A 55,710-nucleotide genomic window follows, 5' to 3' on the forward strand; every position below is an offset into this window, starting at 1 on the left:
TATAAATTGTTTCGCCATCCACAACCGAGTTACACACATTTAGCCTCCTAGAAAGGCATTACGATATCTCGGCGGGCGTTCGTGTCACGGACGCTAATTTCTAAGGGGATAGATGAGATGCTCACCACCAATAGTTTTTCAACAGTATCCGCCAGTAGCGGGCATTCACTGCCAGTGTCACGACAACTCCACTAAGGTATCGACGAAAGCGCGCACGGCCGGGTTCGACCTTCGGCTTTCTGGCCACAGCGCCGTGATATCGTGCCGGTTCACTGCATAGTTGGCCAGAACCGGAACAAGCGCCCCACGGCTCACCCAGGCGCTGGCCATAAAACTGGTTGCCATTCCTATGCCGGCACCCGCCGCAATCGCGGCAATCACGGCTTCACTTGCGTCCACGATGATGGCGCAGGAAGGCACAATCTCCACCTCCCTGTCCCCGACGCGGAAAGGCCAGCGGAACAGCTGGCCGCTGCTCTGGTAGCGCAGGTTGACAGTCTGGTGCTCTTCCAATTGGTCCGGATGGGTCGGCGGGCTGCGCCGCGCCACATATTCGGGTGAGGCATAGCAGCACAAACGATGCGGTAGGAGGCGGCGCGAGAGCAGGCGCGAGTCTGACAGATCGCCGATGCGCACCGCCAGATCGAAGCCGCCTTCGATGAGATCCACTATGTGATCGCTCAAACGCAGATCGATGTTCACCTTGGGATAGAGACTGCGAAAACGAGGAAGCAGGGGCGCGATGATATGCAGACCGATCGGCAGTGAGGCAGCAATCCGCAATGTGCCGGCGGGCTCGGTGCGCACTGCTTTTGCCGCCTGTTCGATGTCTTCGGCGTCGTGCAGCAGCCTTAGCGCACGCTCATGCAGATCGTGCCCTTCTGCCGTCAGCGTCAGGGAACGCGTCGTGCGCGCAAAGAGCGAGACGCCAAGCTGCTTCTCCAGCCGCTGAATGCTTTTACTGACCGCCGATGGTGAGATGGACAAGGAACGTGCGGCAGCGGTGTAGCTTCCGAGCGATCCGGCGCGGGCGAACGCGATCAGCCCTGTCAGCCGATCAATTCCTATTTGTTCCTTCATGGCACTATTAAAGCGAATAATCTCACCATTATCAATGCAGCCAACTAGTCATATCTTCAGTCATGGAAACGACATCCAAAGAGGTAGCGATGACTGACATGATGAAAGCCGTGCGTTTGCACGAATTCGGAGGACCAGATGTCCTTCGCTATGAGGATGCACCCCGACCGGAAATCTCGGCGGACGACGTGCTCGTTCGCGTCCATGCCGCGAGCCTCAACCCGCCGGATCTCTATCTGCGCGACGGCTATCGGGTTCTGCCGCCAGAGTGGCACCCCAGTCCACGCTTTCCGCTGATCCTTGGCACCGACGTTTCCGGCGAGATCTCGGCTGTCGGTGAAAACGTGACGCAGTTCAAGGTCGGCGACGAGGTCTATGCGATGGTCCGGTTCCCGCATGACTTGATGACGGGAAGCAACGCCTATGCAGAATACGTTCGCGTTCCCACATCGGATTTGGCACTGAAACCTTCGGGGGTCGATCATATCCAAGCGGCCGGCGCGCCGATGTCGCTTCTGACCGCCTGGCAATTCTTGGTCGATCTGGGACATGATGAGCCGAACCCGTTCCAGATCTTCGCGCATGCGCCGGAACCGCTCGACGGCAAGACGGTGCTGGTGAACGGCGCGGGCGGCGGGGTTGGCCATCTCGCAGTCCAGATCGCGAAATGGCAAGGCGCAAAGGTGATTGCCGTTGCTTCCAGCAAGCATGAGGCGCTTCTCAATGATCTCGGTGCCGATATTATCCTCGACTACACGAAGGCGGCTGCCGAAACCGTGGCGAAGGATGTTGATCTGGTGCTCGATGCCGTCGGTGGCGCGGGCATGGAACGATTTCTCCCCTGCATCAGGCAGCATGGCGCCCTGTTTCTTGTAAACCCGCTGGGCTTTTCAGGCCATCATGAAGCTGCCCGACGAAAGATCACCGTCTCGACGACGCAGGTGCGTTCGAACGGAGCGCAACTGGCGGAGGCTGGCCGTCTGCTCGATAATGGCTCCGTTCGGGTAGTGATCGACAGTACCCATCCGCTGGCCCAGGCGTCGGCCGCTCATCGTCGGGCTTCCGAAGGGAGCATCCAGGGTAAAATCGTGCTGGACGTCGCCTGATTACAACGTGACCAGTCAAAGCTCAGGCCGCCGCGAACAGGCGGTTGAAGCGCTGATTCGGGAATATCCTATGTTGATCATAACGGGGCAACATCCACGTCGATCTGGCCGACCTGGCAAGTTCATGAAAGAACTGAATGCGCTGGCCCCACAACGCGGCAGCGTCCGGGAAGCGTCCGATACTGCCGTGGACGACCCACAATCCAGGATGATCGCTTCATCCATCGTGAGTTCCGGGATCAGATCTTGGTCCGGGGTGTCCGCAGCATTGAAAACCTAGTCGCCAGGCCAAAGCCTCAATTGGACAACGTCGTTGTATTGGGAGAGCTGTCCACTCGATCGGCGTAACCCGATGTTGGACTGAATTGGCAAGAGCATGCCAACATGGCATTGACGAATTCCTCGATAATTGACCGTCGCGAGAATTTAGCCGGTTTTTTAAAACCATTCTTAAGTGAGAAATGCATTAATGACCCCAAACCAAATGGGGCATCAATGCGCGTTCTTCTTCATCTTTTCGCTCTCGTCACACTTCTTCTTCCTTTGACCGCCTATGCCTCTGGTGACGATGATTGGCATGTTGCCAAGGCGAGCAGCCAGGTACGCTATACGACCGACCAGTCAATGTGGAAGGACTTGCAGACAGGCGACGTCGTTCCAAACAGCGCCTGGATCTCGACGGGCCCTCGCGGAAGGGTACAGCTTGTGCGCGGTGTTGAAAGTATCGGCTTCCAGCCAAGCACCCTGGCTGCAATAACAACGAAGTCGGGCGGACTGTTCAGCGCGCGCAAGACCAACATCCTCCAGCAGATCGGCGAACTCGATCTTGAGATCGAAAAGCGCAGCCAGCCTCATACAACCGTGCAGACACCTTATCTGGCTGCTGTTGTGAAGGGCACAATTTTCCATGTCAGCGTCGGCAAGACAAACGCTTCAGTGTCCGTTGATCGTGGCCTGGTACAGGTAACCTCATTCGCGAGCGGCCAGCTGGCCAATGTCGGCCCCCGTCAGCGTGCCACCGTCGACCGGAAGTCGGGAATGAAGGTATCTGGCGCGAACTCGCGGCCCACAATTAGCCCGGTTGCGCCGTCTGTTGCAGTTGTGCCTGCCGTGGGGACGACAGCGCTCGCAGGTCAGGCTGAAGTCACGACAGATGACAAGGGCAAGTCGTCCAAGGCGAGCAATGATGCAAACGCGAAGAACGCCGCGCAAAGCAACGGGAAGTCCGGCAAGGGCAGCTCCGGAAGCAACGACAGTGGAAAGAGCGGCAACGGCAACAACGGTAACGGGGGTGGCAACGGCAGCAGCAACGGCAACTCTGGAAGCAACGGGAATGGAGGCAGTTCCGGTGCCGGAAGCAGCGGCAATAACGGCAATGGGAACAGCGGAAACGGTGGCGGAAACAGCGGAAACGCTGGGGGCAACGGCAAAGGCAACAACGGTAACGGGGGTGGCAATGGCGGCGGCAAGGGCAATAGCGGCAAGGGCAACAACAAGTGACGAGCTTTGGCTCTTCCCTGCGGAGAATGTGCTCCGCAATTGCCGGGCCGATCGCCTTGCGTGGGGGGCTCATAGCCGCGATGCTCGCGCTTCCGGTCGTCGCGCCTGCGCTCAACGCAATCACCGCTCTTAATGACGGCCTGATTGCCCAACGCTTCGAGTGGGCGCCACGAGAAGCCTCGGGAAAAATCGTCTTCATTGCCATCGACAAGAAAACGCTTGACGAGGTCGGCGTCTGGCCTTGGCCACGCGGCATCTATGCAAAGCTTCTAGCAAAGCTTATCGCGGCGGATGCAGCAGATATCTTTTTGGATATCGATTTCTCAACGCCATCAAACGCGGCCGAAGATGGCGCGCTCTCATCTGCCCTCGAACAAGCCGGCAGCGGGGTCTTGCTGCCGGTCTTTCGCCAGCAAATCGCTGCGGCATCGATTAACACCAGCGTCACCAAGCCGATTCCCAGTCTGCTATCCAATGCCTGGCCAGTCTTTGCCAACGTCACCACGGATGCCGATGGCGTTGTGCGCAAGTTCGACTTCGGCAGCGAATTCAATGGCGCAGCAACGCCGTCTGCCGCTTCCGCCCTTGCCAGAAGCGCTGAGACTTCAGGACGACGGCTGATTGATTTTTCCATCAAACCCACCAGCGTGCCGACCTATTCTATGGCGGATGTAATTTCCGGGAAGGTTGCGGCCGGCCAACTTTCAGGGCGTTCGGTCGTGGTCGGTGCGTCTGCGACCGAGCTTAAAGATATCTTCCCGGTACCGGTGAATGCAGCACTGGCTGGTCCGCTCATTCATGTGCTTGCAGCGGAGACACTGATCCAAGACCGTCTTCTGACAGCGTTTAATCAGACGCCGCTGGAGCTACTCCTTGCGGCCGCGCTCATCGTCGCCATCTTGTTATCGCGTTCGGTAGGCCTGGCGAATCTTTGCCTTCTCGCCGTTGCCGCGGGAATGGCCGGCGAAGTCGCTGCTTTCATTCTCCAGAAGGATTTTGCAATCATCACCGGGACGGTAGTGCCGTGGCTGCAGCTTATTCTGGCAGGCGGTCTGGCGCTGACCGAGCGGATCGATCTCGGCCAGATGCTGGCCGCCCTTGCTAATATTGAAGCACGCAATACCCGCCGCCTGATGCGGCGGATTATCGCCGACAGCTCGGATGGGATTGTTGCCTTCACCAGCGACATGGTCATCGCTGAAATCAGTGAATCTGCCAAATCGATTCTGCGCGTGGGCGCCGGAGCACATCTGCTGGCAAGTTCAGAGCATTCCGTTGCTGCCGCAGTTCGTGGTCTTACAGCTCTATACAATTGCGAGCCAGGCAGGATCCACAGCACCGTCATCGAGTTCGTCAGGCATAAAGATGACTGCAATTCGATAACCTACGAAGTGGCCATCACCCTTTCACCAGTCGAGGAACAGGGGAGGCTAGGTAGAGGCTCATTCGGTGGCTGCATGATTATCCGCGACGTTACGTCTCGCAGGGCGTACGAGGCAAAGCTCAAGCGGATGGCAGAGCGCGATGAACTTACGGGGCTTCTGAACCGGCGTGAATTCCTTGCACGTTTCGAAGGGCGCAACGGCGTAGTGGCCGTCCTGAACATTGAGCGCTTCTCGGACATCTGCGCGACACTGGGTCGCGATGTCGGCGACACCTTTCTAAAGGCTGTCGCTACACGGCTCTCCGCCACTTTTCCCTGTGAATTGCTTGCGCGCATAGATGGTGACCTGTTCGCTGTCCTCAGTGCCGGGGAAGATGCCAACCCGGCTCTTCATGCGGGCTTGCTCCTCGCCGCCTTCGAATCGCCTGTTGTATTCGACGAGATATCAGCGTCGGTGGCTGTTCGCGTCGGTGTCGCAAGGGTTGGTCTGGAAAGTGCCGAGAGTTCATTACGGGCTGCCGAGTCCGCGCTCGACGGTGCGAAAAAAACGTCGGAGCGATGGTCGATGTACGATCCGGCGGTGGCACTGCAGCAGGTGCGCTCCAGACGTCTCGAAGCCGACATGAGCAATGCGCTGCGAGACGGACAGTTTTTTCTTCTTTACCAGCCGCAGGTCGATCTCGTGACTGGCCGCTTCGTGGGTGCAGAAGCGCTGCTGCGCTGGCGCCATTCGGAGCTTGGGCTCATCGCACCAACGGAATTTATTCCCATTGCAGAATCTTCGGGAATGATCTGCGATATCGGACGATGGGTTATGATGGAGGCCTGCGCGGAGGCCATGCTGTGGCCGGAAGGGATCGTGTCGGTCAATGTGTCGCCGATTCAGTTCGAAAGAGCGGATGTCGAGGCGGACGTACGTCGAGCGCTTTTTGCAAGCGGGTTGCCCCCGTCCCGACTCTGCGTCGAGCTTACGGAATCTGTATTCCTAAGCGATGGTGGCCGGTCGATATCGACGATGGCTGCCGTTAGCGCGACCGGCGTATCACTTGCGCTAGACGATTTCGGCACTGGCTATTCCTCGATGAGCTACCTGGCCGACCTGCCGCTCAACAAACTCAAAATTGATCAATCCTTCGTTCGAAGGATGACCGAGGATCAGAACGTTTTCGAGATCGTAAAAGCGATCGTCTTGCTTGCCCATGGCCTGAATCTTGAGATCGTCGCAGAGGGGGTCGAGGGTCCTGCCGAACACGTACTCCTTCGCAAACTACAGTGCGAGACGGGACAGGGATATCTATTCGGTAGACCACAGCACGGTGCCGAAATGCTGGCAAGCCTTGCAGGGAATGAGGCATCAATATTCGTTGCATAGCAATGAAAATCCTTCAGTCATAAGACCTTGTGCCGTGGTGCGACGCTGCTTGCTGGTGTTAGGATCCAAAGTCTGGTCACAGTCTGGAGTCTCGTATGCGCGTACTTATTGTCGAGGATGAGCCGGATGTGGCTCTTGTCATCGAAGACATTGCTCTGGCTGAAGGATTTGAAGTCGTCGGTATCGCGACAAGAGCGACCGAGGCTATGGAGCTGGCCCGTGAAGCGGATTTGGCAATCGTTGATGTCCGACTTGCGGATGGTCTATCAGGCCCGAAAATTGCCCGTTCCCTTGCGACAGGGTTCGACGTTGCAGTCGTGTTTCTCACTGGCAACCCGGAGCTGGTCGATGGGCTCCCTGATATTCATATCGTCGATAAGAAGGACGGTGCCGAGGGTATTGCTGAGGCGTTGCGGTTGGCTGCGAGGTCTCGTACGAAACGCTCGGTATAAGTTCGGCGCTTAAAACAGTGGCGGTTGTTGGTGGTGCCCTATTAGTGTCGATCCTGGATCATCTGCCGGTCGACCCGGGAACAGCAGCGTCGTCGTCATACGTCGCGTGCGATCTTCTTTTCTCACTTGGGGCGAGATCCAAGATCGGAGGCCATCAATTCCAATGGCGCGTTGCTCAATGCGTGATCAAGAGCCTTACGCAATCAATTGAATGAAGAGAGCGTGCATGTGTCTCGGCGATCATAGTGTGTCATGACCGGTTTCGTTACGCGTCAGCCGGGGCTAACATTAGCGCTTGAGGAAACCGAAGATGGGTCAACGGCGTCGAGACCTTTCGATGTCCGTCGCAATCCTGGTCCGTGTTTGGCGCCGAAATTGTCTAGCCGGCTTGGATTTTTTCGGAGGAGGCAGAAATCTCATAAGTCCTGTCCTGCGTAGTATCCTGAGAAGGAGGCTCAAATTATGAGTTGCTCGAGACGAAACATGTTGAAAATCGTTGCTGGTGCGGGATTGGCCAGCGCTTTTTTTCCGCTTGAAGGCGCGTCCTTACTCACGCTCGATGCCTTCGCAAAGAGCGGCAACAATGGAAATGGCGGCGGTAACGGCAAGGGCGGTGGGAACAGCGGCGGAAATGGAAATTCCAGCGCGGGCAGCGGGAATGGCAATGGCAATAGCGGGAATGGCAAGGGTAATGGCGGTCCGGCAACTTCAGCTGAGCCCGCTGACGGGGGGATGACCAGTGCGGCTAATGGTGTGCAGGCAACACGCAGCGCGGATGGCTCAATCCGGATTCGACACCGAAACGGAATTATCGAGACCATTGTGTCGAACCGTTATGTCATGAAAGATCCGAAGGGTCGGACGATCAGCAACAGGATCGCGACGCAGGCAGATGTTACGCGCCTCTCGCGTTTTCTTCACTAGGCTAGATCCCGCCATTTAATGGCGGCCTCTGTTCGATTTGTGACACCGAGCTTCAGCAGGATTTGCGTCATGTGATGCTTAACGGTTTTTTCCTGCAGATCGAGCCGCAATCCAATATGCTTGTTGGAAAGACCTTCAGCGACGAGTCCCATTACTTCGCGCTCACGCGGCGTCAGCGAGGCCTTGGGCGAGGAATGCGCTCCAAGGGAGCGCTCTATCACTTTGGCAGACATTACGGGTGAGACGAACTTCGACCCGCGCATCACCACCCGGATCGCTTCGGCAAGTCCGCGCGATCCAATTCCCTTCAGTACATATCCGGCCGCGCCGCGCTGCAAGGCTGCAGAAAGCGTCTCGACTTCCTCGGATGCTGTTAGCATCAGCACCCGCGTTTCCGGACTTCGTGACAAAACCGAACTGATTGTCTGCAGGCCACCACCGGGCATCGAAACGTCGAGTAGGAGCACGCAGGGGCGATCCGAGGCCGCCAGCCTGATCGCGTCATCGCTGCTCGCGCCTTCGCCGATCACCACAAAATCAGCGACCTCCGAAAGGCTACGGCTGACGCCCTCGCGGAACAGCGGGTGATCGTCCACGATCCCGATTGTGATAGCCGTCATCTTACCGCCTCCAATTCCATCAACCGAAGCGTCATCGACACGACAGTGCCTGCGCTGCCCGTCTTGATATCGAAATCGCCCCCCAGACTGTCGACGCGTTCGCGAAGTCCCGCAAGCCCGAGACTTGTCGGCCGCACCTCATTCGGATCGAAGCCATCCCCTTGATCGCGGACTTCGATCCGGACCTCGCTGCCACGCGCTTGTGCGGTTACCGATTGTTCGATGCCGCCGCCGTGACGATAGGCATTGTTGAGGGCTTCTTGTACGAAGCGATAGACACAGATCTTCACGGCGGCCGATAAGTCTGAATGATCATCCTCGACGTTGCGCGCAACCGCGCTGGCTGTTCTTGTTTCGTGGGCAGAGACAACCCGCTCGATGATTTCTTCGAACGAGACACCTTCGATCTCCGGCAGGACGAGACCGCGACAGATCGTGCGGATCTCCCTCATGGCCTCGGCGAGGCTCGAACGGATCCAGGCCAGTTCCTTTTCTCGCATAGCAGGGTCTGTTGTGGCGTCGACCAGCATTTCGCTGTCGAGCCGCAAGGAGGCATAGGCTATATGCTGAGCGGGTCCATCATGAAGGTCGGCGCCGACGCTTCGGAGGTAGGTTTCGTTGAGGGTTGCCGCCCGCAAGGAAGATCGCTGCAAGCGACGCTGTAGCGCGAGCTTCTCGGAGAGCAACGCGGAGAGCTCCTTTACCTTGTTCCGGAGATCGGTCCGCTGTGCCTCAATCAGCCGGCTACCACGGAAAACGAGCGCCGAAAGCGTTAAAAAGAAGATTGCCGTCAGCCCAGCGACCGATGCCCAGCTCCATCGTCTTGCGCGAGCGATGCTGTCCGCAAGTCCCTGAGCCGTTTCATAGAACTCGACGACTGCGACGGGCTGACCGGACCATGGCTGCAGCACCGGATTGTAGATTTCCATCAGCGGCTTGCCGAGCTGCCGCTCCTTTTCGCTCTCCGGATCGCTCGCGACCTCGTATCGGGCGACGAGCAAACCTGAAAATGCCTGGCGAAGCTTGTCGCTGACCGGGAATTTGTGGCCGATCAGCTCCGGTTCGTTGGAATAGAGGATAGTGCCGTCGCTGCTCCAGAGCTTGAACGAGACGAGGCGCTTTCCGAGCGCGCCTTGCGACAGCGTCTCGTTTAGTGCCTGGGCGCTTCCTTCGTCGAGAAGCGTTTCTGTTTGCATGTCTGGAAGAAGTGGAGCAACGACGCTATCGACATAAAGCGCGGTCGCTGCCCCGGAATTGTGGATCACCGCATCCTCGATCAGCCGTGTCAGCAGAATGCCAATCAGCAGCATCGCCATGATCGACACAACGCCCCCGGTTATGAAAAACTGGGAGGCTAACGAGCGGGCATTCCAACGGCTGAGCCAATGCATCTGCGACCTGTCGACTGCGTGTCCGACAGACATGGTACTACCCTAGAAGAATTCCAGATAGCTGCGTGACATCTCGGGTGCCTTTAGTTCGGAACATCGCGTGTATCGATGATGTCCGCGCCGACAACACTCCTGGTGATCTGCGTATCGCCCGACATGGCCGCGCCGAAGAAGTAGAGTGCGCCGCACAGGAATGCAACAAAGGCGACGACTGACGCATTGATCGCGACCGGGCCGGCGGAGGGTCTATGGATGATGCTCATAATTGCACTCCTTCATCGCTGTAGCAACGAGGCAAAATGGTCGCGGTTCCCGACCCCCGACTATGGTCCGTGTTGCCCCGGACTGAGGTCCGATATCGGGAACAAGCGATACCTTTGGCGGATTGTGGGGCCGCGGTCATAAGGGCCGCTCAGCGACAAGGAGAAATAAAAATGCTCTCTAAGGTTATGGTAGGCGTGGCTACGGCCGCGACCCTCATGTCGGGCGTCGCACTCGCTCAGTCGTCCACCGTCAATGGCGCTGCAGGCGGAGCCGTAACCGGCGCGATCGTCGGCGGACCTGTCGGCGCTGCAGTCGGTGGTGTGGCCGGTGCCGTCGTTGGAACGGTTATCGATCCGCCGCCGCAGAAGGTCGTAACCTATGTGCGGGAAGCACCGGCACCTTCAGCTACAGTCGTCGTTAAGGAAAGGGTGGTTGTCGGCCAGCCGCTTCCCGAGACCGTCGTTGTAACGCCGGTCCCCGAAAATCCGAAATATGCCTATGCGGTCGTGAATGATGAGCGCGTCATCGTAGAGCCGACGTCCCGCAAGGTGATCCAGGTCATCAACTGACCTGATCCCGGACGCGGCTGATGCCGCGTCCTTTCTTGGTCAATACGAAACGAAATCCAGCCGCACTTGTGAGGTATGGCCGCGTGCGGCCTGAACCCAGAGAGATGGTCATGAAAAAGAAGTCCCTTGCCATGCTGGTGGCGGCGCTGTCGATCGGTGTTTCGTCTATGGGCCTCATGTCCGCCACTGCCAAGGATGCCGCGATCATCAAAAAGAAGGGTGCAGCCCAGACCGATCAGTCCGGTGGTTCTGCGCAGCAACAGCCGCACGCCAGTGGCGCCCAAGTGGCGCAGCCTGAAGCCGGTACCGTAACCTAAGCTGGTGACGTTCGCTCCACCGTTTTTTTTTCTTATGGAGAGACAGATGAACTACGGGGAAACGAAATCGGCAAGCGTCGTTCTTCCGATCGTCGCAATACTAATGGCAATGGCCGGCTGCATCCTCGTTCTGCTTTCAAATGTCGATCGCGGTGACGAAAAGCAGGGCAGGGTATTCGTTCCAATCGAGCAGCGGGAGCCTGGCAAATGAACGCGGTCGCATCACTGACATTCGGTATCGTGACGTCCGTCGCCGTCTGTGTCGTGCCGGCATCTCTGGCCTCCATCGTCATGGCGAAATCGGAAACGCGTCAGCTCGCCGATCTTTCCGCGCCCGATCTTTGGACGACAGGTCTGGTTCGCGTCGATCCGGGTAAACAGAATTATCAGCGAATCGCGCCAGCTTATTCGAGTTACGTGACCGGTGCGCCGAAGGTCATCGTGGCCGCGCGCACGCAGGATCCAGAACCTGTCGCGGATTCTGCGGCAGAACCGGCCATTCCGGCAGAGCACCTCGCTTGGTGCTCGCATCGCTACCGCTCCTACAATCCCTCCACCAATAACTACCGCGCCTTCAGCGGCGAGATGCGCAGTTGCACCTCACCCTTTGCAGAGCAGGCTGGCAGCAGCCGCGAAGAGGTTGCCACACAAAATGCAATGGCCGGTGCTGGTCGTGCAGGAGGAAATGAAACCGCATCAGGTTGGTGTGTCGAACACTACCAGTCCTACCGTGCGCAAGACAACAGCTATCAGCCTTTCGAAGGACCACGCAGGCAGTGTGAAGCACCGTCGCGGGATGTCCTCGTTACGGCCTCGTATTAATCGGCGTTCGAATAAAACACTCGATTTTGACGTCACGCCTGACCATCGTGAATTTTATTCCTTTTGGCTCAAGGCGCACATTCCGCCAAGTGCGCCCACTTTTGTGGGAGTGCGGGACCAAATTCCGCAGGCTATTGCGGTCCATCCTACTCGATGAGGTCAAAAGCGCGAGGAACGCGATATTCGCCAGCAGGTCTGGTGTTCCGGCAACCGCTTGGCGAGTGACTTTTTGGGTCCAGGACGAATTATCCACTCGCTGTTGGTCGCGAGACCATCTCTAGAAAGTCGAATTCTTCAAGCATTGAATGTGCTTCGTTGCCGAAACGAGCGACGGTCCAATATTCCCGCTCCTTGCCGAATACTGTGGAGACGTAAACGACTTCGACAATGGCATCAGGGGTTGTCTTAATTGCCCAGTAGTGCTGTTCTGGCTCGATTAGCGACGGATCCAACACGATTTAACCTCTTCTAAGTACTGCATTGGATTAGCCCGGAAGGTTCCTGGAAGGATACCCCGGACCTTGGTCCAATATGTGCTGGAATCGAAGTGCGTCCGCCCATTCGCTCTAAGTGACAATAACGGGTACAACACCGATGGGGGCTAGCCCTCGGCGTCGTGTTCGACGCTATGTCAGACTAAGGTCTGAGCAATGTCGGACTGAAGTCCGACCTCGGAACCTGGAGCAATTAGAGCCGTTTTTCATCTCAATGAAGAAGGAATGATTATGCCTTTCACAGTTCCTGTGGCTGCGCTCGCAGCCGGACCCTTCGCGTTTAATAAACCATGCTACATCTGCGAGATCATGTAAGTGGACTATGCTTCACCACTGAACGCTTCACGCAATGTCGCTGACTTGAGCAGTCAAACGCGGCGGCGCTTTGACCCATTATTCTTCCTGCAAGAGATCGACATAATTGCCGATGATCTTGCCAAGCTGCCCCCATCGATCGATAGAACTGTAGTTGAGCTTCGCCTTGCCCAAATGCGGCAAGCAGTTGAATTTTGTTCGCAAAATGCAGGCTTCTGTTGTCTTGCTGAACAATGGACCTGAAACAGCGATGACGAAAGACGCGCCGTCACCAAGCCGTTTGAAACGTTCAATGTTCTCAAACCTAAAGTTGCACAAGAGCATTGGCGCTAACCGGCAAGATCACTCAGCCCGCGATGCTTAGACATGGCCATCTCCAGAGCCGACTGGGTATCGTGGCCCTCCCGATAAAGGGTGATTATGATCGCTGCGGCGAGCTCGGCTTCCGGGCTGCCTTTTAGGACTTGGTGCGCGTCCAGCCAATTTTGGAAAGCCTCATCAATTGTCTCGAGCTCCATTGGTCCGAATGCTGTTTCCAGAAACGCGCGCATAGCCTTCCCCCTTCTTTGCGGCGCCCATATGGGAAATGGGGCGTGCGGGGTCAAGACCAATCAGAGTTGGTAAACGGACGAGAAACCTTACGCCTAAGCTGGCATCTCACGCTGATTTCATTGAGGAAAGGCCTTGCAGGGAATTGGTTGCGCCATAAATCTGCCAGCTGGAAGATCGGAAACAAGGTGCGGTGGCGCAATGGGAATGTAGAGCGGATACCAATGAGGAGCGAAGCGGGGAAGATTTTCGAAGGGACCGACGAGATCTCTCGCCTTATCGAGAGCGGAAACTGGGACGATTCCATCCTGGGGCCGCCGTCAAAATGGTCTGTCTGCCTCAAATCCACCGTCGACATCATGCTGCCAGCGATGGCTCAGATCGTGATGTTCTGGGGACCCGGCCTTGTCGCGCTTTACAACGAACCCTACGCTCCGACGATTGGCCAACGGCACCCCAAGGCGTTTGGCCGGCCCGCACGAGAGAACTGGGCCGAACTTTGGGATGATCTTGAGCCACTTTTGCGCCGGGTCTTGGAGACCGGAGAAACGGTGGCTGCAAAGGATCGTCCCTTCTACATCGAGCGGCACGGCTACCCGGAAACGGTCTATTTCGACATCTCCTATTCGGCCATTCGCGATGAACACGGCACAGTTTGCGGGGTCTTCTGCATCGTCAACGAAACAACTGATCGCGTCCGCGCTGACCAGGCGTTGCAGGCAAGCGAGGAACGGCTCCGGGCGGTTGTCTCCCAATCTACAGCCGGTATTGGTCAGGGCAGCCTGGAAGGCAAGATCCTGCACGTCAACCGCCGGTTCTGTGAGATCGTCGGATATGAAGAGGAGGAACTCGTCGGGAAGGACACCGCCGACATCACCTTTGCCGCTGACATGCCCGAGCAAACCCGTTTGTTCAACCGGCTTGCCGAGACCGGCCAAAGCTTCGACATGGAGAAGCGCTATGTTCGTAAGGACGGTAGCCTCGTCTGGGTGAACAATACGGTTTCCGCTTTGCGGGATGACGAGGGGAAGATCCATCAGGTTGCCGTTGTCTCGGTTGATATCACGGAACGCAAGCAGGCTCAGGAAGCCGAGCGGCGCCTGGCCTCTATCATTGCATCCTCTAACGACGCGATCCTTGCGATCGACTTGGACATGACGATTACGGCCTGGAACCGTGGTGCCGAGCAGCTTTACGGCTACACTGCTGAGGAGATTGTGGGTCAGTCTGTCCTGGTGCTTGTACCAAAAGACAGGCGTGACGAAGAGCCGGGCTTGCTCCAGCAGATCAAAGCCGGTTTCGTGATAGAGGCCTACGAAACACAGCGTCGCCGCAAGGACGGCCATCTGGTTGACATTTTGCTCAGTGTCTCACCGGTCTATGGCCCGGCTGGCAAGATCATTGGTGCCTCGAAAATTGCCCATGATATCTCCGCAAAAATAGAAGCCGCCCGGCTTCAGGCGGTTCTGATCGGTGAGTTGCATCACCGCGTGAAGAATGTTTTAGCAACGGTGATTGCCATTGCGCGTCAGACCGTCGCGCAGGCGACTGACATACAAGCTGCGATCGCTGCGTTCGAAGCGCGCCTCTCGGCAATGGCCCACGCTCATGATCTGCTTGCCGAAGGTGACTGGCAGAGCGCGGACCTCGTCGCGGTGGTCGAGCAGGCCACTGCGCCTTACCCGCCGGAGCGATTCACCGTTTCCGGTCCATCCGTTCTCCTGCCTCAAAAGGCAGTTGCGACATTGTCGCTCGCCTTGCACGAGCTCGGAACGAATGCCGCCAAATATGGAGCCCTATCTACTCCAACCGGACGGGTGTCGATCATCTGGAGCTATGACCCCGAAACCTCGGCTCTCAGCCACCGCTGGCAGGAAAAGGGCGGGCCGACGGTCGCTCAACCGAACAAGAAGGGCTTTGGATCCCGCCTGGTCGAGCGCTTGCTGGCGGCGGAGCTCAACGGAACGTCGGCAATCATTTATGACGCTGCCGGTGTCGTGTGTGAGATCGGGGCGGTGTTGCTACCGCACCCTATAAAATGACTGGCAGGAACGAATTCATCCGCCGCGACTTCTGTTGTCGGTTAACACAATCAGGATCACAATGCAGGAAAAGGATCAAAATCGGCGGGATGCGCGCAGCGCCGGAGACCGCCTGGTCGCCGGGCACGTCAGCGAAGACCCGTTTGCGGCGGCGTTCAAGGCTACGCGCATGCCAATGATCGTCACGGATCCCAGCCAGCCTGATAATCCGATCATCTTCTGCAACGATGCATTCAGGAAGCTGACCGGTTACAGCGACGACGAAATCATCGGCCGGAATTGTCGCTTTCTGCAAGGGTCGGAAACGGACCGGGAGACAGTCGCAAAAATCCGCGACAGCATCGTGGCGGGTCGGGATGTGGCTGTCGACATTCTGAACTATCGAAAGGATGGCAGCACGTTCTGGAACGCCGTCTTCATCAGCCCTGTGCGGGATGAGGCTGGGACAATCATCTATTTCTTCGCCTCCCAGCTGGATTTCACAACGGTCAAGAGCCGCGAGGCGGACTTGGCGGCGGCTCGTCACGAGGCCGAGGCGGAGGTTGCAAAACACACGGCCAATCTTCGCGCAGCCTTGGAGGCCCGTACCCTGCTCGTTCACGAGGTCGACCACCGGGTGAAGAACAACCTCTTGACCATGGCCTCGATCGTCAAGATGCAGGCGCGTATAGCGACGGACGATCGGCAGAGGAAAACGCTTATGTCGGTCCTTAACCGCATCGAGGCTCTCAGCACGGTCCAACGCAAGCTATTCACGCTCGACGACGTCTCGAAATTCGACATGTCGGAGTTCACCCGTGAGCTGGTGACCGATCTGGTCGATGCAACCGGTCGAAAGGACATTCGTCTATCTCTGGATCTCTCCCCGCTCCTCGTGCCGGCTGTGAAGGCGACGCCGCTGTCCCTGATCGTCAACGAGCTGGTCGGGGACGCCGTTCGCCGTGGTTTGAGCGACGGTGGCGGAGATATTCATGTTGTCGTCCGGCGCCTAAACGGTCATTTCCTGATCCGCGTCGAAGACACGTCGGAACCGGTCGAGCCGGATCGTGAGAGCGCTCAGCTCGGAAAACTGTTGCTGGAAGCATCAGCCTTGCAGCTGGGCGCTGAGATCCAACGGAAACAGGACGGCCGCAAAACGGTCGTCGATGTGGTGCTGCTTGTCGGCGACCATCAGGAGAGTGCGCATTGAAAGTCATRATCGTGGAAGATGAGATGTTGCTCGCCATGGAGCTCGAAAGCGAAGTGGAGATGGCGGGTCACCAGGTCACGGGGCTCGCCATGAGCAGCGCCCAGGCCCGAGACCAGATCGGCAAGGCGAAGCCAGATTTCGCTTTCGTCGACATTCACCTGATGGATGGGCCAACCGGAATTGATGTTGGGCGCGAGCTGGCGGCGGCCGGCATCCCCTACGTCTTCGTCAGCGGCAACATCAAGCGAATCCCACCAGACTTTGCCGGTGCCCTTGGAGCAATCGAAAAGCCTTACACGATGAACGGCATGAAGAATGCGCTGGTCTATGTCTCGGCAATCATCCAAGGGGACGACAGCGGTGCACCGCCAGCGAGCCTGGTCCTGGCGGAGGATGCGAATGCCGGAAAGAGCTTTGGCTAAGATGCTGAGAAGTATCTGCTAAATGCCGATAGCACGTGGGAGGAAACAATGAGCCAAAATCAAAACATTTTAAAAGAGGTCAAGCCAAAGCTTCTTGCTCTGGTCGAGGAGCTCGTCGCCAAGGGCGCCGAGCGATCCGCGGTGATCTACATGATCGAAAAGGAATCCACCCAGCTTCGTGATCCTGTGGACGACAGGTCCGATCGTCAGATCGACGAGCCCTCGGACGATTGGCCGGCGGCAGGCAGGTCCCAGTAGGTCTTGCCTGCCATTCAACCTCGGCGTTGTGGCCTGGACAGTCAGACGCGGGCCAATGTTTTCCTGGCTGCGCGTATGACGGCATCTGTGGTGATATCGAACTTCTTGTAGACGTCGCCGATTTTGCCCGATGCGCCGAACTCATGCATGCCGACAAATTCGCCATCAAGGCCAAGATAGCGGTCCCAGGAATCGCGGACAGCCGCTTCGACCGCGACACGCGCTCGCGTCACGCCAAGGACTTGATGCTGATAACTCGGATCTTGTCGCTCGAACACGAGACGGCAGGGCATCGAAACGACAGCTGTCCTTATCCCGTCTTTTTGCAGGACTTCCCTTGCCTCGACCGCCAAATGAAGCTCGGACCCTGTTGCGAAAATTGTCAGCTGCCGCTGTCCACCTTCCGCCTCAAGCAGGACGTAACCGCCCTTCACCGCATGGTTTTGTGAGGACGGGTCCCGCCGCAGGAGGGGCATAGGCTGGCGCGAGAGTGCGATCAGCGCCGCTTCGCGCGGCGTATCGAGGATTGCCTCCCAGCATTCTGCCGTTTCGATCGGATCTCCTGGTCGATAGACGGCAAGCCGCGGGATCGCCCTGAGTGCGCTGAGATGCTCGATCGGCTGATGGGTCGGCCCGTCCTCGCCAAGCCCGATAGAATCGTGGGTCATGACGAAGATCGAACGGATTTCCATCATCGCAGCCAAGCGGATCGAAGGACGGCAATAGTCGGAAAATGTCAGAAACGTCCCGCCATACGGGATGAGACCGCCATGGAGCGCCAAACCATTCATTGCGGCCGCCATGCCGTGCTCGCGTACGCCGTAATGAATATATGAACCATCGAAATTGCCGGGCGTGATTTCCGCCTGGTTTTTTGCCCTGGTGTTGTTGGATGGGGTAAGATCCGCCGAACCGCCAAGCAGTTCAGGAATCGCATCGAACAGGTGGTTCAACACAATCCCGCTTGCCTGGCGGGTTGCCAGATCTTTCTCGGATGCGACGAGCTCATCCTTGGCGGCGGAGATGGCCGAGCGCCAATTCTGCGATAGTTCGCCCTTCATCCGCCGCTCAAAATCGCGGTTTGCACTTTCCTCAACCCGCTTTGCCCAGGCCGCCCGCTCCGTGCGACCCTTCGCACCGATCTTGCGCCAGGCGGCGAGCAAACCGTTAGGGATCTGGAAAGGCGGCGCTTTCCAGCCGAGAATGTCGCGGGCGCCGGCGATCTCCTCTTCACCGGGTGCGTCGCTATGGGCCTTCTGGGTGCCTGCCTTGGTGGGAAACCCGAACCCGATGACGGTCTTGCAGGCAATCAGCGACGGGCGGTCTTTCACTTTCTGTGCCTCAATGATCGCGGCGCGAATGGCATCGGTATCATGACCGTCGATCTCCTGGACATGCCAGTTGGCTGCCCGAAAGCGTGCTGGCTGGTTTTCGGATTCGGCAAGGCTTGTCGCACCATCGATCGATATGGAGTTGTCGTCCCAGAAAGCGATGAGCTTACCGAGCTTCAGATGACCGGCCAGCGATATCGCCTCATGGCTGATCCCTTCCATCAGGCAGCCATCACCCACAAAAACATAAGTGTTGTGGTCAACAAGATCGTCGCCGAAAGTAGCGTTCAGGAGCCGCTCGCCAAGCGCCAGTCCAACCGAATTGGCTAGCCCTTGGCCAAGCGGTCCGGTCGTGGTCTCGATACCGGTCGCATGATGATACTCCGGGTGGCCAGCGGTCCGACTATCGATCTGACGGAAGCGCCTGATCTCCTCGATCTTCATATCTTCATAGCCTGTCAGGTAGAGCAGACTGTAAAGCAGCATCGACCCATGGCCGTTGGAGATGAGAAAGCGATCCCGGTCGAACCAATGCGGATCGGCGGCGTCAAACTTCAAGAAATCGGAAAACAGCACCGTTGCGATATCCGCCATGCCCATCGGCATGCCGGGGTGACCGCTCTTGGCCGCCTGAACCGCATCCATCGACAGAAAGCGGATGCAATCGGCCATATCGCGCAAATGCTGATCTTTGGGTGCGGGGACGGTTTTGCGGGACTGGTCAGTGATGTCTGACATGATCATTCCTCTTGCGTGCCTGTCCCTGCAAGCGTGCGAGCCGCAGTTCAAAGGCATCTTTTTTGGAAGGGTTTTGACGGTACGTGTCGGAAAACGACCGGATAAGCGGCAAGTTCCATGACCAATAGGGCTGCCCCGCACACCAGCCAGCGCTAATGGTCTATATCAGGTTACGGTTGTGCGGTTCGAAGCTTTAACGTCCATGTTGAGCGCGATTGGCATTCACTGCCGGTCCGACGTCGGCTTTCGCGAATTCCCCTTCCAGCGAAATGGATTCGGGCGGGTTCGCCTCATGGCAAGCGGGCGCTACTTGTGCGCGCTGACAGGCCAGCCGTTTGCAATCCTGGTCGGATGGCATTGCTGGAGACTGAAGACAAGCGGCGATCCTGCAGTAGTGTTATTGACAGGGTAGTCCATAATAGCTAATTATCACGCCATGGCGAGACCTAGAGAATTTGACCGCGACGCGGCATTAGAAAAAGCAATGCAGGTGTTTTGGGCGAAGGGGTTCGCTTCAACGTCCACCGACGATCTACGTGAAGCGATGGGCATTGGCAGGCAGAGCCTATATGGCGCGTTTGGTGATAAGCGGACACTTTACCTTGAAGCGTTCGATTCCTACCTGGAGCGGATAGGGTCGGCTCATTTGATCAGGCTTTCCTACGGCAGTCCGATTGAAGGAATAGAAAATCTCTTGGCAGGTCTTGCGCCAGAAGACGATCGGGAACGGGCGCTGGGCTGCATGGGCGTAGGATCAGTGGGTGAATTTGGAACAACGGATCCAGACCTCAACCTTCGTCGGAAGGCGTCGGGCGAAATGCTCATGAGACATGTCGCGCAGAGGATTGTCGAAGGCCAAGAGCGCGGGGAGATTGCTCGCAAGCTCGATCCCGCCGAGACGTCCGCCTTCGTTGTTATGACAATGACGGGATTGCAGATTGCCGCGCGTGGCGGTGCATCGGCAAAGGAGTTAAAAGCGATGGCGCGGTTCGCAACCTACCGACTGATGCCATAAGACCCGCTTTGTAATCGGAGCGGGTACTTTTCCGGATAATTATGGACTGATCTATCAAAAATGGAGAACCTATGACGGTCAACGAACCCAGATCCGCTCTCGTCTTCGGAGGCGCGCGCGGAATAGGTGCTGCTTCGGCCCGCAAACTTGCCAAGGATGGCTTTGACGTTGCCTTTACCTATGTGTCGCGGCCAGACACCGCCTCAGAACTCGTTTCGGAGATCGAAGCGGACGGACACCGTGCCATCGCGATCCAGGCGGACAGTGCGGACCCACAGGCCATTGAAGCAGCGGTACGTACTACCGTGGAAAGGCTGGGCGCTATTGACGCCGTCGTTGTGAACGCTGGCATTCTTCGCACTAACACGGTCCACAAAGTTTCGCTTGAGGAGCTTGATCTCATGATCGATGTCAATATCCGCGGGGTGTTTCTCGCCATCCAGGCCGCGGCGGCGAGAATGAAGGATGGTGGCCGGATTATTACGATCGGCTCCAATACCGCCGAGCGGACCGGTATGCAGGGAACAAGCGTGTACCAGTTCACAAAGGCGGCTGTCGCGGCAATGGTCAAAGGATTGGCGCTTGATCTCGCACCGCGACGCATCACCGTGAACAACGTGCAGCCCGGCCCGACCGACACTGACATGAATGCTGGCGCTTTGGAGTACCTGTCCGAGCGTAGCCCCATGAAGCGCGTTGCTCATCCGTCCGAAATCGCGGAGCTCGTAGCCTATCTCGCCGGCCCTGGCTCCTCCTACATGACCGGTTCCAGCTTGACGATAGATGGCGGCTGGGTGCTCTAGCGCGACACCTACGATGGGGGCGATGCAGCCAGGTGGCAGCATCGCCATGCCTTACCAGAGCCACTCAGCCGCCAAGGCATCCGCCAGCTCTGGGGAACCGTCAAAGGATTTAAGGCTTACCACTTAGTATTTGATTTGCGGTCGCGGGAGAATTGCGATGTATCATTTGGGTCGGGTAATCGATCATATTCATCTTCGGGTCTCAGATCTCCAGGCCAGCCGGAGGTTCTATCGCGCGATCTGTGATGCGCTTCATCTTGAGGGCGTTTTCGGGGAGGGGGCAGACCACTTTGTGATCGATGAAATCTATGTGGATGCTGCCGACGATTTCGTGTCGCGAATCCACCTGGCGTTTCAGGCTCGCTCGCGAGAAGACGTCGAAGCGTTTCACCGGCTGGCGCTCGAAGCCGGCGGGCGTTCCAATGGAGGGCCCGGTCTGCGGCCATACCACGACAGATACTATGCAGCTTTCGTGCTCGATCCAGATGGGAACAACATTGAAGCCGTCTGTGATGCCCCAAGTTTGCGCAGCGCAGATTCCGTCGTGGTCGAACGAATATAATCGGTCAACGGCCAACAGCTTCAGCTGCCAGTTAATGGCGTGGCTCGTTAATCGACGCGCTCTGCCCGGAATTTCCGCACTCTGGCAGCCGAGCCACAAGTCTTGTCCGAACACCACCGCCGGTGACCGCCGCGAGACTGATCTAGAAATAGCCAACCGCAGTTTCTTCCCTGACATATCCGTACCGCGCGGCGCTGCTGCCGCGATATCAGGAGATCCGCTGCCAAAGGCGCGATCCGCTCTGCGATGGCAGTCATCGACATGGCAGGTGCGTTGCTCCAGATAACGCCGTCCTTCCCTTTTCGCAGGCTTCGTTGCCCGGCTGCGAGTCGACAAGCGGAGCTCAGGTGGTCGAGATCGTGTTGATCACAAGGCGTCTCCTGGGCCTCCGCGCTGAATATACGGTGAAGGGATTCCCTTAGGACTTTGGCTTTCTCAAGTTCTGCGTCCGCCACACCAGGGTTGTTTGCCGCCTTGTCTAGCAAGACATTATGTTCAGATCGATCCACCAGACCGGCGCGAAGAGCCCAACCGACCAGATCCCCGAACGACGTGAGAAAATCTGGGCCCCACCTCTCGCCGCGACTGTCTATCGTATTGACGAAGTCGAGCGCTGCGTGGCCGCCGAGCAGACTGATGTCGTCAATGGTTTTCAACGTCTCCATAGCGCTAATATCGTATCGGGGAACGATTTGGGCAAGGGCGTGTTGTAACGGTATAAAAAGCTTTTAACCGTTACAGGTGAGGACGCGCGATGGTCGCCGGTCTAGACACGAACAAGGTCCGATTCCTTATGCTCTGCCTCATTTGGGGGAGTACTTGGATTGGTATGAAAGCTGGTATCGAGGTCGTGCCGCCGCTGGTGTTTGCGGGGACACGCTTTACCGCGGCTGGTGGTTTGCTCCTCATTTATGCTCTGGCAAAAGGCGAAGGCGCCCTTGTCCGGAGCAAGGACTTTATTCGGCTTTTCGCGGTGAGCATCTTTATGATTACCCTATGCTACGGGCCACTGTTCTGGGGCATGCAGTATATAGATACAGGCACTGCAGCGGTCTTGGAAATGTCACTTACGCCAATTGCCCTTCTGTGCTTTGCCCTGTTTCTTCGTGAAGAGGCTCTGAGTGTACGGCGCATCATCGCCCTAGGGCTGGGAGTTGCCGGCCTACTCGTCCTGTTCTGGCCATCCACCACAGTTGCTGCATTGCCTGAGCCGGAGGCCTTTCCAGGCGCAAATCTGTTAGGTGGCATGGGGGTGGCGTCGGCGGCGTTCACCTACGGCTATGGATCGGTCCTCGCCCGCCCGCTCCTGCGCGCCTATCCAGCGTTGTTGATCGCAGGGATCACGACATTTGTTGGGGGGCTGGGCCTCGTCGTCATGGCGCTGATCTTTGAAACCGGTGCATTGGGGGCGCTCTCAGGAGATTGGGGCTCGGTCGCCTGGATGAGCTGGCTTCTCCTAGTCGTCTTTGGTTCGCTGATTGGTTATACCACCTACATGCGGCTGTTAAGGGATGTCGGAGCTTCAAGGGCAGGAAGCTATGCGTTTGTCTCGCCTGTTATCGCCGTGGCGCTTTCAGCGATATTGTTCGCCGAGGAGGTTACACTGCTAGATATCATTGGTATCATGGTGATGCTCAGCGGCGCCTATCTCGCTATGGCGGACGCACCTACCGCGGTCGCAAAAACTTGCACCGAATAATTGGCCGTTTCTGTCATGGAGGCTGCTCAGCCATGTCGAATACGACGGCGTTGTCCTGAATCTCTCAAGCCTTCATAGGTTACATGGCTAAAGTTGCCGTTGTCCGTCCACCCAGGAAACGGCGCAAAAGGATCGCGCCTGCGAGCATGGATGGATAGCCGCGTTCGCCAGGAATTTTCAGAGCGGGTTATACCGATCGATGGTGCTATCGCTACGCGTTGTGCCCACCTATATAATCCTGATCGCAATGAGGCTGATGCGATCACTGCCGCCACGGCGTGCGTTCACGGATTCGCAGTTGTGACGCGCGAGATTCAGAATTTCAGGGAACCGGTGTTATCCTTGCGGATCCATGTCAGTCCTGAGGTCGATACCGTCCGGAGCGAATGGCCAAGTGTGACACGTCATCACATACAGCCCTATGGTGTTTACATTATATAGATTGTGACAGAGGCGCGTTAGAGCAAATGGTCGTGAGGGCGGGCGATTGGGTCGCATAGCTGACGGAGAGCTTGATCCGAAAAGGCCCCGGCAGCCAACTGGGGGAGGCGCACCGGAGCCCTAGATCGCAGCGTGCATGATGAGGCGCTGCAGCTGACAAACCGTTCGGCGGTCAAGTTGTTCCGCTTGGAGGAAGAAGCCGCGCGAGCTGCTGGAGAAACGCTCCCATAAGAAAGTGAGATTTATAGAAGGATGGCAGTGAGCCGCTCCTATGTTCCGGTTGCCAATCTGACGGCTTGCAGGCCGCAGCCGTTATGGCTGCCGCGGGCCGCTCGCAGACCCGCAAGTGCAGGTGATGACGCTTTATTTCTCATGAAATTGGAACAAATGCCGAGCGAGAATCTTTTCGAGGGACTTCGACCTTTTCGATTTCCTTCAAAGGCGAAGCAACAGGGGAGTTCAGAATGTCCAGAGCGATCTCAATGGCTGTTATTGCCATTTCATCGGCATCTATGCTCGCAGCGTGCACGCCAACCGAAAGAGGCACGGCAATCGGCGCCGGAACCGGAGCAATCATCGGCGGTGCAGTCACCAACAGTTGGGGAGGCGCGGCAGTGGGTGCTGTAGCTGGCGGCGTCGCCGGCGCGCTCATAGGACGGTCGACGGAGCGCCGCGGCTACTGCATCTATCGTGATCAGTACGGCCGCAAATACGAAGCAAGGTGCCGTTAAGCCGCATAAGCCCAAAGCGATGCTTCCGACAGAAGTCTGACCTTCAGGGCCGGTTCTTTGAGCCGGCCTGTTGGCGGATATGCGTCGCGACAATCTCGGACATTGTGCGGACCGTGCGAAAACAGGCCCTTGATCACCGCAGCCGGAAGGCCCTTGCGGATACCTGCCCGTTTCGCGGTTAGTACAAAGCCCGCTTCGGCGGCGAAGCCGCTACTTGCTCTGAAGGCAGCGAATGGTCAGCTTGACGGTACAAAGTCGCTGGCTAACGCGTCTTCCAACGCGCTGTAGCGACCGAGCGGTTTTGCGCGTGGTCACCGCATCATTACACCGCCCGTCACCTAAACCATGTGTGTCCAGGCAGAATCTGGTGAGGCGGGAGATATACGAGTAGAAACTAGCGCTGCTTCGCGGTTTACTGGAAGTCAGTGCCGGAAGGTTGATATTTGCTGATCAGCGCCTGTAGATTCCGCTCCACATAGCGCACTTGCGACTATTTAGCAGGCCGCTTCTTCACTGGTACAACGCCCATTTCTCGATCCAGCTTTTTCTTGGCGAGCTTGCGCGAGCGACGGACACCTTCCGCCTTTTCACGGGCGCGCTTGACCGATGGCTTCTCATAATGTTCCCGTTGGCGCATTTCGCGAAGGATACCTTCCCGCTGCAGCTTCTTTTTGAGAAGGCGAAGCGCCTGATCGACATTGTTGTCGCGGACAAGTATTTGCACGGATATCCCTCAAGACAGGAGAATGTGGTTGGCGCGAGGCTTTGCCTGATTGTCGCCGGCTTGGCAAGACGACTCATGGCCGCGCGCGAGGATTTTGTCTTCGCTCGATGAATGATGCGATCCTGCCCGAGCTGCTTTGACGAACGATAGAGAGACCTATGATTGCATCATTGCTGGAGTCGCTAGTTCCAGTGAAATTGATTCACGAATTTCGCTTGTAGGGCCGCTTCAGCAGATGTTGAAGCCGATTGAAAATGAAGGCGAGACTTGAGAGTCTTGCTGCCGCAGCTTTTTTCTTATGGCTGCCTTTTTTGCCGAAGTCGCACTTGATGACAGCGTGACACCTGTCGGCAAATTACGGTTCACACATGTCGGGCCACGGCAGTATTCGACCTTCACCTGTGCCTCCGTTTGGATCGAGAATTCTCGCAGATTCGCCATCCAACCAGATTTATCACTTGAAACCGGCCCTTTTCACAGGTCAGTCCGTCCCGGCAACGTGCGCGACGCATTGGCGGTAGTGGATTGAAACACGATACCCGCTTCGCCGCTCAGACGAAGATCTTCTCCGGAAATGCGCTCCCGACCACCTCGAGAAATGCCCGCACCTTGGCGCCGATCAGGCGGCGGGAACTCTGGAGCGCCCAGATCTCCACAGGCGGCCCGGTGCGCGTTCCCCAATAGGCAAGCCTTCCGGCTTCGATGTCTTCGGCAACGAGAAGTTTGGGCAGCAAAGCAGCACCGGCACCCGCCAGCACGGCATCGCGCACCATTAGCAAGGAAGAGAGGCGAAGAACCGGGTCCGGCCGCAAGACGATGTCGGCGTCTGTTTCGGAGCCTATCGGCCAGAGGATCCCGGGCGGTGTTGCGGAGAGCAGAACGGCCCTCACGATAGTTTCCTCGCCATCCGCACCGGCAACAGGGCGCGGCATGCCGGGCGGCGCCACGATCAGGCGTTCATCGTTGAGGAAGCGGCGGCCGACGAGGCGTTCGTCCGGAGACGGGTCGATCCGGATGATCAGATCGTAACCATCCTCGACCGGATCGACCTTGCGGTCCTCGGCGACGATTTCGAGCTGGACTTCTGGATAGGCCAAGGCGAACCGCACGCCGATCCGGGGCAGAGCGACATGAGCAAAGACCACCGGCGCGCTCACCCGTAGCCTGCCTCTCGGCGTGGATGCGCCAAGCACGACAGCCTCACCGGCTTCCGCGATTTCACTCAGCAGTCCATGCGTGCGCTCATGCAGCGCCCGTCCTTCATCCGTCAGTCGCAAAGTCTGCGACCCGCGCTCGATCAGCCTTACGCCGAGGCTTTCCTCCAGTTCGGCGACCCGCCGCGACAGCGTGGCTTTGGAGCGACCGGAAACGCGAGAGGCGCGGCCGAACCCGCCGTTGGTAGCGACGAGGTCGAAGTCCGACAAGGCTTGAAGATCCATAGACGTGTTCCGTATTCGAGACAGAGGATCTCGATATTGGCATCTTCTGCACGGCAATGAAACGGCTATCTTCTTCACAGACGTAACGCACACCAACCTGACGAACAAGGAGATTTTCGACATGAGCATTCTCGTTACAGGCAGCACAGGAACTATCGGGGCGCAGGTCCTGGCCCATCTTCAAACGCGCGACGTCGATGTTCGCGCCCTGACACGTTCGCCCGAGACCGCGCAGCTTCCCGCCGGCGTGACGGCAGTTCGCGGTGATCTCGCCGATCCGGACTCGGTGCGCACGGCACTCGAAGGCGTCAGCACGCTGTTCGTGCTCGCCCCGAATGTCGCCGATGAACTGACCCAGGCAATGTTGACGCTTTCGGTCGCCCGTGAGGCGGGCGTCAAGGGCATCGTCTATCTCTCGGTCTTCGGCGGCGACGCCTATGCCGACGTGCCGCATTTTGCCGGCAAGTACACGGTCGAGCGCATGATTGAGGCGCATGATCTCCCCGTGACGGTTCTGCGTCCCGCCTATTTCATCCAGAACGATCTTCGTCAGAAAGACGGACTTTTGAAAGCCGGCGTCTATGCCTCTCCAATCGGCGGCAATGGCGTGTCGATGGTCGATATCCGCGACATCGGCGAGGCCGCGGCGATCGAGCTGGTCCGCCGTGAACAGGCCCCGACCCCGCTTGGCCGCGAGACCTATGCTCTGGTCGGTCCGGACAGTCTAACCGGCGAAGGGATCGCCACCATCTGGAGCGAGGCGCTCGGCCGCACGATCCGTTACGGCGGCGACGATCTCGTCACCATGGAGCAGCGCGCAAAGGCCATGCTGCCCGCCTGGCACGCGCTTGACCTGCGCCTGATGTTCAGCCGCTATCAGACAGAAGGTGCGGTGGCGACAACTGATGATCTGGCACGCCTTAGCAAGCTGCTCGGCCGCGCTCCTCGCTCGTATTCCGCCTTTGCCAGGGATGCCGCTGCCCAGTGGGCGAAGGGATAATCCCGGATCGCACTCCATAATCGAACGAAGGAGACCAGCCATGATGACGATCCACCCCCTTGCGCCTGAAGATGCTCCAGCTGTCGCGGCAATGCGACAGGCCGCCTCCGCCCATAAGGGCGAGCCGCTTGGGCCCGAGGCGCGGCCGATGTTCGACGCCATGTTTGCCGCAACACCTGCTGCGGCAGATGTCCGGGTAGAGGCCGCGACAGTCGGCGGCATCGCCGGCTTCTGGCTCCGCGTGCCAAACGCACGGCAAGGTGCGCGCATCCTCTATCTCCACGGTGGCGGCTATGTGCTCGGCTCGGCTCAGGCGCTGAGCAATTTTGCAAGCCAGATCGCCGCCCGCGTTGGCGCCGATGCCTTCCTCCCCGACTACCGGCTTGCGCCCGAGCATCCGTTTCCGGCCGCCATCAACGATGCGGTTGCCGTCCATCGCGGCCTCGTCGCCGAGGGTGGCGAACGGATCGTGCTTGCGGGCGACTCGGCCGGCGGCGGTCTGGCGCTTGCTCTGCTGTCGATCCTCGCCTCTGACACGACCGAGGGCATGGTGCTACCAGTCGGCGCAGCAGTGATGTCGCCGTGGACTGACCTGGCGTTGACCGGCGAGAGCTTCAAAACCAGGGCCGAGGCAGACCCTATCTTTACGCGCGGCGTACTCCAGGGTTTCGCAGATATGTATCTTCAAGGCCAGGATGCTAAGAACCCCGGGGCATCGCCGATCTATGCAAGGCTCGACGGTCTGCCGCCTGTTCGCATCGATGTCGGTGACGATGAGGCGCTATTCTCCGATTCCATCCGCTACACCGAGCGGGCGCAAGCGGCAGGCGGGGAGGTCACTCTGTCGGTTTGGAAGGGCATGCCGCATGTCTTCCAATCCTCCCTGGGCCAGTTTCGTTCAGCCGAGATATCTCTGAACGCCATCGCTGGTTTCCTCATCATGCGGCTCGACGCCCCCGTCGATACTATCTTCTCTAACTCACCCCATGGAGCTTGATCATGACACGCGTATTGTTTGTAGGCCAAAAGCCGGAAACGGTCGACTTTTCCGATCCCTCCCTGCCACCGGGATTTGACGCCAAGCAAATCCAGGCAGGCATCGATATTGCCGAGGCGACCATGACCGACCGCGGTTGGGATGCCGATATCTGCATGATCGCGCCGGATGACGGCGGCATCGAAACACTGGCGGCGCAACTGGCAAATGTGGATTACGATTGCGTCGTGATCGGTGGTGGCATGCGCATTCCGCCCAAGGGGTTGCCGTTCTTCGAGAAGGTCGTCAACGCGATCCACCAAAATGCACCGAGGGCAGCGATCGCATTCAACACCCGTCCAGAGGATACGGCGGAGGCTGCGGCGCGGTGGATCGCCGAACACGATTAGTAACTTCCCTCATCAGTGGCGCGTGGATGCGTCCCATCGATCAGCACAACTTCGGAGGTTTAATATGAAAATTCTGGTATTGGGCGCAACAGGCGCCACGGGCCGGCTGATCGTCGGCAGGGCCCTTGCAAAGGGATACGAGGTCGTCGCCCTCGTTCGCTCCAAGGAAAAGGCCTCGGGCCTGAAGGGCGCAGAGCTGATCGAAGGGGATGCCCGCGATCCCGGGGTGCTATCCCGCGCCATTGCTGGCTGTGATGCGGTCGTCAGTTCGCTGGGCACGGCCATGAGCCCGTTCAAGGAAGTCACCCTCCTCTCGACGGCGACCCGCGCGCTGGTCGCCGTGATGGAGCAGCAAAAGGTCCGTCGTCTGGTCTGCATCACTGGGCTGGGTGCCGGCGACAGCCGCGGTCATGGCGGTTTTTTCTTCGACCGGCTACTGCTGCCGCTTATGCTGCGCAAGGTCTATGAAGACAAGGATCGCCAGGAAGATGCGATCCGCGCAACCACACTCGACTGGACCATCGTTCGGCCGACGGTGCTCAACGACAAGCCAGCACGCGGCGGCATCAAGGCGTTGACCGACCTGTCCGGCATCCATGGTGGCACTATTGCCCGATCCGATGTGGCCGAGTTCGTCGTGCAGCAACTCGCCGTAGATAGCTGGCTGCGCAAGGCACCACTGATTACGTGGTAGCCTTGGGACGAGTTAGAGACATGGTTTGGGACTATAACGTTACCACTTAGCATCTGCCGGCTGAAGGAGCGCATGCCAGAGCGCTACCAATTCTTTGTCACCAGCCTCACCTGTCGGCTTCAGTCGGGCGGCGGTGTGCACCAAGACGAGGTGGGTTGCCGCATATCTAAAAATGCGCAGTCCTTCAACGCCTTCCATGACGAACGTTCGCTGTGGTGCAGCCATCAGCCAGACCAGATAGCCGGAGCCTCAGGGATGTGTGCCTTGGTCGATGGCTAAAGGCGAGCCAGCCGTCACCGGCTGTGTGGCGTCGAGCGCCCATTGCGTTGGCACGATTTGCTTGTCATTCCAAGTCCCGGTGGTCGAGGAGACGAATTTGTCTATTGGCTCAGATCGCCTCCCCTGACACGGCCGCTCCACTCACATCAAGTAGAGGGACAAACTTCTCTTTTGAATTAATGGTGCGTCGGTAGCTGCGTTAGCGCGAGCTATTGGTACACCACAGCTTATCTCTACATAAGCAATTCGCGTACAACCACTGCCGCCCAATGGCCATCGGAACGGTGATTATCCTGATTAGTCCCCAGAGCTCAAACCCAGCACCCGGGCCATTAAATGCAAAGGCATGCCAGAGAGCCGGATTCGGATCCTCCATGGCATCCGCGGCTGCAGCCTCGGCCACAACATCCTGAGCATGATCAGTGAAATGGAGGCCGTCATTTTCAATATCTGCCTTCATCACCATGTGAAATGTGATGGCACCGGATATCCGGAGAGGCGATCTCGACTGTGGCCAGACTTACAGATTGATGTTTAGATCTGTCGTAACGCGGAGATATTTCAATGAGTTCGATCAGTGTTTTCTATCTCGCGACCGGCAAGCAAGTAAAGAAGCACTAGCCCGAAAATTAGCATGAAGCGGTAGTGTTGCGCAGCAAAACCGCGCTCTCTTGGTGCTATGCTCTGAAGACGTTTATCGTTGCAAGCCATACGGCGGAACTTTTGCGGAAGTCCTAGCTGTGGGGGTGAGAGAACGTCGCGGGACCGAACAACCCTTGGCCCTAGGCAGGTGAGCCAAGTCCATCTGTCGTGATTTTAGGATGTTCGGAAGCGGTCGTGATGTCATTCTGACAGATCTCTTAACAGGGCGTTCAGCCGACATTCAGCGCATAATGCCATAATGCCATTCATTCCGGAATGACCATCGCACTGAGCTTGGGTCCGACCCGGTCTATGGAGAGCAGATCAATGTTCAGGAAAGTTATCGTCTCGACACTTCTCCTCGCCGCGATAACCGCTCCCGTGTCGCTGGCTGCTGGGACAGCGGGGGCACAGGAGTACTACGGGCGGGGCTGGCATGACGATCGAGATTGGGGAGGTCCACCGCCGGAGCGGCACCGCCATCATCACCATCGCGACTACGGCGGACTGGTTGCGGACGGTATTGCTGCAGGCCTTGTCGGTGGCCTCATCGGCAGCGCAATCGATAATGACGTGCCACGCTACTATTCACCGCCGCCGCCACAGTGCTGGTATCAGCGCCAGTCTGTCCCGGACAGCTATGACGACGGGTACCACACCGAGAGCGTACGCGTCTGCCGTTGAAGCGCAGGACATCGGAATGTGGCGCGTAGCCTGACGCTGCCACTCCTACCTACTGGCAGCGCGGTGGCGGATCGGCATCGGCTTGTCGATGAAGTGTGGCAGGTTCTAAGATGTCAGACGCGGTTGCTTAACGACCCTTAGGAACAAAGCCTTCATCGCATCCGCGATACCGTCAGTCGGCGTCACTTCGAAGTAAAGTCCGGGTGAGGCGCATTCCGCCATCTTGGTGGAAATCTGGGTTTGGAAGGGGGAAATCCAAGTATTGTACCAGCTGTTCTTTGGAAGCGGCAAGTAGGTCGTGTAGAGGACGGCGATCTTCACACCGCGTGCCTTCAACGGAGCGCAGAAACTCGTATCGATAGGTTCCTGGCAGCGGCCACCGGTCGTTTTCTTCGTGCAAGTGGATGGCTTGTAGCTGTCACCGACGCCATCGGCTACGAAGAACAGGATCTTCTGGGGGTCCGCAGAGGTGTTCCCGCTCCCCGGGAGCGTGATGATCGTGTTCATCTGCGTCAGGGCACTGTCGAAGCTCGTAGTTTGGTCGCTGTTGTATCCCTGGCTCGGGATAGTCATGAGGTCAACAGCATCGGTGTAGGATCGAACTTGATCCAGATCGTAGGTCGGGTTCGAAATGGTGGTGAGTTTAGCATCCTCGGCTTTAGTGCCAAATGTGTAGACACCCATTCGGAATTGGTTACTGGCAACGCGTGTGCTCTTTGCGGTTGTTGTCAACTGCTGGGTCGCCTGGCGAACAGTGTCTATACGCATCGTTACCCCGAGTGTCTTCGCGAGATTGTAATAGCTCTTGTTGCCGCTCGCGATATCGTGACAGGCGAATGCGCAGCTGTCGGTCGTGTTGGCTTGCATCTTGGCGACATCAGCCGCGGTGGCGCCAACACCCATCGACGGAGTGTTGTCGATAAGGATATAGAAATCCATAAATGATGCCGTCTGATATTCCGCGCTAGCGGTCCCCGAGATGTCGATGCTCGTTTTACCAAACATGGCCATGAAGGACGTGGGTATCGACGTCTTGAAGGCTATGTTTGAGGTCACCTTATTCAGATTGCGCGTCACCGTCACAGACAGATCCATTGGAAGCGTAGCAGCCTCCCCAGACATCTGGCCGGCGAAAAGTTTGCGTGCTTCGCTTTCGCCAACCGATATGGAGCCGTCAGCCGGCATCGCCATGGCTTGGGTGACCGCCAGGGATTTCTCCGCTACCGCTCCGACGGCAGCCGCGTCGGCCGCGTCAAAGAGTTGCGTGCGGATTTCCAACGCATGCGAGAAGTCGATAGCCATCCCCGCCGCGCCGACCAGGGGAATGAAAAGAACTGCCGTGAGCAACCCGAAATTGCCGGAGCGGCATGAAAGAATGCGCTTGATTGTCGTTATCATGCCGGACGGTACCAAGAGGAACATGTGCGAGTTTTAGCAGTCGCCTTTTAAGCTCTAGCTAACTAGCTTGGTAAAACAAAATCAAATGCTTACAGCTAAAACGCGAGCGATAGGCGTTGCTCAGCCCATGATGGTAGTTGTTTTCGGCGTCGCTGGGGCATGTGTAGGCATGCTTCGATGCCGATCGCGGTATGTTGTCTGGCGATGATCCAGCCGACGACTACGAGTGTATCAACCTTCGCCCAAGGATAAATTGCGGGCCGGATTTCAGCCGCTTTTTGAGAGAACATGGTTCGCTACAGTTGAACCCGCAGGGATGTTCCATTGCGGATAAAGGTGGTCGAAGACCACGATATTCTCGGATCGGCTTTTTTGAAAAAGGCGCTTGAGAAGGTCGCCCTGGTGGCCTTGTCAGATAGCGATTACGACGCGCTTGTGTTCATTTCAATCGCTTGCCCGTCATCGTGCATCGATCGGATGAACGCAAAAGCGCACGGTGTGGAACTTCACCCGGTATCGGCCGTTTTCTAAGACCGTTTAGGAGAAACACGCATGGCGAATATCGAACACGACAACGAGAAGGTATGGGACCTCGCCGAAAAAATCGGCTTCTGCATGCTGACGACACAATCCGGCGCTGACTTAAAGGCGAGGCCGATGTCAGCCCATGGCGAGCGAGTTGAAAACGCCTTCTACTTCCTAACTGATGTCGAGAGCCACAAGGACGAGGAAGTCGAGCAGCACCCTGATGTCTGCTTGGCATTTGCTGACGCAAAGGGGCAGAAATATGTGTCTATCTCCGGGGTCGCCCGGGTGCTGAACGATCGCGACAAGATCCATGACCTGTGGTCGACGCCCGCGAAGGCATGGTGGGATAGTGCTGACGATCCGTCGATCCGCATCCTGAAGGTCACGCCTAGCTCGGCTGAGTACTGGGATAGTCCAGGGACTTTGATTAGCTATATCAAGATGGCGGCTGCAGCCATTAGCAATACCAGACCTGATCTGGGTGACCACAACAAAGTGGAGATGTAAGCGCATATGGCGGGCCAAAGCCCGCCATTTTTCTGCTCTACCAGAGCATCGAGGGTACTCAGGCCCGGAACGTTCAAACCGACATCTGCAGTTGCAGAGCAGGCGGCGAAAGGGTTGAAGCTCCGCGAAAAATTCAAGCCAGTCGGAACAAATTGGCGTGGCGCGGTAGGCTATCATTGTGGGGCTGCAGTTGTTGCCCCTCCATAAGCTCTCAGATCGCAAGGGCCATCCTATTAGCTTGCACTACTGCTGCAACTGTGAGGAGGGCGCTGTCGCAGCCTCAGTAGCCAGCGGCCGACAGCAATGTCTCCCTCTGTCATCCTCAGCGTGGACATCGCTCCCCGACCAGGCCATCGAGATTCAGCCGGCGGGATCGTTTGGGTATCGTTGCAGTGGTCTTCCTGCACAAAAGTGCGGCAGAGAACGTCGCGTCCCGGCGTATTCAGCGTTGCCTTTTTGTCACGGCCACTTCCGAAGGACGAACACTTAACCTCGGTGATCTGGTCGGGGACCGCGTCTCACCTAGTTGTTGCGTCAGGAGCTATCGATTTTTTCGATGGCATGGAGCGCAGGTCTACCATGAAATTTTCAGCCGCACTTTTCGCCGTTATGGTTTCTTCAACGTCTTCGGTTTTCGCTGCGGATTTGGTTGCGCCCGCTGAGCAGGCCGTTTCGGTTCAGTCGACCTCTGGATTTTACATCGGTTCGCTGAGTTCCGTGAATTTTCTGGACGACACAAGTTTCGATTTCGCCGGCGGGACGGTCAGAACGGACTACGATGTTGGCTATTACAGCGCACTTCGTGCAGGCTATGACTTCGGATCTTATGGTTTTGTATCCCCCCGACTCGAGCTTGAACTAGGTTATGGCACTGCCAGCGTCGACGAACATAGCGTCGGCGGCGTCGGGTTGGGTGGCATCAACTCATACGGCGATGCAAGGACATTTCAGGGTTATGTCAACGGGTACATCGATGTTCCGCTCGCTACCGACGGGGCTTTGAGCGCTTTTATCCCATATGTCGGCGGCGGCGTCGGCTTCATAAACCTGGATCTGCGCAAGCAAGGCGTCGGGGGTGTCGGAACATTGATGGATGACAGCGACACGGCCTTTGCATATCACCTCGATGCCGGGGTTGGCATCAATTTGCAGGGACTTGGCTTGTTTTCGAACGTCTCGCTATTCGACAACACGACGCTCGATATCGGGTACAGGTTCACGGCTGCGGACAACTTCGACTTCACAGCTCGAGATGGAACGTCTTCCACTACCGATTTCCGGAGCGATGCTGTTACGTTCGGTTTCCGGAAGAGCTTCTAAGCCAGCCAAGCCACCCTGTACCGGAGAAAACTCCCGCTCACGCCACTGCACGAGTGTTTACATTTGGTGTGGGCGGCATCCACCACAGCTGCGAGATCGTTGATGAATGCGCGGGTCGATGGACGATCAAAGCGTGAAAGATATACGTCGTGTCGAGCAGATGCAGCTCACGATGACATCGCGGACCTTCGACTGACGGCTGGCCCGCTTTGCGTAAGTAGCGATGCAGTTTACACCGTGCAGAGGGCGTGCCAGGACCTGGTTCCAGCCGACACCACTAGTGAACTATGTGCTCGGGGAGAAATATAAACGAGGTTGAGGCGCTTTGTCTCAAGCTCCCCGCGTCCCGAAAACGGGCGCTTACCGTCTAGCCGTCAGCTGGACTGTTGTTGCGTTCCAACGCGATAGACGGCGAGGACAACGGACAACGCTGCTAGCGGGTGCGCGTAGAGCTCCGCGCCTCGGTCTTCCCAAGGAATTGAGGCAAATAGTTCTCTTGCTTCTCCGTATGCCTTTGCGATGCCGGCATGATGTTTTCCAAACATGACACCTAGAGTGAAGACGATTGTTTCCATGAGTTGCCTAGCTTCGTCAGCTTAATTGACGATGCAGTTCGTCCGAAGTGGATTTGAGAAATTAAAAGCCCGCCGACGCGAGATCGACGAGCTGATGCCTGATGGGCCAGCGGTATATGGCTACGAGACCGTTAGATAGAGATAACCATATGCATCATGTTGACAACGATTCCCGGCGCTACCAGACCGCGAGGTACTTCAGGAGCGATACGATGCCGATAATGATAACGATGATCTGAACGATTTGGCGCATTCGGCCGTCTATGCGCAAACGCTGGACCAGGTACAGTACGAGAATAATAACAAGAAACGTGATCCGAATTCCGATTAAAACAGATGCACCCATTTAACGGCGCCATTCATCGATGTCAGCTTCCAGGAATCCCCTTAGCAGCTTGGTTGATCGACGAACTGAGGGTGAGGGAGGACATCACTGGCACCATGTACAATCATGCACTTGGCATGCCTCACGATTGGCATTTCGCCTTAATAGCGATCGACGACTAGAACGTGTCATCTCACGCGTTGGGCGTCAAGCTGAGGCCCGATGGCGCGCCCGTATTGAGGAGTGTTTCGAAGAGAGAGCTCGGTGTCGCTCATGGTGCCTGAGTGACTTCGGTTTGTACAGCCTGCGAGTGCCACCACGATTAGCAAGAAGACCAAATTCAACTTCATGAGGATCATCCGAATAGGAGCACCCCAGCGTAAGGGAGAACGAGGGGGACAGTAGATGCACCACTTGATGGATGCGTTTGAAACTGAATAACCAACGTCAACGATCTTGGTTCCCACTGGATGTCGGAATTCGGTCAGGGAAACGGGCGCTCAATTTCAAAGCCTTGACTGCCTCATCTCACGGTCAACACTCAAGACGGCCATCATTGCCTGCGACGCCGGTCTAATCGAGTGCGAGGATGAGACGACGAAGCCAATGTGTAAGCTTACGTCAGCAGGGCTGGGGTACCGCCGCGCCCGCGGTCTCAGGTTCCAGGTTTGGGATGGAAGTAGCGTCGAAATGCAACCCACAAAGAAGCCATGGGGAAGGACCTTTTGCACCTGCACACTGCGGCCAAAGATGAGCTAGGAACGTGCGCTCAACTCGGAAGCTGAACGCCAAGGCTGCGAGAGATCACAGCTGTCTCACCTGGCTCATCCTGAATATATCTTTGGGTGCGCGCCAAAACATTGAACTATTGCGCATTCGGCGCGTTACGGCGCTGATAGATCAAAATCCACAGGAGCTTTAGATGAAACGTACTCTCGCAACGTTCGCCGCATTTACATTGGCTTTCGCAGGATCCGCGGGAGCGGTCACCAAGCATCATGCGCCGCAACACTCAAAGCAGCTTGTCGCGCAGGAGCCCAAAGAGCGGTTGGGGACACTCTCCTGCGAAGTCGCCGGCGCGGTCGGCCTCGTCATCGGATCAAGCCGTACGCTTGAGTGCTCGTTCAAGCAACGTACCGGAAAGGTCGAGCGCTACACTGGATCGATCGGCAGGCTCGGGATCGATGTTGGTATCACCGGCAAGCGCTACATGAGTTGGCTGGTTGTTAATACGGCCCCGACCCGCATCGGCGATGGTGCCCTTGCCGGAACTTACGTCGGCGCCTCTGCCAGCGCGTCTGTAGGATTGGGTCTTGGCGCAAATGCGCTCGTCGGTGGCAATGCCAAAAACTTTGCGCTTCAGCCGCTGAGCGCCGAAGCTGGCACCGGACTGAACGTCGCCGCCGGAATTTCGCAGTTGAAGCTGCGCAAGGCTACGAGAAACACCCGAGGCTGACATAACCTTACTGACCCGAAAGGCGCTTTCAAATGATCATGCACTTCGACGCATTCGACAGTCGGCATTCCGGTTCCCACGGTGCTGGTCTTTCGAGCCTCAGTACCAAAGCGTCTGTAGAGGCTGCGATCTCGGCGGATCGGCGAATTTCCGGCGCGCGGATCACAGCGTCTATTCTCGGACCTTATGTCGTCCTCGAAGGATGCGTGTCGACTCGCGCCGACGAGGGCGTCGCGCTGGAGCTCGCCCGCTCAATCGCATCCGGTTGCCAGGTCATATCCAGAATGATGCTCCGCCCGGCATCGTGAAGCTGCTTGATCCCGGCTCATGACATGCCGGAATAATCGAAAAATGTCGCGTTTGTGTGTACGCTTGACGGACACCATAACTGATAACTCGAAAATTGCGCCGTGGATACGTTGAGACATATAGTCTGAACATCAGACGCCGGCCGCTCCGAGAAGAGATGCGGCCGGCTATGCCTTGACATAAAGCTCCACGTCGTTTCAGTGCGAGCCCGCCGCTAGCGGCTCGCAGGCCATCGTTCTGCGATTAATCTGGCGCTCGGATCAGCCTCATCTCACAGCAATCCCATTATCTCAACTGCGCTTCATGTTTTCGGCTTTCCCCGAATAAGGAGACGCTGCAGAGTGCGCCGATGCATATTGAGCTGCCGTGCTGTTTTCGAGACGTTCTTCCCCGTCGATTCATATACGCTCACGATGTGGTGCCAGCGCATCATATCCGGAGAAGAGAATGTCGCATCTCCTTCATCGCGTTTGCGTTCAAGAAGGCCTAGTACCTCGAGTATTTCATCAGTGTCCGCTGGTTTGCTCAGAAACTCAGTTGCGCCGAGTTTCACGGCGCTCACCGCGACCGGAACACTGCCGTACCCGGTAAGCACTAGGATCTTTGACTGCGGGAATTTACGCTGCATGGCCTTGACGAGTTCAAGACCACTGTCGTCGGCGATGCGCAAGTCGGTTATCAGCACGTCAAATCTTCCGGTTGCTAGTGCGGCGTACGCAGTCTTTAAGGTGGTTGCAGTTTCTGTTTGGAAACCTCGTGTTGACAATGCGAGTGCAAGCCTTCGCGCAAAGATTTCGTCATCGTCGACGATGAGAAAGTGAGCTGACGTGTCGGGCTTAAAGTCCATGGAAGACCTCGCTGATTTTGGTCGATGCGTAGCACGCCTGCACCCTTCCCCATGCCGATTGCTGCTACCAGACGATCTCGCTGCCGTCGTAGGCGATGAATGATCCACTCTGTTCGGCTGAAAGGTTATCTACGGTCCTGAGGATAAGGCGCGATACTTGCCATGGCTCAAACGGCTGGTGTCCGTTACGGAAGGGAGCTGAAAGCGCTGTAGCCACTGTGCCCGGGTGAACCGCGACGATCACACACTTCGGATGTGTCCTAGCAAGCTCGATCGACGTGGTCTTCACGATCTGATTCAACGCTGCTTTAGAACTGCGGTAGGAGATCCATCCGCCCAGGCGGTTGTCGCCTATCGATCCGACCCTTGCAGATAGAATGACGAAGAGCGAGCGGTCTTTCCTATCAAGCAGTGGAACGAAGTGCTTGAGTATCAGCGCGGGTCCGACCGCGTTGGTCGAGAACTGTTTCAGCATGGCGTCGCGATCGATTTGCCTGATGGTTTTTTCCGGTCCCCGAGTGTCGATTGTCAATGCCCCAGTAGCGCACACGATCATGTTAAAGGACTTGCCTGTCAGTCTTGTCGCGTGCGCATGCAGCGTCCATTCCTTTTCCAGCTCCAGTCCGTCAACCGATCGAGATAGGCCAACCACCTCGCCAGCTCTCGTATCATGTCTCAGAGCCTCAACCAGACTTTCGCCAATGCCGCCCGATGCACCGATGACGAGGCCTCGATATCCAGCAGGAAGGGATTTCATAGATGTCACGACCATCCTCCCTCAGTAACCTTGGAGAGCCGCTAAAAACCGGGCGGCGGTTTCCACGATGTCGCGGCGCACGGCGCCGTCCATCCGGTCCCAGGTCGCATACTGTCTCGCGAGACGCCTATTGCCCGCCAGCAATCTACGGTTGCGCGAGAGAAAGTCCCAGTAGAGGTGATTGAACGGACAGGCGGCAGGCCCCGTCCGCTCTTTGACATTGAAGCCGCAGCCGTCGCAGTAGTCCGACATTCTTGAAATGTAATTTCCGGAGGCGGCGTACGGCTTCGTGCCTACAATGCCGCCGTCGGCAAACTGGCTCATTCCTATGACGTTGGGCATCTCGACCCATTCATAGGCGTCTGCATAGACCTCGAGATACCATTGATGCACCTGCTTCGGATCGATACCGGCGATCAGCGCGAAGTTGCCAGTGACCATCAGACGCTGGATGTGATGCGCGTAAGCGTTCGACCTGGTTTCCCCGACGACCGTCGCGACGCAATTCATATCTGTCATCCCCGTCCAGTAGAAGTCGGGAAGCGGTCGTGTATTGCCAAAGAAGTTGGCATCGCCGTATCCGGGCATCTTCAACCAATAGATTCCGCGCATATATTCGCGCCAACCTATGATCTGTCTGATGAAACCCTCCACCGCGTTCAGCGGCGCGTTGCCCTCAAAGTATGCCCTTTCTGCCCGTCGGCAAACGTCAAGCGGGTCGACCAGCCCCACATTGATGTAGAAGGACAGGAGCGAGTGATTGAGAACCGGATCTCCTGACAGCATAGCGTCCTGGGTCGCACCAAATTTTGAAAGGTGGACGTCTACGAAATCGTCCGCAATGCGTGACGCGTCTTCAGAGCTAACCGCAAAGCGGAAGTCGCGCAGTTCGCCAAAATTATCGGGAAAGAGCTTGCCGACGAGCTCGATGACCTCGCAAGTTATTGCGTCATTTTCAATCGCACGGCGTTCTGCGCGAAACATGTCCGGGCGCGCGGGCTTTCTGTTTTCTGCATCGAAGTTCCAGCGTCCTCCGACAGGCTGGTCCCCATTCATCAATAGTCCAGTCTTGCGCCGCATCTCGCGGTAGAAGAACTCCATGACGAGGTCCTCGCGCCCTGCAGCCCAGTCGGCGAATTCCGATCGACTGCATATAAACCTGCTATCATCGATCACCTCGATTGGCGCTTCGACAGAGGATTGCGATCGGCTGACCATTTCCAGCACGCGCCATTCGCCAGGCTCGGTCAGTCGAACTCTTGTCGGAGAGAGGTCTGCTATCGCCCGTCGGAGCTCGCCGTCAAATGACCCCGTGTTGCGCGGATCGTCGATCGTGACGTATCGAACGCGGAAACCCTTGTTTTGCAGTTCCTGAGCGAAGTGCCGCATTGCACTGAAAATGAATGCTATCTTCTTCTTGTGATGGCGTACGTATGTTGCCTCGTCCATCACCTCGCACATGAGGATCACATCAGTGTCCGGATCAAACACTTCCAGGCTGGAGATCGAGTGAGACAGCTGGTCGCCGAGAATGAAGACCATCGTGTCGACAGAGGGAGCTTCTCCCATGGCGCTAGCCCCTCAGGTCACTGAAAAAGCGCGCCTGGAGTGATGTGTCCGTTCGCAAAACTCCCCTGAACGTTGTTGTAAGAGTCTTCGATCCGCTTTTTGCGATGCCGCGCATCGACATGCACATGTGCTCAGCCTCGACAAAGACGGCGACACCCTGCGGCTGCAGCCGCTCTTGCGGCGCGTCCGCGATCTGACTGGTCATGCGTTCCTGGATCTGCAGGCGCCGGGCATACAGCTCGACAAGGCGGGCAATTTTGGAAAGACCGACGACACAGTTGCTTGGCACATATGCCACATGCGCGACGCCGCGGAATGGCAGCATGTGATGCTCGCAAAGCGAGTAGAACGGAATATCACGCATGAGCACGGCATCGCTGTAACCACCGACCTCTTCGAATGTCGTACTGGGGAAACTGCCTGGCTGTTCCCGGTACCCGGCGAAGAGTTCCCGGTACGCTCGTGCAACACGCGCAGGGGTGTCGTGAAGGCCTTCCCTTTTGTGGTCGTCGCCTGCCCATGCGAGAAGGATTCGGACCGCATTTTGAGCGTCGTCCACAATCTGAAGATGTGCGTCCTGCCCGGGTGCCATCTCGATCTGATCCATTTTCATATCTCCTTACGCCCGCTGCTACGCGAAGAACTGCCAGTTGGATCGACCGGAGAGTCCGAGATTTTATTGATCCAATGGAGATTGGCGCCGTAACAACCGCAAAAAACGTCCAGAGAGTGGCGACCATGCTTGCAGTAGCGGTTAGGAAGCAATTGCCTCGCGTGCATGCGGGGAATCAGATGATGGAAAAGGCGAGGCCTAAAACAGTTCAGATTAGGATGACAAGACTAATGGCCGCCGTCGCAGAGTTGCGCGACGCGGACGCCTTCGAGGAAATCTACGCTTACATTTTCCCGCGGCTCAGATCGCACATGAGGAAAATGACGAGAGATCCAACGATGGCTGACGAACTGTCGCAGGAGGTGATGCTGTTGGTCTGGCGTAAGGCCTACCAGTACGATCCCAATCGGGCGCAGGTCTCAACATGGATTTTCAGGATTGCTCGAAATCTTTACATCGACTCACTGCGCCGACGCATGCCAGAGTTTGACGAAAATGATCCGGCATTTGTTCGGGAAGCGGACCTCCCTGCAGATCGTCTGCTGGTCAATGCGCAGGACGCAGCGGCACTGACACGCGCTCTTGGTGAGTTGAAGGAAGAGCATCTCGAAGTCTTGCGTCTGTCATATTTCGAGGAAATGCCACATTCGGCGATAGCCTCTGCACTAGGGATCCCGTTGGGGACAGTTAAGTCAAGAATTCGAATGGCCTGTGAGAAATTAAGATGGGTATTGCAGCATACAACCCGATGATCCGACATCATATCGACGATGAGATGCTGATGCGATATGCAGCTGGCAAGCTTAGCGAAGGGTGGAGCGTCGCCGTCGCGACCCATCTCGCTTTGTGCCCTTCATGCCGTAACAGTCTGGGCGTCTATGAAGCGATAGGCGGCCATTTTCTGGAAAGCGAGAAGCCGGACAGCGATGTCGAGGTGGCGCCGAGTTGGGACCAGCTGAAAGCGCGGATTGATGCCGGAGAAAGCGATAAGGTCATCCCGTTCAGGCAGTCTGCTGGTGCTGGAGATACCCTGTTACCGGAACCACTCAGATCCTATGTCGATCACGCGGGTGGACTAGTGTGGCGTCGGCTTGGAGCTGGTGGTGCAGCCCAGATGATCGTTGCTACGGGAGACGAGACGACGACCATGCGGCTGTTGCGAATTCCGAAGGGACAACCTGTGCCAGAGCACACACACACGGGTGTGGAGCTTACGCTAGTGCTTGCTGGTTCGTTCTCCGACGAGATTTCCACATTCCGCCGTGGAGACGTCGAGATGGCGGACACGGAAATTCTTCACACACCCCGCGCCGGGGATGATGAGAATTGTATTTGTCTCGCTGTCACAGATGCGCCGCTGAGATTTTCCAGCAAGCTTATGCGGTTTCTCCAGCCTTTGTTGAAAATCTGACGGCGCGGAACAGTTACGGGCGGCCATCACGCAACGGTTTTTATTCCGCTTGTGTGGCAACTATTTTCGATCCAGCCGGATTCCGCCTCGTAAACGTTGATGCCTGTAACGGCATCATTATCAGAGGAGAAACCCATGGAGAGCACGACCAAAGCACTGTTCGTCGGCGCGTCACTGATCCTTGCCGCTGGCGTAGCACAGGCTAAGAACCCCGAGGTCGGCGGGGCGGCCATGTACGAAAACAAGAACATCGTTGAAAACGCGGCTAACTCCAAGGACCATACGACCTTGGTGGCTGCTGTCAAAGCGGCTGGGCTGGTAAAGACGTTGGAAGGCAAGGGGCCGTTCACGGTTTTCGCTCCCACCAATGAAGCGTTTGACGCACTTCCGAAAGGTACAGTTGACACTCTGCTGAAGCCCGAAAACAAGGACAAGCTTGCGAAGATCTTGACCTGTCACGTCGTCGCCGCCGACGTTATGTCGAAGGCGCTGTCTGAAATGATCAAGAAGGACGGCGGCGAGCACGATATCAAGACAGTAGGAGGATGCGTTCTTAAGGCAAAGGCTTCAATGGGCAAGATCACGCTCACAGACGAGTCGGGAGGCGTTGCTGACGTCACGATTGCTGACGTAAAGCAGTCGAACGGTGTCATCCACGTCGTGGACAAGGTACTGCTCCCCAAAAGCTGAGCAGAGCGCGAGGGCGCATTGGAAGGCGCCCTCGCAACCTTTTATCGCTGTGACTGAGCGAGATTCCGGTCCGCCCTTTGCTGGGAGGCTTTACACGCTACAGCCTTGGCGTGTTTCAAGGACGATCGCGCTGATCGACGCAGGTTTCAACGTGATCAAGGCTGGATATGTACTGGAGGCGGTTCGTACCCTCGGTGTGACGCCGTACATCAGGGAAGTGTTCACGGATGCCGATATGCCGGGCTCTGAAGACAGCCTTGATCTTGCCAGACATATGCGAGCGGGTGGCCACCGGTCGCAATCCTAGTCACGTCAGGCGATCGGCGAGTTTCGCAAAGTGACTTGCCAACTGATGGCCGATTTCTCATGAAACCTTACAGCTCAGCGGAAGCTCTAGCCAATCTGACTGAAGTAAGAAATGATGGCACCATACCGTCGCACGGACACCGCCTTCGTGTCGGGCCGACTACGCGATTTTGATTTGATCCTACATAGGTGCAAACTCGTATGCCACCAAGCAGTATAAGGTTGTCATTTCCGAGAGCGCGCCTGGGCGAGAATAGCCTTCAGTTGCTCCAGTGCGAACGGTTTGGGCAGCTGAAGCGCGTCCTCCAAGCCCGAAATGGACTTCGCATTGCTATCGCCGCTGGCAAAAACGATCTGCACTTCCGGCCGACGCTCCCGTATCGTTCGGGCCAAGTCGGTACCCGACATACCCGGCAATCCGACATCGGTAAATAGGACATCGATCGTTTCTGTTTCAAATATCGAAAGCGCAACTTCCGCCGAACTTGCCTCAAGGACCGTGTAGCCCAGTTCTTCGACCATATCGACCGTCGACATCAGGATGAGCGGCTCATCCTCAACCACGAGGACCGTCCCGGTTTCGCTAGCTATCGGTTCGCTAGCCTGATCTTGACGGTTAAGACGCTCCAACGCGATCCGGTGTTGCTGTGCATTGGCGAGGACATGCCGCACTTTGCGCGCCAGTGCCTCGCGCGTGTACGGCTTGGACAGGAGCTCGACTCCGGCGTCCAGCCTGCCGCCGTGGACGATCGAATTCTCTGTATAGCCCGAGGTGTAGAGGACTGCCATACCCGGAAGAAGCGCCTTTGCCTTTCGGGCGAGCTCTACGCTGCGCATGGGTCCTGGCATCACTACATCGGTAAACAAAAGGTCGATTTTCATGCCGCTGTTCACAATAGCGAACGCCGACTGTGCGTCATGGGCCTTGAGGACGCGGTACCCCAGGTCGCTAAGCAGCGCCACCGAAGTATCACGAACACCGTCGTCATCTTCGACGACAAGAACGGTCTCCGTGCCTCCGGTAGGCGGGATTGCGCTCGCATCTGTCAGCGTGTCCTCGACTTGCATCGTGCGTGGCATATAGAGCTTCATAGTGGTCCCATGGCCCACTTCGCTGTAGATTTTCAAATGCCCCCCGGACTGCTTCAAAAAGCCATAGACCATTGAAAGTCCCAGACCGGTCCCCTTGCCGTCCGACTTCGTGCTGAAAAATGGTTCGAGCACATGATCTATTATCTCGGGCGAAATGCCGGATCCGGTATCGGTTACCGCAACCAGGACGTACTGTCCTGGCCGCACGTCATCGTGTGCGCGCGCGTAGTCCTCATCGAGGACGGAGTTTGCCGTCTCGATCGTCAAACGCCCTCGGCCACCCATTGCGTCTCGTGCGTTGATCGCCAGGTTTAGTATTGCATTCTCCAGCTGGCTGGGATCGATCAGACTGTTCCAAAGGCCGCCTGAGACAATTGTTTCGAGTTCGATTTCTTCACCCAGCGCCCTCCGCAGCATGTCGTCCATGTTCTGAACCAATCTGCGAACATTGATAACCTTCGGCTCCAGCGGCTGTCGCCGGCCAAATGCGAGAAGCTGCGACGCAAGTTTTGCGCCTCGCTCGACACCGGCCAGCGCATTTTCGAGCCGCTGTAAAGCACGAGGATTGCCGTCTACATCCTTCGACAGCAGCTGGAGATTGCCACTCACGACTTGGAGAAGATTGTTGAAATCATGTGCGACGCCGCCTGTGAGATTGCCCAGCGCCTCCATTTTCTGTGCCTGTCTCAACGCGACCTGTGCATTCTCGCGTTCGACCGTTTCTTTTTCGAGATCGAGAAGAGCGGTCCTCAGCTCCTGGGTGCGCTGCTCAACCCTTTGCTCAAGGGTGTTATTGAGGCTGTGGAGCTGCTCCTCGGCGCGTTTCTGGTGCGTGACATCGAAGCCATCGACAAAAATTCCGGTGACCAGCCCGTCGTGATCGAATATTGGCTGGTAGATCAGGTTCATGAACCGCTGGTCCGGTTTCTCGCCCTCACGCTGTAGCAAGACCGGGAGATAACGGCCGATGTACGGCCTCCCTGTCTTGTAAACACCGTCTAGTAATTCGAAAAAGCCTTGACCGGCAACTTCCGGCAAGGCGTCTCTCACCTTTAAGCCCACGAGCGGTCTGTGTCCTACGAGTTGTAGGTAGGCATCGTTGGCGAGCTCGAATACGTGATCAGGGCCGCTCAAAATACACATGAAGCTCGGGGCTTGCTGAAACAAACCGCGCATGCGATCCCGTTCAGTGGTGCGAAGTTCGACTTCCGAGGCAAGCTGGCGGTTCAGCTGTTCAAGGGCAGCGGCCGCCCTTTCCCGCATTTCTGCCGCTTCGGCCAAAGCCGCCGCCCGCCGCCGCTCTGTTTCGAAAGCTTCCGCACTCGCCAAGCGAGACGTTATCTGGCCGGCGATCAATTTCAAGAAGTCGAGATATTCGTCGGTTGCAATTCGATGCGGATTAAGTCCGCTGATCAGGATCCCCTTTGGACCGTTGTTGCCCTGTCCGATCAGCGGCAGGACCATGGCCTGAGACGGCGGCTTGTGCCATGGTCCAGAGGGGACATTGCTGATCGCCGAAAGGTCCACCATCTCGGCGACCTGTTTCGTCCAGGCTTGCTCAGGGTTCCAGATGTCACTGCCGCGATTTATACACGCGGGCAAAAGACCGTCGCCGTCGGTCGTGCCACAAACCCATTGCCGTATCGCATTTCCATCTGCGTCGAAAATATAAAGCGCGCTGAAAGGGAGGTCACGCAGGTTCTCCGATACGGTGCAATGCGAGGCCGTGAAGACCTCATCTTGCGTGTTCGCAGCCGCAAGCCCGGAAGCGAGTGCACGCATTGTCGACATACGACGTTCGCTGATAACCCTCTCGGTCTCTTCCGTAACAGCGCAAAAGACGCCCTCCACCTTGCCGCTATCGCCAATGAGCGGACTGTAGGAGAATGTGTGGTAGGTCTCCTCGGTGTAGCCGTTGCGCTCCAGCAGGAGAGGAAGCGCCTTGTCCCATGTTGACTGGCCGTCCTTGTAAACTGTGTCGAGGCGTCCTTCGATATCGTTCCAGATTTCCGACCAGAGGATCTTTGTCGGGACGGCGAGTGCATTCGGATGCTTGTTCCCAAGTGTCGGCCGGTAGGCATCGTTGTAGAAGAATGCGATGTCTGGCCCCCATCCGAGCCACATTTCAAACTTGGATGTCAGCAGGAGCCGTATGGCGACCTTGAGCGCTTCCGGCCATTTGTCCGGCAGGCCGAGTGAGCTGCTCGCCCAGTCGTGACGACGCATCATCTGGGCCATCTCGCCGTTGCCAACGAAAATATCGTGCAATTGATTGGAGGCTTGTACGTTCATAGCATTTCCATCGCAGGGTCGCAGACGCCACTTAGGCTATTGATAACACTTGTCCAGCCCGCTAGTTCTGGATCGGGGCGAGTTTTTGCATCTGGTGGAAAATTTACGATGAGCCAAGCGAAATCACAGCCAGATTGGAGCGCCGACGAGCTTAGGCGCGCTGTCAAGTCTGCCGGCGTGGCGCTGTGGACCTGGATTGTCGATGACGACGCATTCTTCATGGACGCGAAGGCATACGAGCTGTGGGATATCCCTGTCGAGGAAGACCTGACCTTCGAGCATCTATCCGCTAAGGTGCATCCTGCGGATCGGGACCGGGTAAGGGCGGCGTTCGTCGCGACCCGAGCCATTGATGGTGCCTTCGAGATCGATTTCCGTATCCTGACCGGTGGATCGGATGTCAGGTGGATTTCCGCGCGAGGCCAGGGCAATGAAGGGGATGCAGCGACCAACAAGATGACCGGAATTTTCCTCGACGTGACAGGCCGCAAACAGGCGGAGGAAGGTCACGAACTGCTCGCTGGAGAGATGAGCCATCGCGTCAAAAACCTGTTGGCGCTGGCGGCAGGTCTTACAAACATCACGTCCCGCTCGACGGAAACGAAGGAGGAAATGGTTCTGCAGTTGATGCAGCGCCTGACGGCACTCGGCCGGGCCCATGAACTCGTGCGCCCGCTAGCGGACGGGCAGGGGAGCGCCGCCTTGCTGGGCGATCTGTTCACTGTGCTGCTCGCGCCTTATGACGACGTAGGTGCCTTTGCCGGTCGCATCCGCGTGGCGGTGCCGCGTATGGGGTTGGGGGAAAGGGCGGCGACAAGCCTCGCCCTCGTCATCCATGAACTGGCGACAAATTCGCTGAAGTACGGCGCATTGTCGAATGACACGGGGTTGCTCGATATCTCCGGGACGCTGAGTGAGGAAGATCTCGAGATCGTCTGGAGCGAGCATCGGGAGAGTGGGGTCAACACTGGTTCGACCACAGAAGGATATGGCAGCAAGCTTTTACAGCGCACCATCTCTGGACAGCTGGGCGGTGCGATCGACTACGAATGGGTTGAACACGGTTTGGTGGTGACGTTGCGCCTCAAGGCAAGCCGACTTGCCGGGTGAGTTCGCCTGCCCAGAAACTACCTGCCGATGGCCGATAGCGGAATTTCGAGGGCGACCAACAAACCATCGCTCGCGAAATCTCGCGTGATCGTTCCCATGAGCTGCGCTTCCACGGTCCGGGCCACCATTCTGGTCCCGAAACCTTTCCTCGACGGGTTTTGCGTGATCGGTGGCCCGCCGATTTCCCGCCAAGTGATCTTTAACGTGTCACCTAAGCTGTTACATTCCAAATGGATGTAGCCATCGCCAGTCGATAGTGCGCCATACTTGGCTGCATTAGTTGCAAGTTCGTGGATTACCAATGCGAGGGCAGCCGCGGTCTTCTCGCCGACGGTGATGCTCTGGCAAGAGACGATAGCCTGCTTTTCATCTCGTTTGAAAGGCGCTAGCAAGGCTTCCATCAAGCCCGCGAGACCGCATGCAACACCGGTCCCATCAGGCCTCGAATCGATGATGAAATCGTTGGCTCTGCTCAGCGCCTGTATCCGTCCAGTGACGCTGCGCACAAATCCATCTAGATTGCTCTCGGTCCTCGACGAGACGAGGAGCAGGCTGGATATGACCGAGAAGATATTCTTGATACGATGCGCCAACTCGCCCTGGATCAGAAGACGCTGCTCATCGAACTGCGCCAGTCTTGCGACGCGTTCTCGCAGGGAAATTTGCTCTTCCACCAGTTTGGCAAAATCAGCGAGTATCTCTTGCTCACGAGCCGTCCATTTGTGCGGCTCGGCATCAATGGCGCAAAGCGAACCCAGGACATGACCATCTTGGTCCAGAAGCGGGATGCCAAGGTACGCGCGCACGTTCAGATCCGGAATAGCAAGATTGTCGCAAACAAGAGGGTCGAGTGTTGAATCTTCGATAACGAGGGGAGCAGCTCTTGCAACGACATGCTGGCAAAACGAATGTGTCAGAGGTGTTTCTCGATCGGTCTTCCAGGGTTCAGGAAGACCAAACGAACTCTTGAAGAACTGCCTCTTTGTGTCGACCAATGAAACGAGCGCCACCGGGACCGACAAGGTCGCAGCAACGAGCCGTGTCAAGCGATCGAAGCGTTCCTCTGGCCCACTGTCCATCAATTCGGTCTGATAGAGCGCGTTAAGTCGGTCTGGTCCGATGTCCAACGAGGTTGGGACGGTATCGTGGTTTGACAGGGTGTCGTGAGTTCGGGTCAAGTCGCATCCTTGCATCGTCGAAACCGATGGTCACCGTATTGAAGACAGGTTCTTCAGTTCCTGTAGCCAACTAGACACCCCTCACGTCGGAAGCAAGTCAAAAGGCTGGAAACGAAGTCGGACAGCTTGGTAAAATGCTGAATGGCGCCGATCGATTTCAAGCTGGCGCCATTCTCATAGCTTACTGATCTGAGTTTACCGGTGCTCGATTGCCGCACACAAAGTTGTTTTCTGAGTTCCTGCGGACCCGCCGATCCAGGCGGCCGCTGCGCCGAGCAGTAACGCAATGAATGCCAGTATCGCGCCGGCGGATACGACCGTGGCTGTCTTCTGCGCCGCTTCGCTCGCCTTCTGCTTTGCCGTGTCCACCGACTGCTTGTACTGCGCCTCATACTGCGCAATCTCGGTCTTTGCCTGATCGACAGGAATGCTCTGCGCCCGCGCTAGAGCCTCGGCAGCCCTATTACGCGCGTTGTCGGCTTTGGCATGGTCGCCTGAAACAACAGCCTGAACGGCGCTCACTGCCGCATCGCGCAGAGCCTGAGGATCGTTGCCGCCCGTTGTGGATCGGATCTGCTGCTCAATGTCCGCGAACGGGTTGCTTGCATTTGCAACAACCGGGGTAGCAGCGGTCACGGCCGTCGTCGCAGTCTGTCCGACGCCGCCGATCAACGACCCAATCCCACTGAATGCGCCGCCGATAACAGCACCAACCGACGTGGTAAGAAGGTATAGTACAACAATTGTCGTGGCCGCCCACGTCGTCAGACCATGATACCCACCTGTAGATCTACTCGGGCGGCCGGAGAGCCGGCTAGACACATATCCACCCACAAAGGATGCGAAGATTCCGGCTGCGACGAACCAGATTGCACTGACAATCGAAAATGTGCTCGCAGCCGGATTGTCAGAGGTTGTGGGGTCTATCACGGCGGCGCCGATCCCGACGCCCAGAAGGTTGAGAAGAAACTGCATCGCGAGTGCAAGAGCGATGCCGGCAAAAATAGCGCCCCACGAAATCTTGTTGAAATAGGCGCCATCAGCAGCGTCGGCATAAGGAATGACTTCGCGGTGGGACACACCAACGGGTTCGATCATCACGATTTTCCTGTGCGGGAAGTGGGAGGGACACAGCCGTCACGGCTGTGTCCTCGTTGGGATGCTAGAGCTTCTTGTTGATGTAATCGGAAGCTGAATTGGCACCCTTCTTGGTTGCGTCCTTGGCGTCGCCCATAGCCTGCTGGGCCTCACCCTTGATTTCCTGAACCTTACCTTCGGCTTGCAGCTTTTCGCTTCCGACGAGCTTGCCGACGCCCTGCTTGATGTTGCCGATGGCTTCATTTGCAAGACCTGATGCTTTATCACCTGTGCTGCTCATAACGTATTCCTTTCGCTTACGTTTTTCCGTTTGCTTAAATTCGCGATGGAACGTTTTGTTCCAACGTAGGTTTGGAGGCGTTTATCTTTTGCATTGAACTGGCAGCGTATCGATCGGCCAGTATCAAATCGACGGTTTCGGCGGGCGCACTTGCAGGTTGCGGATGACCCTGCCCGTCGCGAAGTCGGTAGCGATCGCCACTGCTTCACTCGCGGCCCTCTCTGACGATGCCACGCCGTTGAGCAATATGTCGCCGCCTGCGATTTCGACTTCAATCTGGCAGTCTTCGAGGCCACGCGCGTAAGCTAGCAGGGCGCTGAGTGCTGCACCCGCACCACAGTAATCTGCGGAGATGGTCGCCGTACCTGCATAAAATGGGAAAAGCATCTCAATAACCTCCTGGAAGGATCAGTAACCGAAGCTTGCCAAACGGCGGTTAGCCGTTCGGTGCAGCGCCGCGGCCCGAGGGCCTCGCTGTGTCTTCCTACGGCCCGAATTTTTGCCGACGACTTATCCATCATGCAGCCCTTTTCACCTATGGTGCGTCGATCATCCGACCCCGGCAAAGCCGGTGGCATGACTTTGAAACTAGCGCTGGAGCATGAGAATTTTCAGAGCGAAAAATACTAGATCGCCTAGTATCAAACGACCTTTTTAGCAGGTACACGTCGTAAAATTACTTTTTCTTCTTCTTGTGATCTAAGGCCTTGCCAGTGGCAGCGCCTGTGAAGCCACGTTCTCGCGCCCATATCACTGCTGCCGCGCGGCGATTGACGCCGATCTTTCCATAAAGAGAGGTGACGTGATTGCGGATCGTGTTCCTCGACAGGTGCAGGGTTTGAGCCATATCGGCGTCACTTTGTCCGACGCAGATAAGACCTAAAATCTCGCGCTCCCTGTCACTCAACTCCATCAGTGTCGCCGTGGGCACCGCTGTTGACGCTTGTTTGAGTGTCGCAAGCCGCTCGACGATGGAGCGGCTGAACCATGAAGTGTCCGCCATGACGCTCTCGATCGCTTCGACCAATTGCGTCTCGCTACGCCGGCGCTCGGTCACATCCTGAAGAGCCCAGATCACGCATTGCTCGTCGTTGATCTCGACCCTTTCCGCAGACACAAGACAGTCCGCCATTGCACCGTCTTTTTGCTTCAAGCGTGTCGGCTCGTTACGCACGAAGATGTTGTCACGCAGCTTTTGCTCCAGCGCCCGCCGGGCTGCCACGTCTTCCCAGAGGTGAAGTTCAGCGGCTGTTCGGCCGACGACCTCTGTGAGGCCATATCCCGAAATCTGCAGGAAGGCATCGTTCGCCTCTGTGAAAACGAAATCGGCGAGGCGCGATATGGCGGCCGGCGCAGGCGATAGACGGAAGGATTTCGAAAATCGCTCCTCGCTTTGACGCAGGGCGTTCTGGGCTTTCCTGCGGGCATCGAGGTCCGCAAAGGTAAAAAGCATACACGGCTCTTCGACCACGGAAATCGGCTCGCCGGCGACAATCACAAGCCGGTCACCACCGTCCGGGAGAGGAATTAGCGACTCGCGGTGGCGGATTACCCGCCCTTCGCTGAGCTTCAGAAGCGCGTCATCCCCAGTTTCACAGTTTGAGAACAACCCGACAGCGTCGACAGTCTTGCCGATCACGTCCTCCTTGCTGAAACCCGTCATTTCAAGAAAGCCCTGATTGACGCGAATGAACCGATTGTCCTCCAGGCGGCAGATAAGGCCTGGAGCGGGATTGGCGTTGAAGGACCGTTCGAATCGTTCCTCGGCTTCAAAGCGCGGCGTTTCATCTCGCAAGATCAGCGCGAGCACATCCGCTTTACCCCCGGCGTCGGAGATGACCATGCTCCGAACGGTGTGCACCCAGACCAGATCGAGGTTATCGCTGGGCGAGACTTCGACCGTCATATCGTCGATCGTCTCGCCGGCCAGCAGCCGTTCGAGCGGGTACTGTCCTTCTTCCAGCGGATGGTTGTTGCGATATCGCAAAGTGAATCGACGTCGGTAGCCCGCTGCATCCCTTCCGAGGTCGTCAATTGCCTTTGCACGATGCATGACGATCGCCGCATCATTCGCCCAGGCAATCGCGCCCGCCTGATCAATGAGTATGATGCCATCGCTGAGGCCGCCTATTAGTTCCTGCAGGCTGCCCCGGTTGATGCGTGGAGGCTCGAGTCTGTCGTTCATTAAAGGATCCTTGGACGTCACGCCGCGCGCCGTGAAATCTATTTCGTCGCGTCCACTTCGTCTTCCTGGTCAAGCGACTTGGAGATTGCGTCTCTTGGCAGGATCGCCCGGTTGAGTTGCTCGGCATCGTAGGGCTTGCTGAGAACGACCCCGTCGGAAGCCCGCACGGCCGAGGCGTCACCGGTCGCGAATATGATCCTCGACCAAGGCCGCAAGGTGCGCGCCCGCTCCGCAAGAACCTTGCCCGAGGCGCCTGGAAGGCTGATGTCCGTGACCAGGACGTCGAAGGGAACCGTTTCTAGCGCGGCCATAGCTTCCTCGGCGCTTCCCGCGTCGACCACGATGTGGCCTGCTTCCTTGAGGATATCGGACGTGTTCATCCGGATCAGCGGATCGTCTTCGACCAGGATGATCGTTAGCTGTGCAGATGGTTCGGGCAACGAAGTCTCAGGGGCTTTTGGAGCCGGGGAGGGCGCAGCACCCGACTTTTGTCGCTGATTGTTGATGACGTGCCTGAACTTTTTTGCCAGGGCATCCCGGGTGTACGGCTTCGAAAGAAGCTCGACGCCGGCGTCGAGCTTGCCGCCGTGGACGATGGAATTCTCGGTATATCCCGATGTGAACAGCACGGCGATCTCGGGGAGGCGCTCTTTGGCCTTGCGCGCCAGCTCAGGGCTTTTCAAATTGCCGGGCATGACAACATCCGTGAACAGGATGTCGATGGGTATGCCGCTATCGATCACGTTGAGCGCGCTGGCCGCATCGACCGCCTTCAGCACACGATAGCCGAGGTCTGCAAGGAGGGCGACAACGGTCTCCCGCACCTCTTCGTCATCCTCGACGACGAGGACGGTTTCAGTGCCACCTGCTATCGGGCCGTTGTCGACGTTCACTTCCATGTCTTCGGCCTGGAGGGCTCTGGGAAGATAAAGCTTGATCGTCGTGCCGTGACCGACTTCGGAATAGATCTTAACATGACCGCCTGATTGCTTGACGAAGCCGTAGACCATCGAAAGCCCGAGGCCGGAACCCTTGCCCTCGGCTTTCGTCGAAAAGAACGGTTCGAAAACCTTGTCAATGATCTCCGGCGACATGCCGGTTCCCGTATCTGTGACGGCCAGCAGCACGTATTGACCGGGCGTTACTTCATCGTGCGTTCGCGCATAAAGCTCGTCGAGATGCGCGTTTGACAGTTCGATGGTGAGCTTGCCCTGGCCGTCCATCGCATCACGCGCATTGATGGCGAGGTTGAGGAGCGCATTCTCGATCTGGGCAGGATCGATAAACGTGTTCCACAGCCCACCCGCCACGACGGTTTCGACCTCGACAGCCTCGCCAATCGCCCGGCGCAGCATGTCGTCCATGCCTTGTACGAAGCGGCTGATGTTCACGACCTTGGGCTCAAGTGCCTGACGCCGACCAAAGGCAAGGAGCTGGCTTGCGAGCTTGGCGCCGCGGCTGACACCCGCCATTGCGTTCGACACGCGTTTCTCGGCACGCTCATTGCCGGCGATGTCTTTCGCAAGCAGTGCAAGATTTCCCGATACCACCTGCAGCAAATTGTTGAAGTCGTGAGCCACGCCGCCCGTCAGTTTGCCAACGGTCTCCATCTTCTGAGATTGCGCAAGCTTGACTTCCGCCTGCCGGCGCTCGGCGATTTCCGCGATAACGCGGGCCTCAAGCGTTTCGTTCAGCTGCCGTAGTTGATCCTCAGCTCGTTCGCGATGCCGGACCTGCTGCGCCAATGTATCTGCCTGCTCCCGCAGCGCAGCTTCGGCTGCCCTTTGATGCGTGATGTCGGTGTGCACGCCGACCCATTCGACGATCTCGCCGGTCTTGTCGAGAATAGGCAGGGCGCGTACCGCAAACTGGCGCCAAGCGCCATCATGCCTGCGCACCCGGTGCTCGTATAAAAACATGGTCTTCGTCGCGACCGCCCGCTGCCAGGCCTCCACACTTCCAGCAGAATCGTCCGGGTGGACCGCCCTCGACCAGCCGTATCCCTGATACTCATCCTGCGTCTGCCCGGTGAGGGCGGCCCATCCGGGTTGTTCCCCGACCATGCGGCCATCGGCGCTATTGGTCCATAGGATCCCGTGGACCGCGTCCATGGCGGTGCGGAAGCGCCCATTGCTGAATGCGATGGCGGCCTCGCGGGTCGCACGCTCCTCCACATCGATGCCGAGAATATGGACGCCCGGTATCGAACCATCGGGCTCGACATGCGGTACATACCGCACTTCCAGGCGCCGCACTGTACCGTCGGCACGCGGCATAGTCGTTTCAGCTGAAAATGTCTCGCCCGATAATCCACGATCGATCGAGGCTTTTCGGTCGGCGTAAGCCTGCTTGCCTATCATACTTTCTACGTGCTGTCCGACCATCGACTGAGGATCGATATCAAACCAGTCTCGGTAAGCGGCGTTTGCAAAGCGATAGATGTGGTCGCGATCCACGTAGGAGATCAGCATTGGAACGGCGTCTGTGACCCGACGCAGCTCGGCCTCGCGTGCAGCAAGCTTGGTCTCCGCGGTAACCTTCGCACTGTTATCGACGATCGTGCACATAACCCCGCCCACCGAACCGTTTGCGTCGTAGACAGGCGTGTAGAACAGGTCGAGCATCA

Annotated in this window: 56 protein-coding genes (1 of these 56 only partly in view); 32 read left to right on the forward strand and 24 right to left on the reverse strand. The window is 57.3% G+C overall.

The features are described from left to right. Positions 1-177: 177 nt before the first annotated feature. Positions 178-1,080, reverse strand: a complete 903-nt coding sequence (locus AC1DJO_RS27515; RefSeq protein WP_112390664.1) for a LysR family transcriptional regulator — start codon at positions 1,078-1,080, stop codon at positions 178-180. 89 nt (positions 1,081-1,169) lie between these two features. On the opposite strand from AC1DJO_RS27515, the gene AC1DJO_RS27520 reads away from it, so the two are divergent. The 5 genes from AC1DJO_RS27520 (at position 1,170) to AC1DJO_RS27540 (ending at position 7,818) form a co-directional block, all read left to right on the forward strand. Next, positions 1,170-2,186 carry an NADP-dependent oxidoreductase gene (locus AC1DJO_RS27520; protein WP_477973924.1) on the forward strand — a complete coding sequence of 339 codons (1,017 nt, stop codon included), beginning with the start codon at positions 1,170-1,172 and terminating at the stop codon, positions 2,184-2,186. 384 nt (positions 2,187-2,570) lie between these two features. Next, positions 2,571-3,686, forward strand: coding sequence for a FecR family protein (locus AC1DJO_RS27525; RefSeq protein WP_162698778.1), 1,116 nt, complete (start codon positions 2,571-2,573; stop codon positions 3,684-3,686). 80 nt (positions 3,687-3,766) lie between these two features. Then, positions 3,767-6,442 carry an EAL domain-containing protein gene (locus tag AC1DJO_RS27530; RefSeq protein ID WP_442208329.1) on the forward strand — a complete coding sequence of 892 codons (2,676 nt, stop codon included), beginning with the start codon at positions 3,767-3,769 and terminating at the stop codon, positions 6,440-6,442. A 95-nt stretch (positions 6,443-6,537) separates the two neighbouring features. After that, a complete protein-coding gene (locus AC1DJO_RS27535) occupies positions 6,538-6,894 on the forward strand; it encodes a response regulator (protein ID WP_112390661.1) in 357 nt (118 codons plus the stop codon). 483 nt (positions 6,895-7,377) lie between these two features. Further along, the gene (locus AC1DJO_RS27540; protein WP_442208328.1) at positions 7,378-7,818 is read left to right on the forward strand and encodes a hypothetical protein; all 441 of its coding nucleotides are present in this window, start codon (positions 7,378-7,380) and stop codon (positions 7,816-7,818) included. On the opposite strand, the gene AC1DJO_RS27545 is transcribed toward AC1DJO_RS27540, so the two are convergent. The 3 genes from AC1DJO_RS27545 to AC1DJO_RS27555 form a co-directional block, all read right to left on the reverse strand. After that, positions 7,815-8,438: a response regulator gene (locus AC1DJO_RS27545; protein WP_112390659.1), complete on the reverse strand. Its 624-nt coding sequence runs from the start codon at positions 8,436-8,438 to the stop codon at positions 7,815-7,817. The two genes, AC1DJO_RS27540 and AC1DJO_RS27545, sit on opposite strands and share 4 nt — an antisense overlap. After that, positions 8,435-9,829, reverse strand: a complete 1,395-nt coding sequence (locus AC1DJO_RS27550; protein ID WP_112390670.1) for a sensor histidine kinase — start codon at positions 9,827-9,829, stop codon at positions 8,435-8,437. Before AC1DJO_RS27550 ends, AC1DJO_RS27545 begins: the two co-directional genes overlap by 4 nt. An 83-nt stretch (positions 9,830-9,912) precedes the next feature. Beyond that, positions 9,913-10,092: a hypothetical protein gene (locus AC1DJO_RS27555; protein WP_112390658.1), complete on the reverse strand. Its 180-nt coding sequence runs from the start codon at positions 10,090-10,092 to the stop codon at positions 9,913-9,915. A gap of 171 nt (positions 10,093-10,263) precedes the next feature. On the opposite strand from AC1DJO_RS27555, the gene AC1DJO_RS27560 reads away from it, so the two are divergent. From AC1DJO_RS27560 to AC1DJO_RS27575, 4 genes are all read left to right on the forward strand, one after another. Then, on the forward strand, positions 10,264-10,662 hold the full coding sequence (locus AC1DJO_RS27560; protein WP_112390657.1) for a DUF1236 domain-containing protein: 399 nt from the start codon (positions 10,264-10,266) through the stop codon (positions 10,660-10,662). 110 nt (positions 10,663-10,772) lie between these two features. Continuing rightward, positions 10,773-10,979, forward strand: coding sequence for a hypothetical protein (locus tag AC1DJO_RS27565; protein ID WP_148194376.1), 207 nt, complete (start codon positions 10,773-10,775; stop codon positions 10,977-10,979). Positions 10,980-11,025: 46 nt separating this feature from the next. Then, positions 11,026-11,190, forward strand: coding sequence for a hypothetical protein (locus AC1DJO_RS27570; protein WP_162698779.1), 165 nt, complete (start codon positions 11,026-11,028; stop codon positions 11,188-11,190). Further along, the gene (locus tag AC1DJO_RS27575) at positions 11,187-11,801 is read left to right on the forward strand and encodes a BA14K family protein (RefSeq protein ID WP_112390655.1); all 615 of its coding nucleotides are present in this window, start codon (positions 11,187-11,189) and stop codon (positions 11,799-11,801) included. The genes AC1DJO_RS27570 and AC1DJO_RS27575 overlap by 4 nt, the downstream gene beginning before the upstream one ends. Before the next feature lie 887 nt (positions 11,802-12,688). Here the strand turns inward: AC1DJO_RS27575 and AC1DJO_RS27580 are convergent. Then, positions 12,689-12,934, reverse strand: a complete 246-nt coding sequence (locus AC1DJO_RS27580) for a hypothetical protein (protein WP_148194377.1) — start codon at positions 12,932-12,934, stop codon at positions 12,689-12,691. A 5-nt stretch (positions 12,935-12,939) separates the two neighbouring features. After that, positions 12,940-13,161 carry a hypothetical protein gene (locus AC1DJO_RS27585; RefSeq protein ID WP_112539142.1) on the reverse strand — a complete coding sequence of 74 codons (222 nt, stop codon included), beginning with the start codon at positions 13,159-13,161 and terminating at the stop codon, positions 12,940-12,942. Positions 13,162-13,383: 222 nt separating this feature from the next. Here AC1DJO_RS27585 and AC1DJO_RS27590 point away from each other — a divergent pair, with 222 nt between their 5' ends. The 4 genes from AC1DJO_RS27590 to AC1DJO_RS27605 all read left to right on the forward strand — a co-directional run bounded on the left by AC1DJO_RS27590 (position 13,384) and on the right by AC1DJO_RS27605 (position 17,070). Continuing rightward, positions 13,384-15,201: a PAS domain S-box protein gene (locus AC1DJO_RS27590; protein ID WP_112539143.1), complete on the forward strand. Its 1,818-nt coding sequence runs from the start codon at positions 13,384-13,386 to the stop codon at positions 15,199-15,201. 61 nt (positions 15,202-15,262) lie between these two features. After that, positions 15,263-16,390, forward strand: a complete 1,128-nt coding sequence (locus tag AC1DJO_RS27595) for a PAS domain-containing protein (protein WP_112390652.1) — start codon at positions 15,263-15,265, stop codon at positions 16,388-16,390. Beyond that, positions 16,387-16,812: a response regulator gene (locus AC1DJO_RS27600; RefSeq protein WP_477973925.1), complete on the forward strand. Its 426-nt coding sequence runs from the start codon at positions 16,387-16,389 to the stop codon at positions 16,810-16,812. Before AC1DJO_RS27595 ends, AC1DJO_RS27600 begins: the two co-directional genes overlap by 4 nt. A 48-nt stretch (positions 16,813-16,860) precedes the next feature. Then, the gene (locus AC1DJO_RS27605; protein ID WP_112390650.1) at positions 16,861-17,070 is read left to right on the forward strand and encodes a hypothetical protein; all 210 of its coding nucleotides are present in this window, start codon (positions 16,861-16,863) and stop codon (positions 17,068-17,070) included. A gap of 41 nt (positions 17,071-17,111) precedes the next feature. Here AC1DJO_RS27605 and tkt read toward each other — a convergent pair whose 3' ends face one another. Beyond that, on the reverse strand, positions 17,112-19,139 hold the full coding sequence (gene tkt / locus AC1DJO_RS27610) for a transketolase (protein WP_112390669.1): 2,028 nt from the start codon (positions 19,137-19,139) through the stop codon (positions 17,112-17,114). A gap of 484 nt (positions 19,140-19,623) precedes the next feature. Between tkt and AC1DJO_RS27615 the strand changes: the two genes are divergently transcribed. The 3 genes from AC1DJO_RS27615 to AC1DJO_RS27625 all read left to right on the forward strand — a co-directional run bounded on the left by AC1DJO_RS27615 (position 19,624) and on the right by AC1DJO_RS27625 (position 21,519). Continuing rightward, positions 19,624-20,154: a TetR/AcrR family transcriptional regulator gene (locus AC1DJO_RS27615; protein WP_310300704.1), complete on the forward strand. Its 531-nt coding sequence runs from the start codon at positions 19,624-19,626 to the stop codon at positions 20,152-20,154. 71 nt (positions 20,155-20,225) lie between these two features. After that, complete coding sequence (locus AC1DJO_RS27620; RefSeq protein ID WP_112390648.1) at positions 20,226-20,957, forward strand: SDR family NAD(P)-dependent oxidoreductase; 732 nt, start codon at positions 20,226-20,228, stop codon at positions 20,955-20,957. A 157-nt stretch (positions 20,958-21,114) separates the two neighbouring features. Next, complete coding sequence (locus tag AC1DJO_RS27625; protein WP_112390647.1) at positions 21,115-21,519, forward strand: VOC family protein; 405 nt, start codon at positions 21,115-21,117, stop codon at positions 21,517-21,519. A 47-nt stretch (positions 21,520-21,566) separates the two neighbouring features. Here the strand turns inward: AC1DJO_RS27625 and AC1DJO_RS27630 are convergent, their stop codons facing one another. Next, positions 21,567-22,112 carry a CGNR zinc finger domain-containing protein gene (locus AC1DJO_RS27630; RefSeq protein ID WP_310300772.1) on the reverse strand — a complete coding sequence of 182 codons (546 nt, stop codon included), beginning with the start codon at positions 22,110-22,112 and terminating at the stop codon, positions 21,567-21,569. Here AC1DJO_RS27630 and AC1DJO_RS27635 point away from each other — a divergent pair. Beyond that, positions 22,011-22,232 carry a hypothetical protein gene (locus AC1DJO_RS27635; protein ID WP_442208366.1) on the forward strand — a complete coding sequence of 74 codons (222 nt, stop codon included), beginning with the start codon at positions 22,011-22,013 and terminating at the stop codon, positions 22,230-22,232. The two genes, AC1DJO_RS27630 and AC1DJO_RS27635, sit on opposite strands and share 102 nt — an antisense overlap. An 80-nt stretch (positions 22,233-22,312) precedes the next feature. Continuing rightward, complete coding sequence (locus AC1DJO_RS27640; RefSeq protein WP_477831734.1) at positions 22,313-23,218, forward strand: DMT family transporter; 906 nt, start codon at positions 22,313-22,315, stop codon at positions 23,216-23,218. Between the two features lie 811 nt (positions 23,219-24,029). Here AC1DJO_RS27640 and AC1DJO_RS27645 read toward each other — a convergent pair. Then, a complete protein-coding gene (locus AC1DJO_RS27645; protein WP_162706090.1) occupies positions 24,030-24,236 on the reverse strand; it encodes a hypothetical protein in 207 nt (68 codons plus the stop codon). Between AC1DJO_RS27645 and AC1DJO_RS27650 the strand changes: the two genes are divergently transcribed. After that, positions 24,142-24,390, forward strand: a complete 249-nt coding sequence (locus AC1DJO_RS27650) for a YMGG-like glycine zipper-containing protein (protein ID WP_112390668.1) — start codon at positions 24,142-24,144, stop codon at positions 24,388-24,390. The two genes, AC1DJO_RS27645 and AC1DJO_RS27650, sit on opposite strands and share 95 nt — an antisense overlap. Positions 24,391-24,880: 490 nt before the next feature. On the opposite strand, the gene rpsU is transcribed toward AC1DJO_RS27650, so the two are convergent. Continuing rightward, complete coding sequence (gene rpsU / locus AC1DJO_RS27655; RefSeq protein ID WP_112390644.1) at positions 24,881-25,114, reverse strand: 30S ribosomal protein S21; 234 nt, start codon at positions 25,112-25,114, stop codon at positions 24,881-24,883. Between the two features lie 551 nt (positions 25,115-25,665). Next, positions 25,666-26,553, reverse strand: coding sequence for a LysR family transcriptional regulator (locus tag AC1DJO_RS27660; RefSeq protein ID WP_112390643.1), 888 nt, complete (start codon positions 26,551-26,553; stop codon positions 25,666-25,668). Between the two features lie 121 nt (positions 26,554-26,674). On the opposite strand from AC1DJO_RS27660, the gene AC1DJO_RS27665 reads away from it, so the two are divergent. From AC1DJO_RS27665 to AC1DJO_RS27685, 5 genes are all read left to right on the forward strand, one after another. Beyond that, complete coding sequence (locus tag AC1DJO_RS27665; protein WP_112390642.1) at positions 26,675-27,553, forward strand: NmrA/HSCARG family protein; 879 nt, start codon at positions 26,675-26,677, stop codon at positions 27,551-27,553. A 40-nt stretch (positions 27,554-27,593) separates the two neighbouring features. Then, positions 27,594-28,550 (forward strand): alpha/beta hydrolase, encoded by a 957-nt coding sequence (locus AC1DJO_RS27670; protein ID WP_112390641.1) that lies wholly within the window; start codon positions 27,594-27,596, stop codon positions 28,548-28,550. A gap of 2 nt (positions 28,551-28,552) precedes the next feature. Beyond that, positions 28,553-28,939, forward strand: a complete 387-nt coding sequence (locus tag AC1DJO_RS27675) for a hypothetical protein (protein WP_112390640.1) — start codon at positions 28,553-28,555, stop codon at positions 28,937-28,939. 64 nt (positions 28,940-29,003) lie between these two features. Then, on the forward strand, positions 29,004-29,633 hold the full coding sequence (locus AC1DJO_RS27680; RefSeq protein WP_112390639.1) for an NAD(P)-dependent oxidoreductase: 630 nt from the start codon (positions 29,004-29,006) through the stop codon (positions 29,631-29,633). A gap of 1,248 nt (positions 29,634-30,881) precedes the next feature. Continuing rightward, on the forward strand, positions 30,882-31,238 hold the full coding sequence (locus tag AC1DJO_RS27685; RefSeq protein WP_477973926.1) for a hypothetical protein: 357 nt from the start codon (positions 30,882-30,884) through the stop codon (positions 31,236-31,238). Between the two features lie 105 nt (positions 31,239-31,343). Here AC1DJO_RS27685 and AC1DJO_RS27690 read toward each other — a convergent pair whose 3' ends face one another. Further along, positions 31,344-32,636, reverse strand: coding sequence for a TadE/TadG family type IV pilus assembly protein (locus AC1DJO_RS27690; protein WP_112390667.1), 1,293 nt, complete (start codon positions 32,634-32,636; stop codon positions 31,344-31,346). Positions 32,637-32,972: 336 nt separating this feature from the next. On the opposite strand from AC1DJO_RS27690, the gene AC1DJO_RS27695 reads away from it, so the two are divergent. The 3 genes from AC1DJO_RS27695 (at position 32,973) to AC1DJO_RS27705 (ending at position 34,991) form a co-directional block, all read left to right on the forward strand. After that, entirely contained in the window at positions 32,973-33,167 is a 195-nt protein-coding gene (locus AC1DJO_RS27695) for a hypothetical protein (RefSeq protein ID WP_148194378.1), read from the forward strand. Positions 33,168-33,188: 21 nt separating this feature from the next. Continuing rightward, positions 33,189-33,671 (forward strand): pyridoxamine 5'-phosphate oxidase family protein, encoded by a 483-nt coding sequence (locus AC1DJO_RS27700; RefSeq protein ID WP_112390634.1) that lies wholly within the window; start codon positions 33,189-33,191, stop codon positions 33,669-33,671. 579 nt (positions 33,672-34,250) lie between these two features. After that, on the forward strand, positions 34,251-34,991 hold the full coding sequence (locus tag AC1DJO_RS27705) for an outer membrane protein (protein ID WP_477973927.1): 741 nt from the start codon (positions 34,251-34,253) through the stop codon (positions 34,989-34,991). A 753-nt stretch (positions 34,992-35,744) separates the two neighbouring features. Here AC1DJO_RS27705 and AC1DJO_RS27710 read toward each other — a convergent pair. After that, complete coding sequence (locus AC1DJO_RS27710; RefSeq protein ID WP_112390632.1) at positions 35,745-35,912, reverse strand: Thivi_2564 family membrane protein; 168 nt, start codon at positions 35,910-35,912, stop codon at positions 35,745-35,747. 901 nt (positions 35,913-36,813) lie between these two features. Between AC1DJO_RS27710 and AC1DJO_RS27715 the strand changes: the two genes are divergently transcribed. Next, the gene (locus AC1DJO_RS27715) at positions 36,814-37,347 is read left to right on the forward strand and encodes a DUF992 domain-containing protein (RefSeq protein ID WP_112390631.1); all 534 of its coding nucleotides are present in this window, start codon (positions 36,814-36,816) and stop codon (positions 37,345-37,347) included. 610 nt (positions 37,348-37,957) lie between these two features. On the opposite strand, the gene AC1DJO_RS27720 is transcribed toward AC1DJO_RS27715, so the two are convergent. From AC1DJO_RS27720 to folE, 4 genes are all read right to left on the reverse strand, one after another. Then, positions 37,958-38,503, reverse strand: coding sequence for a response regulator transcription factor (locus tag AC1DJO_RS27720; protein ID WP_112390630.1), 546 nt, complete (start codon positions 38,501-38,503; stop codon positions 37,958-37,960). A 64-nt stretch (positions 38,504-38,567) separates the two neighbouring features. Next, positions 38,568-39,260 (reverse strand): SDR family NAD(P)-dependent oxidoreductase, encoded by a 693-nt coding sequence (locus AC1DJO_RS27725; RefSeq protein ID WP_112390629.1) that lies wholly within the window; start codon positions 39,258-39,260, stop codon positions 38,568-38,570. A 21-nt stretch (positions 39,261-39,281) separates the two neighbouring features. Continuing rightward, a complete protein-coding gene (locus AC1DJO_RS27730; RefSeq protein WP_112444604.1) occupies positions 39,282-40,829 on the reverse strand; it encodes a cryptochrome/photolyase family protein in 1,548 nt (515 codons plus the stop codon). A 4-nt stretch (positions 40,830-40,833) separates the two neighbouring features. Beyond that, positions 40,834-41,436: a GTP cyclohydrolase I FolE gene (gene folE / locus AC1DJO_RS27735; RefSeq protein ID WP_112390627.1), complete on the reverse strand. Its 603-nt coding sequence runs from the start codon at positions 41,434-41,436 to the stop codon at positions 40,834-40,836. Between the two features lie 236 nt (positions 41,437-41,672). Between folE and AC1DJO_RS27740 the strand changes: the two genes are divergently transcribed. The 3 genes from AC1DJO_RS27740 (at position 41,673) to AC1DJO_RS27750 (ending at position 43,543) form a co-directional block, all read left to right on the forward strand. After that, positions 41,673-42,194: a sigma-70 family RNA polymerase sigma factor gene (locus tag AC1DJO_RS27740; protein ID WP_442208325.1), complete on the forward strand. Its 522-nt coding sequence runs from the start codon at positions 41,673-41,675 to the stop codon at positions 42,192-42,194. Further along, a complete protein-coding gene (locus AC1DJO_RS27745; protein WP_442208324.1) occupies positions 42,167-42,853 on the forward strand; it encodes a ChrR family anti-sigma-E factor in 687 nt (228 codons plus the stop codon). Before AC1DJO_RS27740 ends, AC1DJO_RS27745 begins: the two co-directional genes overlap by 28 nt. A gap of 135 nt (positions 42,854-42,988) precedes the next feature. Next, complete coding sequence (locus AC1DJO_RS27750) at positions 42,989-43,543, forward strand: fasciclin domain-containing protein (RefSeq protein ID WP_112390625.1); 555 nt, start codon at positions 42,989-42,991, stop codon at positions 43,541-43,543. A 531-nt stretch (positions 43,544-44,074) separates the two neighbouring features. Here AC1DJO_RS27750 and AC1DJO_RS27755 read toward each other — a convergent pair. After that, complete coding sequence (locus AC1DJO_RS27755; protein WP_477973928.1) at positions 44,075-47,179, reverse strand: hybrid sensor histidine kinase/response regulator; 3,105 nt, start codon at positions 47,177-47,179, stop codon at positions 44,075-44,077. Positions 47,180-47,341: 162 nt separating this feature from the next. On the opposite strand from AC1DJO_RS27755, the gene AC1DJO_RS27760 reads away from it, so the two are divergent. After that, positions 47,342-48,343: a sensor histidine kinase gene (locus AC1DJO_RS27760; RefSeq protein WP_112390624.1), complete on the forward strand. Its 1,002-nt coding sequence runs from the start codon at positions 47,342-47,344 to the stop codon at positions 48,341-48,343. Positions 48,344-48,360: 17 nt separating this feature from the next. On the opposite strand, the gene AC1DJO_RS27765 is transcribed toward AC1DJO_RS27760, so the two are convergent. The 6 genes from AC1DJO_RS27765 to AC1DJO_RS27790 form a co-directional block, all read right to left on the reverse strand. Then, the gene (locus tag AC1DJO_RS27765) at positions 48,361-49,521 is read right to left on the reverse strand and encodes a GAF domain-containing protein (protein ID WP_162698780.1); all 1,161 of its coding nucleotides are present in this window, start codon (positions 49,519-49,521) and stop codon (positions 48,361-48,363) included. 195 nt (positions 49,522-49,716) lie between these two features. Next, positions 49,717-50,619, reverse strand: coding sequence for a PhnA-like protein (locus tag AC1DJO_RS27770; RefSeq protein WP_112444606.1), 903 nt, complete (start codon positions 50,617-50,619; stop codon positions 49,717-49,719). Between the two features lie 64 nt (positions 50,620-50,683). After that, complete coding sequence (locus tag AC1DJO_RS27775) at positions 50,684-50,899, reverse strand: CsbD family protein (RefSeq protein ID WP_112390621.1); 216 nt, start codon at positions 50,897-50,899, stop codon at positions 50,684-50,686. A gap of 123 nt (positions 50,900-51,022) precedes the next feature. Continuing rightward, the gene (locus AC1DJO_RS27780; RefSeq protein WP_112390620.1) at positions 51,023-51,286 is read right to left on the reverse strand and encodes a BON domain-containing protein; all 264 of its coding nucleotides are present in this window, start codon (positions 51,284-51,286) and stop codon (positions 51,023-51,025) included. Between the two features lie 289 nt (positions 51,287-51,575). Next, positions 51,576-53,084 carry a helix-turn-helix transcriptional regulator gene (locus AC1DJO_RS27785; RefSeq protein ID WP_112390619.1) on the reverse strand — a complete coding sequence of 503 codons (1,509 nt, stop codon included), beginning with the start codon at positions 53,082-53,084 and terminating at the stop codon, positions 51,576-51,578. Between the two features lie 38 nt (positions 53,085-53,122). Next, positions 53,123-55,710, reverse strand: partial view of a type II toxin-antitoxin system ParD family antitoxin gene (locus tag AC1DJO_RS27790; RefSeq protein ID WP_112444608.1) — the 3' portion only. It continues 541 nt past the right edge of the window; only the last 2,588 of its 3,129 coding nucleotides appear in the window; its start codon lies off the right edge, out of view — the gene reads right to left on this strand; it ends in the stop codon at positions 53,123-53,125.

The organism is Rhizobium sp. 05N430 (genome assembly GCF_056396985.1).

Coding starts and splice junctions, on each gene's coding strand:
- AC1DJO_RS27580 (WP_148194377.1), bottom strand. CDS start 12,934: ATGCTCTTGTGCAACTTTAGGTTTGAGAACATTGAACGTTTCAAACGG.
- AC1DJO_RS27530 (WP_442208329.1), top strand. CDS start 3,767: ATGCTCGCGCTTCCGGTCGTCGCGCCTGCGCTCAACGCAATCACCGCT.
- AC1DJO_RS27705 (WP_477973927.1), top strand. CDS start 34,251: ATGAAATTTTCAGCCGCACTTTTCGCCGTTATGGTTTCTTCAACGTCT.
- AC1DJO_RS27615 (WP_310300704.1), top strand. CDS start 19,624: ATGCAGGTGTTTTGGGCGAAGGGGTTCGCTTCAACGTCCACCGACGAT.
- AC1DJO_RS27660 (WP_112390643.1), bottom strand. CDS start 26,553: ATGGATCTTCAAGCCTTGTCGGACTTCGACCTCGTCGCTACCAACGGC.
- AC1DJO_RS27685 (WP_477973926.1), top strand. CDS start 30,882: ATGTTCAGGAAAGTTATCGTCTCGACACTTCTCCTCGCCGCGATAACC.
- AC1DJO_RS27750 (WP_112390625.1), top strand. CDS start 42,989: ATGGAGAGCACGACCAAAGCACTGTTCGTCGGCGCGTCACTGATCCTT.
- AC1DJO_RS27690 (WP_112390667.1), bottom strand. CDS start 32,636: ATGATAACGACAATCAAGCGCATTCTTTCATGCCGCTCCGGCAATTTC.
- AC1DJO_RS27575 (WP_112390655.1), top strand. CDS start 11,187: ATGAACGCGGTCGCATCACTGACATTCGGTATCGTGACGTCCGTCGCC.
- AC1DJO_RS27745 (WP_442208324.1), top strand. CDS start 42,167: ATGGGTATTGCAGCATACAACCCGATGATCCGACATCATATCGACGAT.
- AC1DJO_RS27535 (WP_112390661.1), top strand. CDS start 6,538: ATGCGCGTACTTATTGTCGAGGATGAGCCGGATGTGGCTCTTGTCATC.
- AC1DJO_RS27770 (WP_112444606.1), bottom strand. CDS start 50,619: ATGATCGAACCCGTTGGTGTGTCCCACCGCGAAGTCATTCCTTATGCC.
- AC1DJO_RS27720 (WP_112390630.1), bottom strand. CDS start 38,503: ATGGACTTTAAGCCCGACACGTCAGCTCACTTTCTCATCGTCGACGAT.
- AC1DJO_RS27625 (WP_112390647.1), top strand. CDS start 21,115: ATGTATCATTTGGGTCGGGTAATCGATCATATTCATCTTCGGGTCTCA.
- AC1DJO_RS27645 (WP_162706090.1), bottom strand. CDS start 24,236: ATGATTGCTCCGGTTCCGGCGCCGATTGCCGTGCCTCTTTCGGTTGGC.
- AC1DJO_RS27620 (WP_112390648.1), top strand. CDS start 20,226: ATGACGGTCAACGAACCCAGATCCGCTCTCGTCTTCGGAGGCGCGCGC.
- AC1DJO_RS27650 (WP_112390668.1), top strand. CDS start 24,142: ATGGCTGTTATTGCCATTTCATCGGCATCTATGCTCGCAGCGTGCACG.
- AC1DJO_RS27755 (WP_477973928.1), bottom strand. CDS start 47,179: ATGGCCCAGATGATGCGTCGTCACGACTGGGCGAGCAGCTCACTCGGC.
- folE (WP_112390627.1), bottom strand. CDS start 41,436: ATGGATCAGATCGAGATGGCACCCGGGCAGGACGCACATCTTCAGATT.
- AC1DJO_RS27515 (WP_112390664.1), bottom strand. CDS start 1,080: ATGAAGGAACAAATAGGAATTGATCGGCTGACAGGGCTGATCGCGTTC.
- AC1DJO_RS27775 (WP_112390621.1), bottom strand. CDS start 50,899: ATGAGCAGCACAGGTGATAAAGCATCAGGTCTTGCAAATGAAGCCATC.
- AC1DJO_RS27545 (WP_112390659.1), bottom strand. CDS start 8,438: ATGACGGCTATCACAATCGGGATCGTGGACGATCACCCGCTGTTCCGC.
- AC1DJO_RS27595 (WP_112390652.1), top strand. CDS start 15,263: ATGCAGGAAAAGGATCAAAATCGGCGGGATGCGCGCAGCGCCGGAGAC.
- AC1DJO_RS27700 (WP_112390634.1), top strand. CDS start 33,189: ATGGCGAATATCGAACACGACAACGAGAAGGTATGGGACCTCGCCGAA.
- AC1DJO_RS27715 (WP_112390631.1), top strand. CDS start 36,814: ATGAAACGTACTCTCGCAACGTTCGCCGCATTTACATTGGCTTTCGCA.
- AC1DJO_RS27730 (WP_112444604.1), bottom strand. CDS start 40,829: ATGGGAGAAGCTCCCTCTGTCGACACGATGGTCTTCATTCTCGGCGAC.
- AC1DJO_RS27540 (WP_442208328.1), top strand. CDS start 7,378: ATGTTGAAAATCGTTGCTGGTGCGGGATTGGCCAGCGCTTTTTTTCCG.
- AC1DJO_RS27665 (WP_112390642.1), top strand. CDS start 26,675: ATGAGCATTCTCGTTACAGGCAGCACAGGAACTATCGGGGCGCAGGTC.
- AC1DJO_RS27560 (WP_112390657.1), top strand. CDS start 10,264: ATGCTCTCTAAGGTTATGGTAGGCGTGGCTACGGCCGCGACCCTCATG.
- AC1DJO_RS27585 (WP_112539142.1), bottom strand. CDS start 13,161: ATGCGCGCGTTTCTGGAAACAGCATTCGGACCAATGGAGCTCGAGACA.
- AC1DJO_RS27710 (WP_112390632.1), bottom strand. CDS start 35,912: ATGGGTGCATCTGTTTTAATCGGAATTCGGATCACGTTTCTTGTTATT.
- AC1DJO_RS27680 (WP_112390639.1), top strand. CDS start 29,004: ATGAAAATTCTGGTATTGGGCGCAACAGGCGCCACGGGCCGGCTGATC.
- AC1DJO_RS27760 (WP_112390624.1), top strand. CDS start 47,342: ATGAGCCAAGCGAAATCACAGCCAGATTGGAGCGCCGACGAGCTTAGG.
- AC1DJO_RS27565 (WP_148194376.1), top strand. CDS start 10,773: ATGAAAAAGAAGTCCCTTGCCATGCTGGTGGCGGCGCTGTCGATCGGT.
- AC1DJO_RS27555 (WP_112390658.1), bottom strand. CDS start 10,092: ATGAGCATCATCCATAGACCCTCCGCCGGCCCGGTCGCGATCAATGCG.
- AC1DJO_RS27780 (WP_112390620.1), bottom strand. CDS start 51,286: ATGCTTTTCCCATTTTATGCAGGTACGGCGACCATCTCCGCAGATTAC.
- AC1DJO_RS27590 (WP_112539143.1), top strand. CDS start 13,384: ATGAGGAGCGAAGCGGGGAAGATTTTCGAAGGGACCGACGAGATCTCT.
- AC1DJO_RS27635 (WP_442208366.1), top strand. CDS start 22,011: ATGTTCAGATCGATCCACCAGACCGGCGCGAAGAGCCCAACCGACCAG.
- AC1DJO_RS27550 (WP_112390670.1), bottom strand. CDS start 9,829: ATGCATTGGCTCAGCCGTTGGAATGCCCGCTCGTTAGCCTCCCAGTTT.
- AC1DJO_RS27740 (WP_442208325.1), top strand. CDS start 41,673: ATGGCCGCCGTCGCAGAGTTGCGCGACGCGGACGCCTTCGAGGAAATC.
- AC1DJO_RS27525 (WP_162698778.1), top strand. CDS start 2,571: ATGGCATTGACGAATTCCTCGATAATTGACCGTCGCGAGAATTTAGCC.
- AC1DJO_RS27675 (WP_112390640.1), top strand. CDS start 28,553: ATGACACGCGTATTGTTTGTAGGCCAAAAGCCGGAAACGGTCGACTTT.
- AC1DJO_RS27785 (WP_112390619.1), bottom strand. CDS start 53,084: ATGAACGACAGACTCGAGCCTCCACGCATCAACCGGGGCAGCCTGCAG.
- AC1DJO_RS27640 (WP_477831734.1), top strand. CDS start 22,313: ATGCTCTGCCTCATTTGGGGGAGTACTTGGATTGGTATGAAAGCTGGT.
- AC1DJO_RS27570 (WP_162698779.1), top strand. CDS start 11,026: ATGAACTACGGGGAAACGAAATCGGCAAGCGTCGTTCTTCCGATCGTC.
- AC1DJO_RS27670 (WP_112390641.1), top strand. CDS start 27,594: ATGATGACGATCCACCCCCTTGCGCCTGAAGATGCTCCAGCTGTCGCG.
- AC1DJO_RS27605 (WP_112390650.1), top strand. CDS start 16,861: ATGAGCCAAAATCAAAACATTTTAAAAGAGGTCAAGCCAAAGCTTCTT.
- tkt (WP_112390669.1), bottom strand. CDS start 19,139: ATGTCAGACATCACTGACCAGTCCCGCAAAACCGTCCCCGCACCCAAA.
- AC1DJO_RS27725 (WP_112390629.1), bottom strand. CDS start 39,260: ATGAAATCCCTTCCTGCTGGATATCGAGGCCTCGTCATCGGTGCATCG.
- AC1DJO_RS27520 (WP_477973924.1), top strand. CDS start 1,170: ATGACTGACATGATGAAAGCCGTGCGTTTGCACGAATTCGGAGGACCA.